General features: G+C 66.3%; 46 protein-coding genes (2 of these 46 cut by a window edge). 17 read left to right on the forward strand and 29 right to left on the reverse strand.

Going from position 1 to position 57671, the window contains the following annotated elements; all coding sequences use genetic code 11:
* The 3 genes from ffh to rimM form a co-directional block, all read left to right on the forward strand.
* On the forward strand, nt 1-164 hold the 3' portion of the coding sequence (gene ffh, locus ASE82_RS09830; RefSeq protein ID WP_056062269.1) for a signal recognition particle protein. Its footprint begins 1381 nt before the window's first position; only the last 164 of its 1545 coding nucleotides appear in the window; the start codon falls outside the window, past its left edge; its stop codon occupies nt 162-164.
* 67 nt (nt 165-231) lie between these two features.
* Complete coding sequence (gene rpsP, locus ASE82_RS09835) at nt 232-660, forward strand: 30S ribosomal protein S16 (protein ID WP_056062272.1); 429 nt, start codon at nt 232-234, stop codon at nt 658-660.
* Nucleotides 661-1014: 354 nt separating this feature from the next.
* Nucleotides 1015-1515 (forward strand): ribosome maturation factor RimM, encoded by a 501-nt coding sequence (gene rimM / locus ASE82_RS09840; protein ID WP_056063312.1) that lies wholly within the window; start codon nt 1015-1017, stop codon nt 1513-1515.
* 94 nt (nt 1516-1609) lie between these two features.
* Here the strand turns inward: rimM and ASE82_RS09845 are convergent, their stop codons facing one another.
* Complete coding sequence (locus ASE82_RS09845; protein WP_056063314.1) at nt 1610-2515, reverse strand: NAD(P)/FAD-dependent oxidoreductase; 906 nt, start codon at nt 2513-2515, stop codon at nt 1610-1612.
* Between the two features lie 108 nt (nt 2516-2623).
* On the opposite strand from ASE82_RS09845, the gene trmD reads away from it, so the two are divergent.
* Both trmD and rplS read left to right on the forward strand, forming a co-directional pair.
* Nucleotides 2624-3355 carry a tRNA (guanosine(37)-N1)-methyltransferase TrmD gene (gene trmD / locus ASE82_RS09850; RefSeq protein ID WP_056063325.1) on the forward strand — a complete coding sequence of 244 codons (732 nt, stop codon included), beginning with the start codon at nt 2624-2626 and terminating at the stop codon, nt 3353-3355.
* Complete coding sequence (gene rplS, locus ASE82_RS09855; RefSeq protein WP_031395442.1) at nt 3352-3744, forward strand: 50S ribosomal protein L19; 393 nt, start codon at nt 3352-3354, stop codon at nt 3742-3744. Before trmD ends, rplS begins: the two co-directional genes overlap by 4 nt.
* Before the next feature lie 956 nt (nt 3745-4700).
* Here the strand turns inward: rplS and ASE82_RS09860 are convergent.
* The 6 genes from ASE82_RS09860 to ASE82_RS09880 all read right to left on the reverse strand — a co-directional run bounded on the left by ASE82_RS09860 (nt 4701) and on the right by ASE82_RS09880 (nt 11697).
* Nucleotides 4701-5240 carry a pseudouridine synthase gene (locus tag ASE82_RS09860; protein WP_056062277.1) on the reverse strand — a complete coding sequence of 180 codons (540 nt, stop codon included), beginning with the start codon at nt 5238-5240 and terminating at the stop codon, nt 4701-4703.
* 442 nt (nt 5241-5682) lie between these two features.
* A complete protein-coding gene (locus ASE82_RS19425) occupies nt 5683-6546 on the reverse strand; it encodes an HNH endonuclease (RefSeq protein ID WP_156348851.1) in 864 nt (287 codons plus the stop codon).
* Between the two features lie 267 nt (nt 6547-6813).
* Complete coding sequence (gene rpoD, locus ASE82_RS09865) at nt 6814-8841, reverse strand: RNA polymerase sigma factor RpoD (RefSeq protein WP_056062280.1); 2028 nt, start codon at nt 8839-8841, stop codon at nt 6814-6816.
* On the reverse strand, nt 8841-10703 hold the full coding sequence (gene dnaG / locus ASE82_RS09870; protein ID WP_056062284.1) for a DNA primase: 1863 nt from the start codon (nt 10701-10703) through the stop codon (nt 8841-8843). The genes rpoD and dnaG overlap by 1 nt, the downstream gene beginning before the upstream one ends.
* Nucleotides 10694-11179, reverse strand: a complete 486-nt coding sequence (locus ASE82_RS09875; RefSeq protein WP_082441424.1) for an endonuclease domain-containing protein — start codon at nt 11177-11179, stop codon at nt 10694-10696. Before ASE82_RS09875 ends, dnaG begins: the two co-directional genes overlap by 10 nt.
* Before the next feature lie 65 nt (nt 11180-11244).
* Entirely contained in the window at nt 11245-11697 is a 453-nt protein-coding gene (locus ASE82_RS09880; RefSeq protein WP_056062287.1) for a GatB/YqeY domain-containing protein, read from the reverse strand.
* Nucleotides 11698-11837: 140 nt separating this feature from the next.
* Here ASE82_RS09880 and carA point away from each other — a divergent pair, with 140 nt between their 5' ends.
* The 5 genes from carA (at nt 11838) to ASE82_RS09900 (ending at nt 18002) form a co-directional block, all read left to right on the forward strand.
* Nucleotides 11838-13148, forward strand: coding sequence for a glutamine-hydrolyzing carbamoyl-phosphate synthase small subunit (gene carA / locus ASE82_RS09885; protein ID WP_056062292.1), 1311 nt, complete (start codon nt 11838-11840; stop codon nt 13146-13148).
* The gene (locus tag ASE82_RS19430) at nt 13145-13462 is read left to right on the forward strand and encodes a hypothetical protein (protein ID WP_156348852.1); all 318 of its coding nucleotides are present in this window, start codon (nt 13145-13147) and stop codon (nt 13460-13462) included. Before carA ends, ASE82_RS19430 begins: the two co-directional genes overlap by 4 nt.
* Nucleotides 13462-16794 (forward strand): carbamoyl-phosphate synthase large subunit, encoded by a 3333-nt coding sequence (carB, locus tag ASE82_RS09890; protein WP_056062294.1) that lies wholly within the window; start codon nt 13462-13464, stop codon nt 16792-16794. Before ASE82_RS19430 ends, carB begins: the two co-directional genes overlap by 1 nt.
* 75 nt (nt 16795-16869) lie before the next feature.
* Nucleotides 16870-17346 (forward strand): transcription elongation factor GreA, encoded by a 477-nt coding sequence (gene greA, locus ASE82_RS09895; RefSeq protein ID WP_056052861.1) that lies wholly within the window; start codon nt 16870-16872, stop codon nt 17344-17346.
* Between the two features lie 5 nt (nt 17347-17351).
* Nucleotides 17352-18002 (forward strand): rhomboid family intramembrane serine protease, encoded by a 651-nt coding sequence (locus ASE82_RS09900; RefSeq protein ID WP_056062296.1) that lies wholly within the window; start codon nt 17352-17354, stop codon nt 18000-18002.
* Nucleotides 18003-18478: 476 nt separating this feature from the next.
* On the opposite strand, the gene ASE82_RS09905 is transcribed toward ASE82_RS09900, so the two are convergent.
* The 5 genes from ASE82_RS09905 to ASE82_RS09925 form a co-directional block, all read right to left on the reverse strand.
* Nucleotides 18479-18706 (reverse strand): DUF4170 domain-containing protein, encoded by a 228-nt coding sequence (locus ASE82_RS09905; protein WP_056051043.1) that lies wholly within the window; start codon nt 18704-18706, stop codon nt 18479-18481.
* A 64-nt stretch (nt 18707-18770) separates the two neighbouring features.
* Nucleotides 18771-19250, reverse strand: coding sequence for a hypothetical protein (locus ASE82_RS09910; protein ID WP_056062299.1), 480 nt, complete (start codon nt 19248-19250; stop codon nt 18771-18773).
* Nucleotides 19251-19353: 103 nt separating this feature from the next.
* A complete protein-coding gene (locus ASE82_RS09915) occupies nt 19354-19626 on the reverse strand; it encodes a hypothetical protein (protein ID WP_056062302.1) in 273 nt (90 codons plus the stop codon).
* The gene (locus tag ASE82_RS09920; protein WP_235524651.1) at nt 19623-19976 is read right to left on the reverse strand and encodes a phage holin family protein; all 354 of its coding nucleotides are present in this window, start codon (nt 19974-19976) and stop codon (nt 19623-19625) included. Before ASE82_RS09920 ends, ASE82_RS09915 begins: the two co-directional genes overlap by 4 nt.
* 4 nt (nt 19977-19980) lie before the next feature.
* Nucleotides 19981-20469, reverse strand: coding sequence for a hypothetical protein (locus ASE82_RS09925; RefSeq protein WP_056062308.1), 489 nt, complete (start codon nt 20467-20469; stop codon nt 19981-19983).
* A gap of 175 nt (nt 20470-20644) precedes the next feature.
* Here ASE82_RS09925 and eno point away from each other — a divergent pair, with 175 nt between their 5' ends.
* Both eno and ASE82_RS09935 read left to right on the forward strand, forming a co-directional pair.
* A complete protein-coding gene (gene eno, locus ASE82_RS09930) occupies nt 20645-21925 on the forward strand; it encodes a phosphopyruvate hydratase (protein WP_056062312.1) in 1281 nt (426 codons plus the stop codon).
* Nucleotides 21926-22080: 155 nt separating this feature from the next.
* Complete coding sequence (locus ASE82_RS09935) at nt 22081-22407, forward strand: FtsB family cell division protein (RefSeq protein ID WP_055878455.1); 327 nt, start codon at nt 22081-22083, stop codon at nt 22405-22407.
* A gap of 171 nt (nt 22408-22578) precedes the next feature.
* Here the strand turns inward: ASE82_RS09935 and ASE82_RS09940 are convergent, their stop codons facing one another.
* Nucleotides 22579-23403 carry an alpha/beta fold hydrolase gene (locus ASE82_RS09940; protein WP_056062315.1) on the reverse strand — a complete coding sequence of 275 codons (825 nt, stop codon included), beginning with the start codon at nt 23401-23403 and terminating at the stop codon, nt 22579-22581.
* A 125-nt stretch (nt 23404-23528) separates the two neighbouring features.
* On the opposite strand from ASE82_RS09940, the gene ASE82_RS09945 reads away from it, so the two are divergent.
* On the forward strand, nt 23529-25268 hold the full coding sequence (locus ASE82_RS09945) for a DUF885 domain-containing protein (RefSeq protein ID WP_056062318.1): 1740 nt from the start codon (nt 23529-23531) through the stop codon (nt 25266-25268).
* A gap of 345 nt (nt 25269-25613) precedes the next feature.
* Here the strand turns inward: ASE82_RS09945 and ASE82_RS09950 are convergent, their stop codons facing one another.
* Entirely contained in the window at nt 25614-27008 is a 1395-nt protein-coding gene (locus tag ASE82_RS09950) for an MFS transporter (RefSeq protein WP_056062321.1), read from the reverse strand.
* 126 nt (nt 27009-27134) lie between these two features.
* Here ASE82_RS09950 and ASE82_RS09955 point away from each other — a divergent pair, with 126 nt between their 5' ends.
* Nucleotides 27135-29246 (forward strand): prolyl oligopeptidase family serine peptidase, encoded by a 2112-nt coding sequence (locus ASE82_RS09955; RefSeq protein WP_056062323.1) that lies wholly within the window; start codon nt 27135-27137, stop codon nt 29244-29246.
* A gap of 140 nt (nt 29247-29386) precedes the next feature.
* Here the strand turns inward: ASE82_RS09955 and ASE82_RS09960 are convergent, their stop codons facing one another.
* From ASE82_RS09960 to ASE82_RS10000, 9 genes are all read right to left on the reverse strand, one after another.
* Nucleotides 29387-29938, reverse strand: coding sequence for a glycine zipper 2TM domain-containing protein (locus ASE82_RS09960; RefSeq protein WP_056062326.1), 552 nt, complete (start codon nt 29936-29938; stop codon nt 29387-29389).
* Nucleotides 29939-30015: 77 nt separating this feature from the next.
* Complete coding sequence (locus ASE82_RS09965; protein ID WP_056062329.1) at nt 30016-30312, reverse strand: hypothetical protein; 297 nt, start codon at nt 30310-30312, stop codon at nt 30016-30018.
* 129 nt (nt 30313-30441) lie between these two features.
* Nucleotides 30442-30735: a DUF1330 domain-containing protein gene (locus tag ASE82_RS09970; RefSeq protein ID WP_056062332.1), complete on the reverse strand. Its 294-nt coding sequence runs from the start codon at nt 30733-30735 to the stop codon at nt 30442-30444.
* 51 nt (nt 30736-30786) lie between these two features.
* Nucleotides 30787-32709, reverse strand: a complete 1923-nt coding sequence (locus ASE82_RS09975) for an alpha-L-fucosidase (RefSeq protein ID WP_056063327.1) — start codon at nt 32707-32709, stop codon at nt 30787-30789.
* A gap of 19 nt (nt 32710-32728) precedes the next feature.
* The gene (locus ASE82_RS09980; protein ID WP_056062335.1) at nt 32729-35026 is read right to left on the reverse strand and encodes a GH92 family glycosyl hydrolase; all 2298 of its coding nucleotides are present in this window, start codon (nt 35024-35026) and stop codon (nt 32729-32731) included.
* A complete protein-coding gene (locus ASE82_RS09985) occupies nt 35023-36453 on the reverse strand; it encodes a glycoside hydrolase family 125 protein (protein WP_056062338.1) in 1431 nt (476 codons plus the stop codon). The genes ASE82_RS09980 and ASE82_RS09985 overlap by 4 nt, the downstream gene beginning before the upstream one ends.
* An 11-nt stretch (nt 36454-36464) precedes the next feature.
* The gene (locus ASE82_RS09990) at nt 36465-38999 is read right to left on the reverse strand and encodes a glycoside hydrolase family 3 C-terminal domain-containing protein (RefSeq protein WP_056062341.1); all 2535 of its coding nucleotides are present in this window, start codon (nt 38997-38999) and stop codon (nt 36465-36467) included.
* A complete protein-coding gene (locus tag ASE82_RS09995; protein ID WP_056062344.1) occupies nt 38996-41581 on the reverse strand; it encodes a beta-mannosidase in 2586 nt (861 codons plus the stop codon). The genes ASE82_RS09990 and ASE82_RS09995 overlap by 4 nt, the downstream gene beginning before the upstream one ends.
* Complete coding sequence (locus ASE82_RS10000) at nt 41581-43902, reverse strand: beta-N-acetylhexosaminidase (RefSeq protein WP_056062347.1); 2322 nt, start codon at nt 43900-43902, stop codon at nt 41581-41583. The genes ASE82_RS09995 and ASE82_RS10000 overlap by 1 nt, the downstream gene beginning before the upstream one ends.
* A gap of 251 nt (nt 43903-44153) precedes the next feature.
* Here ASE82_RS10000 and ASE82_RS10005 point away from each other — a divergent pair, with 251 nt between their 5' ends.
* On the forward strand, nt 44154-44891 hold the full coding sequence (locus ASE82_RS10005; protein WP_056062350.1) for a GntR family transcriptional regulator: 738 nt from the start codon (nt 44154-44156) through the stop codon (nt 44889-44891).
* A gap of 21 nt (nt 44892-44912) precedes the next feature.
* Complete coding sequence (gene galA, locus ASE82_RS10010; RefSeq protein ID WP_056062355.1) at nt 44913-47825, forward strand: beta-galactosidase GalA; 2913 nt, start codon at nt 44913-44915, stop codon at nt 47823-47825.
* Nucleotides 47826-47966: 141 nt separating this feature from the next.
* On the opposite strand, the gene nagE is transcribed toward galA, so the two are convergent.
* The 6 genes from nagE to ASE82_RS10040 form a co-directional block, all read right to left on the reverse strand.
* Nucleotides 47967-49670: an N-acetylglucosamine-specific PTS transporter subunit IIBC gene (gene nagE, locus ASE82_RS10015; RefSeq protein ID WP_056062357.1), complete on the reverse strand. Its 1704-nt coding sequence runs from the start codon at nt 49668-49670 to the stop codon at nt 47967-47969.
* The gene (gene ptsP / locus ASE82_RS10020) at nt 49667-52162 is read right to left on the reverse strand and encodes a phosphoenolpyruvate--protein phosphotransferase (RefSeq protein WP_056062359.1); all 2496 of its coding nucleotides are present in this window, start codon (nt 52160-52162) and stop codon (nt 49667-49669) included. The genes nagE and ptsP overlap by 4 nt, the downstream gene beginning before the upstream one ends.
* A gap of 55 nt (nt 52163-52217) precedes the next feature.
* Nucleotides 52218-53360, reverse strand: a complete 1143-nt coding sequence (gene nagA, locus ASE82_RS10025) for an N-acetylglucosamine-6-phosphate deacetylase (protein WP_056062360.1) — start codon at nt 53358-53360, stop codon at nt 52218-52220.
* Nucleotides 53357-54433: an SIS domain-containing protein gene (locus tag ASE82_RS10030; protein ID WP_056062361.1), complete on the reverse strand. Its 1077-nt coding sequence runs from the start codon at nt 54431-54433 to the stop codon at nt 53357-53359. Before ASE82_RS10030 ends, nagA begins: the two co-directional genes overlap by 4 nt.
* 81 nt (nt 54434-54514) lie before the next feature.
* Nucleotides 54515-55315, reverse strand: a complete 801-nt coding sequence (locus tag ASE82_RS10035) for a copper homeostasis protein CutC (protein ID WP_235524652.1) — start codon at nt 55313-55315, stop codon at nt 54515-54517.
* Nucleotides 55312-56334 carry a N(4)-(beta-N-acetylglucosaminyl)-L-asparaginase gene (locus ASE82_RS10040; protein ID WP_056062373.1) on the reverse strand — a complete coding sequence of 341 codons (1023 nt, stop codon included), beginning with the start codon at nt 56332-56334 and terminating at the stop codon, nt 55312-55314. Before ASE82_RS10040 ends, ASE82_RS10035 begins: the two co-directional genes overlap by 4 nt.
* Nucleotides 56335-56532: 198 nt before the next feature.
* On the opposite strand from ASE82_RS10040, the gene ASE82_RS10045 reads away from it, so the two are divergent.
* Nucleotides 56533-57671 carry the start of a TonB-dependent receptor domain-containing protein gene (locus ASE82_RS10045; RefSeq protein WP_082441426.1) on the forward strand. The gene runs 1933 nt beyond the window's last position, so the window shows 1139 of its 3072 coding nt (coding positions 1-1139); its start codon is at nt 56533-56535; its stop codon lies beyond the right edge, outside the window.

The raw sequence follows: 57671 nt of genomic DNA on the forward strand, positions 1-57671 counted from the left end.
GCGGCATAGGCAATGCGATCGGCGGGCCGCAGATGGGCGACATGCTCAACAAGGCTGGTGCCGGTGGCCTGCCGGGCGGCAGTGGCGGCGGTCTGCCGGGGCTTGGTGGCCCCAAGATGCCGCAGATGCCGGCCGGTTTCGACGATTTTCTGAAGAAGAAATAACCTCCTTATCCAACCACGACACTTCGGCTCGCGCCGGAGAATCTATTAGAAAACGAAGGAAAATATCATGGCAATCAACATTCGCCTCGCGCGCGGTGGCTCCAAGAAGCGTCCTTACTACAAGATCGTCGTTGCCGATGCGCGTTCGCCGCGTGATGGCCGCTTCATCGAGAAGATCGGCAACTACAACCCGCTCCTCGCCAAGGACAACGAGCAGCGCGTGCAGCTCGACGCCGACCGCGCGAAGCATTGGCTGAGCGTCGGCGCGCAGCCGACCGACCGCGTCGCGCGCTTCCTCGACCAGGCTGGCGTGCTCGAGCGTTCGGCGCGCAACAACCCGAACAAGGGCAAGCCCGGCGAGAAGGCTACCGAGCGCGCCGAAGAGCGTGCGACCAAGGCGGCTGAAGCTGCCGAGGCTGAAGCTGCTGCGAAGGCTGCACCTGCTGCCGAGGCAGAGGCTCCTGCCGCTGCCGAGACCGAAGAAGCCGCTTCGTAAGACGGCGGACGGATCGGTTCTGATTGGACCGATCCGTCTTTCTTCCCGTCATCCCAGCGAAAGCTGGGATCCAGAGCCACGGACGAAAGCGTTCCGTTGCTCTGGATCCTGGGTCGAGCCCAGGATGACGGTGAGGGAGCGGGGCCTGAGTGTCCCCTCCACCGACGAGTGCGCAACCGCACCCGATCCGGACTTCATGCGTTCTCTTGATCGGTAACCCCGAACAGGAGCGCATGATGGCCCCCGAAACCGACCCCCGCACAGCCCCCGCACCCGAGGAAATCGAAGATGCCACCAACCAAGGCGTCTCCGCCGACGACCCCGCCGAAGGCTCCGACGACACTCCCGGTCGCGATGAAGGCTCCGCGCAAGGCTAACGTGACGCTCGCCGTCGTCATCGGTGCGCACGGCATCGGTGGCGAAGTGAAACTGAAGGTCTTCGCCGAGAATTTCGGAAGCTATAAGAGCTTCAATAACGGCGCGCTGTCGCTGAAGTCCGCCCGCAACGGTAACAACGGCGTGATCGCGCGGTTTGCCGAGGTCGCGGATCGCAACGCCGCCGAGGCGATGCGCGGGACCGAATTGACGGTACCGCGGTCTTCGCTGCCGCCGCTGGAAGATGGCGAATATTATCATACGGATGTGATCGGGCTCGATGTCGTCTCGACCGATGGCGAGGCGATCGGAAGGGTCGTTGCTATCGACAATTTCGGTGCAGGCGACGTGATCGAGATCGAACGGCCGTCCGTGGACGACAAGCCCGGCAAGCGCTTCATGATACCGATGCGCCCTGAAGCCGTTCCCGAATGGGACGCAGACCGGCTCGTCGTCGAGGCTTCCTTCGCGACCGAATAACAGGCTCTAACTACCGCTTCCTTGTTCTCCCGCGAAGGCGGGAGCCCAGCCTGTTCTCCCGCCTTCGCGGGAGAACAATCTTTCCTGCAGATGACTACCGCCGAAGCGGTCGCTGTTCGGCGAGCGTGTTGCGGATGGTCGTCGCGGCAACGCCAGCTTCGCCCATCGCGTGGCTGATCTGGTCGAGACCCTTCACCACGTCGCCGGCTGCGAACAGGCCGGGTATCGATGTGCGCTGGTGCGAGTCTACTTCTAGGCACCCGTCCTCGGATGCGCGCGCGCCTGCCGCGACGGCCAGTTCCGAACGGATGACCGATCCAAGCGCTGGATAGATGCTGTCGAACGAGAGCCGCCCCTCGACCGTGTCCAAAGCCAACTTGTCTCCCTCGATCGCATAGTTGCCGCAGGGGCCTCCGACGCGGACGATCCCGGCTTCGTCTAGTGCCGCTTCGCATGTTGGATCGAGATCGTGGCTCCCCTCGGGCGCGATCAGCGTCACGTCCTTTGTGTAACCGCGCAGGAACAGTGCCTCGCGCATGCCGTGGTCGCCGGTGCCGATGATGCCTACGCGCTTGTCGGTGACTTCGTAGCCGTCGCAGATGGGGCAGTAGCGGAGGAGGCCGGCTTCGAGCGCTTCGTCGTGGATGGCGTCGGGCATGTTGGGGCGGTTGTTCACGACTCCGGTGGCGAGCAGGACGCTCCGGGCTCGGGCGCGGCGATCGCCGAGCCGTACGGTGAAGCCGTCGTCCTCCACCTCGATCGCATCTACCCGCACGCCCTCGCGCACCGCACCATAATTCTCGGCCTGTGCCAGCATCCGCCTGAGCAGGTCCGTGCCGCGGATGCCTTCGGGATAGCCGGCATGGTTGTGCGTGCACGGGATCAGCGCGGCGCGGCTGCTGCCGCAATCGAACAGGCGGATCGAGAGGTGGAACCGCGCGAGATAGATCGCCGCGGTCAGGCCCGCCGGACCGGCGCCGATGATGATGCAATCGTCCATCCGCCGCGAGCGTTTCGCCAGCGTAATTGTTCCGTCGCGCCGATCCGTATAGGTGCTGGGCGCATTCGGCGCCGCACGATGGCGCAAACGCAGAGAGAATTGGACGCTGTGACTTTCGCTGCCACGATATTGACGCTGTATCCCGAAATGTTTCCGGGGCCGCTGGGGACGTCGCTTGCGGGCCGGGCGCTGGGGGAGGGGCGGTGGTCCTGCTCGCCGGTGCAGATCCGGGACTTTGCGACGGACAAGCACAAGTCGGTGGACGATACGCCGGCGGGGGGCGGGGCCGGGATGGTGCTCCGGGCCGACGTCGTGGCTTCGGCGATCGACAGCGTTGCCGATGGTCGACCGGTGTTGGCGATGACGCCTCGGGGGAAGCCGCTGACGCAGGAGCGGGTGCGGGAGCTCGCGCAGGGCCCCGGCGTCACCATTCTCTGCGGCCGGTTCGAGGGGTTCGACGAACGCCTGTTCGAGGCGCGGGAGATCGAGGAGGTCTCGATCGGCGACTACATCCTGTCGGGCGGCGAGATGGGGGCGCTGGTGCTGCTCGATGCTTGCATTCGGCTGCTGCCCGGCGTAATGGGCGCGGCTTCTAGTGGGGATGACGAGAGCTTCGAAACGGGGCTGCTCGAATATCCGCACTATACCCGACCTCAGATTTGGGAAGGGCGCATGATCCCGCAGGTGCTGCGATCGGGGGATCATGCGAAGATCGCTGCATGGCGCAAACGCCGCGCGGAGATCGATACACGGTCACGGCGACCGGACCTTTGGGAGCGCCATGAGGGCGTTCGGGTCCAGTCGCCCTCTGGCGCGCAGCGACACGAGGACGAGACATGAACCTGTTGCAGACGATCGAAGCCGAGAACATCGCGAAGTTCCTGGCCAACAAGACGATCCCCGATTTCCGCCCCGGCGACACGCTGAAGGTCGGCGTGAAGGTCGTCGAAGGCGAGCGCACGCGTATTCAGAACTACGAGGGCGTGTGCATCGCGCGCTCGAACAAGGGCATGGGCTCGAACTTCACCGTGCGGAAGATGAGCTTCGGCGAGGGCGTCGAGCGCGTGTTCCCGCTCTACTCGCCGAACGTCGATTCGATCGAAGTCGTCCGCAAGGGCGCCGTGCGTCGCGCCAAGCTGTATTACCTGCGTGGCCGCACCGGTAAGGCAGCGCGTATCGCCGAGCGTCGCGACATGCGCCCTGCCAAGGGCACCGCAGCCGCCGAGTAATCGGAGACTGTTCGAGTTGAAAAAGGGCGCGGGGGCGATGGTCCCCGCGCCCTTTTTCGTTGTGCGCCTGAAATCAGTGTTTTGCGCCGATGCTGCAGTGCGGAAGTGCACGAAGTTCACAGTCTCACAGCGTTCTGCACATCGCCCGATGTGGGGTCCGATAGGGGTGTTCTGAGCCGAGGGTGCTGCATGCGGGATAGGGGCGGGGTTGGGCATCCGCTGAGGGTGCGCCCCGAGGCGCGTGTAGGACAGCGGATTAGCACGTCGGCCGGCGGCGGCCGTGGTGTCTGCGCGATTTCTCCGTCCCGGAGGTGGTTGTCGGGTCGGATAGGGACGCGCGGTCCTGCGCAGACCGGCTGCCGCTTCCTTGTTCTCCCGCGAAGGCGGGAGCCCAGTCCGGGTCCCCGCCTTCGCGGGGAAACACGTCTTGCTGGTAGATTGGGATCGCCGTCTGGTTGGGCTGTGCGGACCTTGCCACGCTGAGCGCGCTCGCGTGGACATGCCCCACCCCGACCCTCCCCTGAAGGGGAGGGAGTTTTCGTCGGGCCACCATGCAATTTCGGCGCGTCACGCAACGCACTCCCCGCGCGGGCGGGGAGCGCTATCCTCGGGACTTATGATCACATTGCGCCACGGAGCGCAGCTCAAGGAATGGATTCACGCGAAGGCGCTAAGGCGCGAAGAGAAGCAGCTTATTTAGCTCACTTGCCCGGTCTTCTCTTCGCGCCTTAGCGCCTTCGCGTGAACATGCCCTTCTCCGTCATCCTGACGAAAGTCAGGACCCAGGATCACGAACGCCGCGCTGCTTGGCTCTGGGTCCTGACTTTCGTCAGGATGACGGCGTGGGTGGGGAGGCGTTCCGCTCGCAGTCGCGAACGCTGTCGTCTGAAGGGTACCCACGGGCGCCCGTGCCTCCGGTGGCCCGCAGGCGGTCGTCAGCCCGCCTCGAGCACCCGTCAGGCGTCGCGCCACGTGCCGGGCTCCAGACCCGCCACGGTCCAGTCGCCGATGCTCCACCGGACCAGCCGCAGCGTGGGGTGGTCGATCGCCGCGGTCATGCGGCGGACTTGGCGGTTGCGGCCTTCGCGGATCGTTATCTTCAGCCAGCAATCGGGGATGCTCGCGCGGACCCGGATCGGCGGGACGCGCGGCCAGAGGTCGGGCGCGGCGATCCGCTCGACGTCGGCGCGGGCAGGGCCGTCCTTCAGCACGACGCCGCCCCGCAACCGATCGAGCGCGTCTTCGCCGGCATCGCCCTCGACCTGCACGAGATAGGTCTTGGCCAGCTTGAACTTCGGGTCCGCGATCCGCGCCTGGAGGCGACCGTCGTCGGTCAGCAGCAACAGCCCTTCGCTATCGCGGTCGAGCCGCCCCGCCGGATAGACGCCCGGCACATCGACGAACTGCGACAGCGTCGCGCGCGGGGTCGGACTGTTCACGTCGGTGAACTGACTGAGCACGTCGTACGGTTTGTTGAAGAGGATTACGCGGGGCATCGCGGGGCTTTAGAGGAGTGCAGATAATACGGTCCAGAGCACATGCGGGATTGGCGCTGTAAACGTCGGATAGTGATCACCGCGTACTGCGAGAACCTACGTACCTGTCGAGGCCTCATCATAGTACTCGTCAGATGGAGGGCCACCCGCAACGAGGCACCAGCGCTCCTCGTGGCGCCGATAGAGTTGGCCAACCCCCCAATCAATCGTTGGGCTCGTCTTATAGGCGCATAGGACGCACAGATTGGCCCATAGTGACCCCTCCTCAGCACGAGCGTGCCCGTCGATCATGTATGTTTCTGAGTTCATCGGGCGAGAACATACTTGGCAGTTGTCGATATCGCCGTGCCACGTCGATACATCTTCGGGCAGCAATCCAGCTTTGTCCAAGGCAGCAAAATGGGCTTGGGCTATGGAATAATTGGGACGCATATTAATTCCTTTACGCTTGAGCCAGAAATAGTGGTGATGCGATAATTTTGTGTGCATCAGCCTCAATACGATTGACGCGAACAACGCCACACAAAGGAGCTTGCCCGGATGTAAACGTCCCGAAGGCTGTGCTCGTTGTGATCCATCGAGGGTCAATCAGGCAGCTTAGCCGCCAGTCACCAAAGTTCCTGTAGATGAGGCTTTGGTCTCTATTCCAAGCCTCCTCAAGAGGGGCGGATTTCCCGATCGCTACCGTGCGAAAATTGATTTGATCGATGAAACAATAATCGCCGATCTGAAGTTTCGAGATCGGTTCATCTGGAGATATCTGTTTCGCGTACATATTTTCTGAATTGAGAACCTGCGTGTAGGCAGCCATCACCCGGCCAGCGCCAATTCCCAAGTCGCCAAATTTTTGCGCTGATTCAATGCTCAAGGTCGGCAGAGCTATGGAGTTTGCAACCGCAAACATATCGAGGCGGATTAGATTGAGATATAATATATAATGGAACCGAGGTTTGTGAACCACGGTCTGACCTAGTGCATCATCTGCCCAGCGATAATGATCTTCGCGCATTTTCGTTAGGACATCAGGCGTGAATTCCTGTGGCTGGGAGTCCACTATCGTATGGCAATTTTTGCACAGCAGTATGATGTTCTGACGATCATTTCGATCCGACGGTGCACCTGAATCACGGCCCCGTGGCCCATCGACCGAATACCCCCAGATATGTGCATCATCAGCTAATCGGACTTTCTCCCCAAACTCGTTGTCAACGAAAGTACGTATCTTGCACTTGTTGCAGCATCCGGCAGAACGGCCAATAATGAAACGTCGGTCGCTATCTGGTAGCTGGATGCGGCCTATACTCATTAAGATCTCCTAATAATTGCCATAGGCTCTCTCCTCGGAGAGCAGGCACCGCTGTACGCTAACAGGTTCACGCATTAGTCTCGGAAAATATTCTTGTAATAAAGCAATGCGAATGAGCGGACGCAACGTGCCAAGGCTGGGAGAGGTAAATCTTTATTGGCTGGCTTCCATGCCGCTTGCGAGCGTGGCTGGTAAGAATTGCGGACGAAAAAAAGGGCCACGGTATTTCTACCGCGGCCCATTTATTTTCTACCTAATCCTCAAACCTTACTGGTCGAGGAAGCTCCGCATTTTCCGGCTACGCGACGGATGCTTCAGCTTCCGCAGTGCCTTCGCCTCGATCTGGCGGATGCGCTCGCGGGTCACCGAGAACTGCTGGCCGACTTCCTCCAGCGTGTGGTCGGTGTTCATGCCGATGCCGAAGCGCATGCGCAGCACGCGCTCTTCGCGCGGGGTCAGCGACGCCAGCACTCGCGTCACCGTCTCCTTGAGGTTCGCCTGGATCGCGGCGTCCACCGGGATGATCGCGTTCTTGTCCTCGATGAAGTCGCCGAGATGCGAATCCTCCTCGTCGCCGATCGGCGTTTCGAGGCTGATCGGCTCCTTGGCGATCTTCATCACCTTGCGGACCTTTTCCAGCGGCATGGAAAGGCGCTCGGCCATCTCCTCCGGGGTCGGTTCGCGGCCCTGCTCGTGGAGGAACTGGCGGCTGGTGCGGACCAGCTTGTTGATCGTCTCGATCATGTGGACCGGGATGCGGATGGTCCGCGCCTGGTCGGCGATCGAGCGGGTGATCGCCTGGCGGATCCACCACGTCGCATAGGTGCTGAACTTGTAGCCGCGGCGATACTCGAACTTGTCGACCGCCTTCATCAGGCCGATATTGCCCTCCTGGATGAGATCCAGGAACTGCAGGCCGCGGTTCGTGTATTTCTTGGCGATCGAGATCACCAGCCGCAGGTTCGCCTCGACCATCTCCTTCTTGGCGATGCGCGCCTCGCGCTCGCCCTTCTGGACCATGTTGACGATCCGGCGGAACTCGGTGAGCGCCATGCCGGTCTGCTGCGTGATATCGGCGATCTCGGCGCGGATGCGCTCGACCGCTTCGCCCTCGTTGGCGACGAACGCGGTCCACTTCTTGTCAACCTTGTTGACCGTCGCCAGCCAGTTCTCGTCGATCTCGTGACCGATATAGCGATCGAGGAAGTCCTTGCGCGGCACCTTGTGGCGCTCGGCGAGGCGCAGCATCTGGCCACCCAGCGCGGTGAGGCGACGGTTATAGGCATACAGCTGATCGACCAGATATTCGATCTTGGCGTTGTGGAACTGGACGCTCTCGACTTCCGCCGTGAGTTCCTCGCGCAGCTTCTGGTATTTGCGCTCGTCGGCGGCCGAGAAATCGCCGCCGATACCCATCGCGTCGACGCGCGACTGCTGGATCTTGCTGAACTTCTTGTAGAGCGCGGTGATGCTGGCGAACCGCTCGAGCGCGATCGGTTTCAGCTGCTCTTCCATCTGCGCGAGGCTGAGGGTGTTGTCCTCCTCCTCGTCGTCCGATGCGCGCGGAGCACGGCGCTCGCCGTCCTCGTCCTCGTCGGCGGACGGCTCTTCGGGCTCGGCCTCTTCCTTGAACGAAGGACCGGCGTTCTTCTCACTGATCTCGCCGTCGTCGGCTTCGCCGTCCTCGGCCATCGCCTCGGGGGCAGGGTCCTTCGACAGCATCGCGTCGAGATCCATGATCTCGCGCAGCTGCATCGTGCCCTCGTTCAGCGCGGTCGACCAGTCGATGATCGCGTTGAAGGTGATCGGCGATTCGCAGAGACCCAGGATCATCGTGTCGCGACCCGCCTCGATGCGCTTGGCGATCGCGATCTCGCCCTCGCGGCTGAGCAGCTCGACCGCGCCCATCTCGCGCAGGTACATGCGGACCGGATCGTCGGTGCGATCGATCGTCTCTTTCTTCTTCTCGATCGCGGGGCCTGTGTCGGCATCCGCGTCGGCGGCCTCCGGCTCGTCCTCGTCGTCCTTGGCGGGCTCGGTCTCGCCGTCCTCGCCGGCTTCGTCGTTCTCGACGATGTTGATGCCCATCTCGCTCAGCGCGGCGCTGATGTCCTCGATCTGGTCGGACGACATCTCGCCCTGCGGCAGCGCTTCGTTGAGCTGCTCGTAGGTGATGTAGCCGCGCTTCTTGGCGCGCGCGATGACCTTCTTGATCGACGCATCGTTCATGTCGATCAGCGGCGCATCGCCGGTTTCGTTCGTCTCGGCGGGTTCCGCCATGTTCGCCTTAGCCATCAATCGCCCTCGGTACCCAACGCTCGGGCGTCTTCGTTCGACTGTACAAGATTTGCAAGTCGGACTTCCAACGCCTGTTTCTCTCTTACCATAGCCACTTGTCGTTCGAACGCATCTTCGGTGAAGTGCGTCTGCATCGCCGCGGTCGCCTGCTTGAGTGCCGCGTCTACCTCAGGGCGGGCGACCATGATCGCGATCGCCTCGTCGAGGTCGGCACGGACGCGGGCTGGATCGGCCGTGGTCTGCGTGAACGAATAGGGCATCGTATCGGCTCTCAACAGGTCACTCGCGACTGAATTGAAACCGGACCTCGCCAATATGGTGAGCAAGCGCCCGCTATCAAGCTTCTGGTCCTCAAGTGCAACATCTACGACCGCTTCGAACAATCGCCCGAGCGCGCCGTCGATCATTTGCAGCGAGCCAAGCACCTCCATGTGGCGCGCGATCTCGACCGGGTGGCGGATCAGGCCGGCGAGCACCGCCTTGGCCAAGACGCGGTCGATGCCGGTGGCGAGGAAGGCCTTCGCGTCTTCGGTCACGGGCGCGGTGGGGGGCTTCCAGCCGCCTTTCGGGCGCTCGCCGCGAGGGACGAAGGGGGCGCGGACGGGTTTGAAATGCTCGTAGAAGCGGTTCTTGAACTCGGAATGGTATTGCTGCTTCACCGAGGGGTCGGCGATGCCTTCCGCGAGTTCGTGGAGACGTCGCTTGAGGCCGGCGCGCTGTTCGGGGGTGTCGAGCGCCTCGGCGGCGACTTCGGATGCCCAGAGCCGGTCGACGAGCTGTTCGGGGGATTTGAGGAGTGTTTCGAACGCACCGGGGCCGCCCGAACGGACGAGGTCGTCGGGGTCCTGGCCTTGCGGGAGCGTGACGAAGGCGAGGCTGCGGCCGGGCGCCAGTAGCGGGAGCGCGCGGTGGGCTGCCCGGAGCGACGCCTTCTGGCCGGCGCCGTCGCCGTCGAAGCAGAGCAGCGGCACATCGACTATCCGCCACAGCCGTTCGAGCTGCGCTTCGGTGAGGGCCGTGCCGAGCGGGGCGACCGCTTCGCCGAAGCCTGCCTGGGCGAGCGCGATGACGTCCATATAGCCCTCGACCACGAGCACGCGGCCGGACTTGCGCGAGGCGGGGGCGGCCTTGTCGAGGTTGTAGAGCGTGCGGCCCTTGTCGAAGAGCGGCGTATCGGGGGAGTTGAGGTATTTCGGCTCGCCGCCGTCGAGCACGCGCCCGCCGAACGCGATCGTCCGCCCGCGGGGGTCGCGGATCGGGATCATCAGGCGACCGCGGAACCGGTCGTAGGGGTCCTTTCCCTCGACATTGATGAGCATGCCGGACTCGACCAGCATCGGGTCGCCATAGTCCTTCAGCGCGATCTTGAGCTTGCCGCGGCTGTCGGGGGCGAACCCCATCCCGAACGCGCGCGCCGTCTCGGGCCTGATCCCGCGGCGGTCGAGCAGGGCGCGGGCTTCGGTGCCGGGGAGGCCGTTGAGTTGCTCGGTGAACCAGTCTGCGGCATCCGACATGACCTCGTGCAGGCCCTTGGCGCGTTCGGCCTTGGCGGCGGACTGGCGGTCCATCGCGGGCATGTCCATTCCGGCGGCCTGGGCGAGTTCCTTCACCGCGTCCATGAAGGGGAGGCCGCGCTGGTCGGTCATCCACTTGATCGCGTCGCCGTGCGCCGAGCAGCCGAAGCAGTGGTAGAAGCCCTTGTCGTCGTTGACGTAGAAGCTGGGCGTCTTCTCGTTGTGGAACGGGCAGCAGCCCTTGTGCTCGCGCCCGGCCTTGGTGAGCTTGGTGGTCTTGCCGACGAGCGCCGAGAGCGACGTGCGGCCGCGGAGTTCGTCGAGGAATTGCGGGGTTAGCGCCATGGGGTGACTTTGGTGGGGGTGGTTTGTGCGGCCAAGCCCCCCCCCGACCCCTCCCGCAGGCGGGAGGGGAGCAGAAGGGGTGCTGCGTTCGCAGCGAGCGCAACAGAGTCCCCCTTCCGCTTGCGGGAGGGGTTAGGGGAGGGGCGTTCCGCAAGCACGCGCCCGATCTCGGCCACCACGCCCTCCGTCCGCTCCAGCACGTCGTTGTTCCAGAACCGGATCACACGGTAGCCTTGCTGTTCGATGAAGCGCGTTCGCCGCGCGTCATCGTCGGAGTGCCAGTCATGCTGGCCGCCGTCGACCTCGACGACGAGCTTCGTAGCGCGGGAAACGAAATCGCAGATGAACGGGCCGATCGGTACCTGGCGATTGAACCTCACGCCGGACGTTCGCCGGGCAGCCAGATGCTGCCATAGCGCGCTCTCTGCACGCGTCGGGTTGGTGCGGAGTGCTCGGATTCGGGTGCGTTGTTCCAATGCTCCGTCTCCTGTGTGGCGCTGCCCTCCCCCGACCCCTCCCGCAGGCGGGAGGGGAGCAGAATTTACGACAGCGCCGCCTTTACCAGGCCGCTCGCCTTGCTCATGTCCAGCTCGCTTGCGTGGCGTGCCTTCAGTTCCGCCATCACGCGGCCCATGTCCTTCATGCCGGTCGCGCCGAGCTCCGCCTTGATCGCTTCGATCGCCGCCGCCGTCTCTGCGTCGCTCATCTGCTGGGGCAAGAAGCGTTCGATCACCGCGACTTCCGCGGTCTCGGCATCGGCGAGCTCCTGGCGGCCGCCCTTCGAGAACATCTCGATCGACTCGCGGCGCTGCTTGACCATCTTCTGCAGCACTTCGACCACCAGCGCGTCGTCGCTTTCCGGCGCCTTACCGGTCCGCGCTTCGATGTCGCGGTTCTTGATCGCGGCCTGGATCAAAGAGATAGCGTTGCGGCTCTGCTTGTCGCCGGCCTTCATGGCGGTCAGCTGCGCAGCCTTGATGTCGTCGCGAATCATGTACTGGTCTTTCAGGCGGTTCGGGATAGCCCGACGGGATAGCGCGTCCGCCGCCCGTTTAACAGATTGACGCTGCGGCACGCCGGCCTTAGCGGACACCACTTAGCGACATCGTCAACGTAAAGAGAGTGCCCAGCCTGATGGCCGACACCAATCCTATTGCCATGCCCGCTGGAGCTACGGGCGTCCTCGTCCTCGCCAATGGCGACGTGATCTGGGGTCGCGGGTTCGGCGCAGAGGGCAGTGCGGTCGGCGAAGTGTGCTTCCACACCGCGATGACCGGCTATCAGGAGGTGCTGACCGACCCGTCGTTCGCCGGACAGATGATCTGCTTCACGTTTCCGCACATCGGCAATGTCGGCGCGAACCCCGACGACGTCGAGGCGGACGACCCGCACGCGCTCGGCATCATCGTCCGCGAGGACGTGACGCAGCCGTCGAGTTTTCGCGCGGTCGAGGGGCTGGATGGCTGGATGAAGCGGCATGCGCGGATCGGGCTGTCGGGTGTGGACACGCGCGCGTTGACGCGGCGGATCCGGGTGGCGGGCGCGCCGAACGGGGTGATCGCGCATTCGGCGAGCGGCGAGTTCGACGTGGCGGCGTTGCTGGCGATGGCGCGGGCGTGGCCGGGGCTGGAGGGCATGGACCTCGCCAAGGACGTCTCGACCGAGATGCATTATGGCTGGGGTGAGGATGCACCCGGCGGTGTCTGGAAGCTGGGCTTCGGCTACGGGGATAGCGCGCAAACAGGAGAGGGCGCTTCTGCTCCCCTCCCGCTTGCGGGAGGGGTCGGGGGAGGGGCTGGCCAATCAGCGCCGACCCCGCCTGAGGCCATGCCCTCCCCCAACCCCTCCCGCTCCGCGGAAGGGGAGCAGAAGGCCCGCCCTCACGTCGTCGCGATCGATTATGGCTCGAAGCGCAACATCTTCCGCAACCTCGTCGAGGCGGGCGCGAAGGTCTCCGTCGTCTCCGCCACCGCCAGCTTCGACGACGTGATGGCGCTCGCCCCCGACGGCATCTTCCTGTCGAACGGCCCCGGCGATCCCGCCGCCACCGCCGAATACGCGGTGCCGGTGATCCGCCAGTTGCTGGAGACGGGCAAGCCGCTGTTCGGCATCTGCCTCGGCCACCAGTTGCTCGGCCTCGCGGTCGGCGCGACCACGACCAAGATGTTCCAGGGCCACCGCGGCGCCAACCACCCGGTCAAGCGCCTGTCCGACGGCGCGGTCGAGATCACCAGCATGAACCACGGCTTCGCGGTCGAGCGCGACAGCCTGCCGGCGAATGTCCGCGAGACGCATGTGTCGCTGTTCGACGGGTCGAATGCGGGGCTGGAACTGACCGATCGAAACGCGTTCAGCGTGCAGTATCACCCCGAGGCGAGCCCAGGTCCGCAGGACAGCCTGTATCTGTTCCAGAAGTTCGTTGGATCGCTGGTTAGCGCGGCATGATGCAAGCGATGCCACCGCCGGCAGCGTACCATTGCGTCAAACCGGACGCTCCCGAAGCTACCGGAGCGAAAATGGTGGTCACCGTAAGCGGTGAAGTTGCGACGATGGCAGCATTTCTTACTGAAGCAAAGAAATGGTCCAACTTCAAACTTGAGGCCGATGCCCAATCGAACGGCATTCGCTTCGTCCGCATGACTGCATCAGGTTCGACGCCGTACCGAGATATCGGTGGTCTGATCTACACCGCTCAAGTTCGGCAACTGACAGTCACGATGAATTCTGAGCCGCCAATCTGCGGGATGGAAGAAAACTAATGCCAAAACGCACCGACATCTCCTCGATCCTCGTCATCGGCGCAGGACCCATCGTCATCGGCCAGGCGTGCGAGTTCGATTATTCGGGCACGCAGGCGATCAAGGCGTTGAAGGAGGAGGGCTATCGTATCGTCCTCGTCAATTCGAACCCCGCCACGATCATGACCGATCCCGAGCTGGCCGACGCGACCTATGTCGAGCCGATCACGCCCGCGATCGTCGCCAAGATCATCGAGAAGGAGCGCCCGGACGCGATCCTGCCGACGATGGGCGGGCAGACCGCGCTGAATACCGCGCTCGCGCTGTTCCATGACGGTACGCTGGAGAAGTTCGGCGTGACGATGATCGGCGCGGATGCCGATGCGATCGACATGGCGGAAGACCGGCTGAAGTTCCGCGACGCGATGGACCGGATCGGGCTGGAAAGCGCGCGCTCGGCGATCGCACATACCGTCGAGGAAGCCTTGGAAGGCCTTGAGAAGACCGGGCTTCCGTCGATCATTCGGCCGAGCTTCACGATGGGCGGCTCGGGCGGCGGCATCGCGTACAACCGCGAGGAGTTCATCGCGATCGTCCGCAACGGGCTCGATCTGTCGCCGACCACCGAGGTGCTGATCGAGGAATCGCTGCTCGGTTGGAAAGAATACGAGATGGAGGTGGTGCGCGATCGCAACGACAACGCGATCATCATCTGCTCGATCGAGAATGTCGATCCGATGGGCGTCCACACCGGCGACTCGATCACGGTCGCGCCGGCGCTGACGCTGACCGACAAGGAATACCAGATCATGCGCAACGCATCGATCGCGGTGTTGCGCGAAATCGGTGTCGAAACAGGCGGTTCGAACGTCCAGTTCGCGGTCAATCCGAAGGATGGCCGGCTGGTCGTCATTGAGATGAACCCGCGGGTTTCGCGGTCGTCCGCGCTGGCATCGAAGGCGACCGGCTTCCCCATCGCGAAGGTCGCGGCGAAGCTGGCGGTTGGGTACACGCTCGACGAGATCGAGAACGACATCACGGGGGCCACCCCCGCCGCGTTCGAGCCGACGATCGATTACGTCGTCACCAAGATTCCGCGGTTCGCGTTCGAGAAGTTCAAGGGCGCGTCGAACACGCTCGGCACCGCGATGAAGTCGGTCGGCGAGGTGATGGCGATCGGTCGCAACATCCACGAATCGATGCAGAAGGCGTTGCGCGGGCTCGAGACGGGCTTGTCGGGCTTCAATCAGGTCGATCATCTGGTCGGTGCGCCGCGTGCGGAAATCGAGGCGGCGCTGGCCGTTGCCACGCCGGACCGGTTGCTGGTCGCGGCGCAGGCGTTGCGCGAGGGCTTCACGGTCGCCGAGGTGCACGCGATCGCCAAGTATGATCCGTGGTTCCTGGAGCGGATCGCCGAGATCATCGCGGCCGAGGCCGAGGTGATGAAGGACGGCCTGCCGATCGACGCGCCCGGCATGCGGCGCCTGAAGAGCATGGGGTTCAGCGACAAGCGGCTTGCTTGGCTGGCGCTGCAATCGGCCAACCTGCGCGGGATGAACCGCGGGATCGCGCGCGGTTCGGGGCTGATCCATGAGGTCGTCAAGGCGATGACCGGCGGCGTGACCGAGGAGGAGGTGCGCCAGCATCGCCTGAAGCTCGGCGTACGGCCGGTGTTCAAGCGGATCGATACGTGCGCGGCCGAATTCGATGCGAAGACGCCGTATATGTACTCGACCTACGAGGCGCCGAGCTTCGGCGAGCCCGAGAACGAGTCCGAGCCGACCGATCGCAAGAAGATCGTCATTCTCGGCGGCGGGCCGAACCGGATCGGGCAGGGGATCGAGTTCGATTATTGCTGCTGCCATGCGTGCTTCGCACTCGCGGACGCGGGCTATGAGACGATCATGGTCAACTGCAACCCGGAGACGGTGTCGACCGATTACGATACGTCGGACCGGCTGTATTTCGAGCCGCTGACCGCGGAGGACGTGCTGGAGATCCTGCATGTCGAGCAGCAGAACGGCACTTTGGTGGGCGTGATCGTGCAGTTCGGCGGGCAGACTCCGCTGAACCTCGCGCGGGCGCTTGAGGCTGCGGGCATTCCGATCCTGGGGACGACGCCGGACGCGATCGATCTGGCGGAGGACCGTGAGCGGTTCGCGGCGCTGATCACCAAGCTCGGGTTGCTGCAGCCGGCCAATGGCCTGGCGCGGAGCCGGGACGAGGCGGTCGCGGCGGCGGAGCGGATCGGCTATCCGGTGCTGATGCGGCCTTCGTATGTGCTCGGCGGTCGGGCGATGGAGATCGTCGATACCATCGGGCAACTCGAGCATTACATCGCCACCGCGGTGCAGGTCTCGGGCGACTCGCCGGTGCTGATCGACCAGTATCTGCGCGATGCGATCGAGGTCGATGTCGACGCTATCTGCGACGGGACCGACGTGGTCGTCGCGGGCGTGTTGCAGCATATCGAGGAAGCGGGCGTCCATTCGGGTGACTCTGCGTGCTCGATCCCGCCATATTCGCTGTCGGCGGAGATCATCGCCGAGATCGAGCGGCAGACGGTGGCGCTCGCGCATGCCTTGTCGGTGGTCGGCCTGATGAACATCCAGTTCGCGGTGAAGGATGGCTTGGTCTATCTCATCGAGGTCAATCCGCGCGCGTCGCGCACCGTGCCGTTCGTCGCCAAGGCGATCGGTGCGCCCATCGCCAAGATCGCGGCACGCGTGATGGCCGGCGAGAAGCTGGTCAATTTGCCGAAGATCGACCGGCACATCGACTATTATGCGGTCAAGGAGGCGGTGTTCCCCTTCAACAAGTTCCCCGGCGTCGATCCGGTGCTGTCACCGGAGATGAAGTCGACCGGCGAAGTCATGGGAATCGATCCCGATTTCACGATCGCCTTTGCGAAAGCTCAGCTTGGCGCGGGGACTATCCTGCCGACCAAGGGCAATGTCTTCGTCAGCGTGAAGGACGGCGACAAGGCGATGATCGTCGAGGCGGTGAAGGCGCTGGTTGATACCGGCTTCTCGATCGTCGCGACGGGTGGGACGGCGGATCATCTCGCACTTGCGGGGCTTCCGGTCGAGAAGGTCAACAAGGTGGCGCAAGGCCGGCCGCATATCGTCGACCGGATCAAGGACGGCGACATCGCGCTGATCTTCAACACCACCGAGGGGTGGCAGAGCCTGAAGGACTCGCAGCCGATCCGCGCGTCGGCACTGGGACAACGCATTCCGTACTTCACGACCGCGCCCGCTTCGCTCGAAGCGGCGAAGGCGATCGCCAAGCTTTCGACGCACAGCCTTGAAGTACTGCCGCTGCAATCCTATTATTCGCAGTCGCACGACTGATCCCGACATGAGAATGATGTGTGGGCGGGGCTGGTACAGGGCCTCGCGCGGGGAAATGGATTTGGGGACGAGATGATGGCGACCGTCGAAAAGATGCCGATGCTGCAGGAAGGCTATGAGACGCTGAGCGCGGATCTGAAGCGCCTGAAAGCCGAACGTCCGACGATCGTCGACGCGATCGAAGAGGCGCGCGCACACGGCGACCTGAGCGAGAACGCGGAATATCATGCCGCGAAGGAGCGCCAGGGCCAGGTCGAGGCATCGATCTCCGACATCGAGGACAAGCTGTCGCGCGCGCAGATCATTGACCCGAAGGACCTGTCGGGCGACAAGGTCGTGTTCGGCGCGACGGTGACGTTGCTCGACGAGAACGACAAGCCGGTGAAGTATCAGATCGTCGGCCAGACCGAGGCTAACGCGAAGACCGGGCGGATCTCGTACAACTCGCCGCTGGGGCGTGGGCTGATCGGGCGCAAGCTCGACGAAGAGGTCGAGGTCACGGTGCCGGCCGGCGAGCGCTATTACGTCGTCTCCAAGATCGAGTTCATCTGAGCCTTATGCAATTCTTCGAGACGCGGGCGACGGCGATCATCACGATCGTGACGGTCATCGTCTCGGGATTTTTGGTGCTGAGCGGCTCGCTTGGCTACTGGGCGGTGAACGCCGGGTTCATCCCGTTGCGGATGACCGATCTCGGTATTCCGAGCGAGCATATGTTCGTGGTGCCGGCCTGGGCGACGCCGCTTACCGCGACGTTGATCCATGGCGGGTGGGCGCATATCGTGCTGAACCTCGTGATGCTGGTGTATTGCGGGCAGTTCGTCGAGAAGGCACTGGGGACGGTCGGGCTGGTCGTGCTGTACGTACTGGGTGCGTATGCGGCGGCGGCGGGGCATTGGGCTTTCGGGCCTGACTCCACTGCGCCGATGATTGGCGCGAGCGGTGCGATTTCGGCGGTCGTTGGGGCTTATGCGCTTTTGTATGGCGAGCGGCGGGCGCAGGCGATCGGGCCGGTGCCGGCGGGGGTCGTGCATGTTGTTTGGCTTGCCGCGGCTTGGATCGGGATCCAGTTGCTGATGGGGCTGGCCGGGTTTGGGGCTTCGGTCGGGGCTAGCGGGCCTATTGCTATTGGCGCGCATATCGGTGGGTTCTTGGCGGGGCTGGTGCTGGCTCGGCCGTTGTTGCTCTGGCATTACCGGGCTGCTTGAGCGGCCTGTCCCACACTAGCGTTCGCTCCGCGCCACGTTAACCCCCACCCACACCCATACCCACACCATTCGTCCTGAGTAGCGGCTGAGCTTGTCGAAGCGGCGTATCGAAGGATGGGTTGGCGTGCGGAGCGCTTCGATACGAGCCCTCGATACGGCTCTTCGAGCCTACTCGGTCTCTACTCAGCACCAACGGGGGAGGGAGGCTGCCTGGCGCTATCTGGCGAGACCCGCGGGAGCTACCAGCCATGGTCCTGCTTGGCGTGCCCTCACCCATCGCCGCCTTTGGCGTCTCTCCCTCTCCCGAACGGGAGAGGGAAGAGGGATACCGCTTCACGCGAACTTGATCGTAAGGCAGGTATCCCCAAACCGTCATTCCCGCGAAGGCGGGGACCCATAGCCTATGTCGTCGCGATCAGATGGCTACGGTAGCCAGTATGGGTTCCCGCCTTCGCGGAATGACCAAGGGGAAGCCGTTAAGCTACCGTCGCGCCCAGGTTCGGCTCGAGCATGCGGTGGAGGTGCACGACCACGAACTTCATCTCGGCGTCATCGACGGTACGCTGCGCCGCAGCACGCCAAGCCTTTTCGGCGCTAGCATAGTCGGGGAATACGCCTACGAATTCGATCTTGCTCAGATCGTTGAAATCCAGGGTGCGCGGGTCGCTGACGCGGCCGCCGAATACGAGGTGGAGCTTGCTCATGCGCTTGCTTTCCTAGGGAGGGGGTTGCCGCCTCCCTAGCGTGTTCGACCCGCGGTTTGAACCCTTAGGCTACAGGCTTTTGCGAAACCGCCTTCGCACCTGCGGTACCGGCCGTGGTGACTGCCTTGACGATACCCTCGAGCAAGCCCTTGGCCTGGTCGCGGGCATTGTCCTTGGTCAGGCCGAGTTCGCCGAGTTCCGAACGGCCTGCATCCTTCGCAGCGGCAGTCGCCGCGACGAGCGTCTCGCTGAGCCGCTTGCCGACGGGGGCGAGCAGTTCCTTCTCGCGTGCCGAACGCGGGATCAGCGCGCCGGCGAGGGCGCCGACAGCGAGGCCGCCGACGAGGATGCCGAGCGGGTTGGATTCGAGATTGTTGACGACGCGCTTGGTCTTCTCACGCGAGACTTCGAGAACCTCGGAGGCCTTGTCGCCGGCGTCGTGATAGACCTTCGAGGCGGTTTCGCGGACGGTGTCGAGGCCCTCACGGAGACGGCTCTCGGTCTCGTGGGCGGCTTCGTTTGCAGTGGTCTTTGCGTCGGTCATGGAAATGTCCTTCTGGTGGCAAGCTGCTCGCTGTTCAATGCAATGCGGGTTCAACGCGAGCCGGGACTTCTAGGTTTCAATATGGTGACCGTGGTCAGGGCGGTCACCGCCCGCGGCGGAAGAGTCCGACGATCCGGTGGCGCGCGAGGAACAGCCCGGCGACCGCCGCGAACCCCGCGGTCGGCCCCGGATTGCGCTTCACGGTCTCGACGCTGGCGCTGAGCGCGGCGGTGCCGGCATCGGCGACGTCGCGGCTGGCGTTCAGCGCAAGCTTCCGCGGATTGAGCCGGTCCTGCAACTGCCCGATCGTCATCATGACGCGCTGGCGGGCGAGGGCCGATTCGATCTCTGCGGCGGCGACTTTGGCGGATGTCATGATACGGGCTCGCTCTTCGTCTGAAGCTTCGACTTGCCGATCATCGCCAGGATCGCCGCCACTGCGAGGACGGCCACCGCGACGATGGCGGTTGCCCATCCTGGCCCCACCAGGGTCGCCACCGTCAAGATCGCACCGACCAGCAGTGCGATCAGCGCGGCCAAAGCCAGCACGCCGGCGACCGCGAAGAACATCGCGGCCGACTTGTACGCAGTGGCCGTCTCGCCGAACTTCGCCTTGTAGACAGCGACTTCCGCGGTCGCGAGACTCTTCGTCTCGGTCGCCAGGCGACCGACGATGGATGCAAGACTCTCGTCCTCGCCGGTCGCGAACGTCAGTGGATCGACCAAGACGTCAGACCTTCGAGTTGGCATCGACGCCCGACTGCACCAGTCGCGCGACGACGAAGCCGATGGCGGCTGCTGCACCCACCGCGATGGCAGGCGATTTCCGCACGAGTTCGCGCGCGTCGTCGAACAGCTCGTCGATGTCCTTGGCCTTCACCTGGTCGGCAAAGCCCGAGACGCTATCGGCCGCGCTACGGGCATAGCCGCCGTACTGCGAACCGAGCTTCTCATCGACCTGACCGGCGGCGTCGGTCAGCAACTGCGCGACCTGCTCCAGCGCGCCGCTCGCTCGTGCCTTGCCGTCCTCGGCGAAGGTGCGGACCTTGTCGGTCGCCTGCGCCGTGTACTTGTTCGCGCCGTCCTTGATCGCCTGCTTGGCGTCGCCGGCCTTGGCCGAGACATCGCCGTTGTCGATCGTCTTGCTGAGCTCGGTCCCGACCTCGTTCGCGGTCGTTTTCAGGTCGTTGACGGTGTCGTTTACGCTGGAGTCGGCCATGACGGTCCCTTTCAGAATTGTTACGCCCTCAACACCGTCGTTGGAGCACGGTTCCCGAACCGTCGCGCGATTGCACGACACTATTCTCGGATGTCCGCGCGATTGCCCGATATGGCGTGAGACGGTAGAGGCGGCGCGAACGACCCGGCACCGGGATTTGTAGGAGCATCGTTACGTGACCGCAATCATCGACCTTCATGCACGCCAGATCCTCGACAGCCGCGGCAATCCGACCGTCGAGGTCGACGTGCTGCTCGAAGACGGCAGCTTCGGCCGCGCCGCCGTGCCCTCGGGCGCATCGACCGGCGCGCACGAGGCAGTCGAGCGGCGCGATGGCGACAAGACCCGCTGGGGCGGCAAGGGCGTCGATGGCGCGGTCGACGCGGTCAACGACGAGATCACCGACACCGTGCTCGGCATGGACGCGGAGGACCAGTCGGACCTCGACCGCGCGATGATCGAACTCGACGGCACCGAGAACAAGGGCCGGCTGGGCGCGAACGCGATCCTCGGCGTCAGCCTCGCCGTCGCCAAGGCTGCGGCCGAAGCGCGTGGCCTGCCGCTGTACCGCTATGTCGGTGGCGTGCAGGCGCATCTGCTGCCGGTGCCGATGATGAACATCATCAACGGCGGCGAGCATGCCGACAACCCGATCGACTTCCAGGAGTTCATGGTCGTGCCGGTCGGCGCGTCGAACATCCTCGAGGCGGTCCGTTGCGGCTCGGAGATCTTCCACACGCTGAAGAAGGGCCTGAGCGAGAAGGGCCTGTCGACCAGCGTCGGCGACGAGGGCGGCTTCGCACCGAACATCGGCAGCACCACCGAGGCGCTCGACTTCATCATGTCGAGCATCGAGAAGGCTGGGTACAAGCCCGGCGAGGACGTCATGCTCGCGCTCGATTGCGCGGCGACCGAGTTCTACAAGAACGGCAAGTACGACATTTCGGGCGAGGGCCGGATCCTCGAAAGCGCCGAGATGGCGGAGTATCTGGCGGACCTGACGCGGCGCTACCCGATCTTCTCGATCGAGGACGGTATGGGCGAGGACGATTGGGAGGGCTGGAAGACGCTCACCGACCTGATCGGCGACAAGGTCCAGCTGGTCGGCGACGATCTGTTCGTGACCAACCCGAAGCGTCTGAAGCGTGGGATCGAGGGCGGCTATGCGAACTCGCTGCTGGTGAAGGTCAACCAGATCGGCACGCTGACCGAGACGCTCGAGGCGGTGTCGATGGCGCAGCGGGCGAAGTATACCGCGGTGATGTCGCATCGTTCGGGGGAGACCGAGGATTCGACGATCGCCGATCTGGCGGTCGCGACCAACTGCGGTCAGATCAAGACGGGCAGCCTCGCGCGCTCGGACCGGTTGGCGAAGTACAATCAGCTGATCCGGATCGAGGAAGAGCTGGGCGATGCGGCGCGCTATGCTGGGCGCGACATTCTGATCGGGGGGTGATTGCCCATCCGTCATGCCGGGCCCTTCGACTAGCTCAGGAGGGCCTTGTTCCGGCATCCATGGTCCCGCATAATCGACAGACTTGATTGGGCGGAACGGTGGACCCCGGAACTAGTCCGGGGTGACGGAGTGGGTTTGGAGTACCGGAGGACGACATGGCACGCGTGACGACGAAGACCAGCAAGTTGCGGAAGACGATGCGCAAGGCCGCGTGGCCGGCGCTGGGGCTGACGCTGATGGCGTTCTTCGGCGCGTATGCCGTGCTCGGGCCGAACGGGATGTTCGCGTATGGCGATTACAAGCGCCAGCTTGCGAAGCGTGAACAGGATTACGCCGCGCTCGATCGCAAGCGTGAGGTCCTGAAGAACCGGGTTGCGTTGCTGAACCCGGATCATGCGAACCCGGATATGGTCGACGAGATGGTCCGTAAGGAACTGAACGTCGCGCATCCGGACGAGGTTATCGTGCCCTTGGGGAACTGAGCTTCTGCGCCCCCCTTTGGGAGGGTAGTGATCTTCTGCTCCCATCCCTGAAAGGGAGGGGTTGGGGGTGGGTTGGCCAACTTGAGCCGCCACCGATGGGACATGGGGAAGCCGACCCACCCCCGACCCCTCCCTTCCAGGGAGGGGCAAGAAGTGTGGTCGGTTGGATGTTTACCGACCCAGGAACGTCAGCAGGTCGTTGGTGAAGCGATCGCTTTCGGTGATCGTCAGGCCGTGCGGGGCGCCGTCATATTCGACGAGTTGCGAGTCCGCGATGCCCTTGGCGGCGGCGCGGCCGGTGGCGTCGATCGGCACGGTCTTGTCGCTCGTCCCGTGGACGACCAGCGTTGGGACACGGAAGGCGGCCAGATCCTGACGGAAGTCGGTGTGGCCGAACGCCTTGGCGCACTCCAGCGTCGGGTGAAGACCCGCCTGCATCGCGAGGCTCCAGACCCAGTCGACGACCTCGTCGCTGACCGGCGAGGTGATGAACCCGACGCCGAGGAATTGCTGAAGGAAGGTCTTGAAGAACGCCGGGCGGTCGTCCTCGATACCTGCGCCGATGCTGGCGAGCGTCTCTTCGGGAACGCCGTCCGGGTTGTCGTCGGTCTTGAGCATGTACGGCACGACCGACGAGATCAGCCCGGCCGCGACCACGCCCTTGCCCTCGTAGCGGCTCATGTAGCGCGCGATCTCGCCGCCACCCATCGAGAAGCCGACGATCGTCGCGTCGGTATTCGCGCCGGTGGCTTCCATCACGTCGGCCAGATCGTCGGTCAGCGTGTCGTAGTTGTAGCCGGTCCAGGGCTGGCCCGAGCGACCGAACCCGCGGCGGTCATACGCGATCGCGCGGAAGCCGGCATTGGCGAGCGCCATCGCCTGCGCGTCCCAGCTGTCGGCGTTGAGCGGCCAGCCGTGGGTGAGGATGACCGGGCGACCGGTGCCCCAGTCCTTGACGTAAATGTCTGTACCGTCACGGGTTTTTACGTAGGGCATGCAAGTCTCCGGTCTGTCTTGGCAGATGTGCGTTCAACGGCTCATCGCGCGCGCCGTTCCGCACGCTGGCGTACCAAGACTTCGACTGGCAGCATGGCGCCAGACGAATCGGAATCGGAGACAGGATGCGGATCGGACTTTTGACGACGGCGCTTGGCGCGGTCCTCGCCTTGAGCGCGTGCGGCCCTGCGCAGACGACCACGAACACGCAGGCTCCTGCCGCGCAGACGACCGCTGCGAAGGGCGACTGGGCGGGGTTCCGCGATGGCTTCATCGACGGCTGGTTCAAGATCGATCCGGCGAACGCGGTCTATCAGGGCAAGCACGAGTATGACGGCGGCTTGGGGGACTGGAGCGCGGCGGGGCTGAAGCGGCAGGCTGACTTCCTGCATGGCGCGATCGACCAGGCGGGGGCGTTCAAGGATCTGAAGCCCGCCGAGGCGTTCGAGCGCGACTATCTTGTGCAGGTCGCCAAGGGCAAGCTGTTCTGGCTGGAGGATGCCGACCAGCCGCACCATAATCCGGCTTGGTATGTGAGCGCGGGGCTCGATCCGAACACGTATATCGCGCGCAACTATGCCGATGCGCCGACGCGGATGAAGGCGCTGACCGCGTTCCTGCAGAAGATCCCGGCGGCGGCGGGGAACATCAAGGCGAACCTCAAGGCGCCGATGCCGCTGAGCTACGTCAATTACGGAACGGCGGCGTTCAACGGGTTTGCCGACTATTATGCGGGCGACGCGGTGAAGGCGTTTGCGGGCGTGAAGGATGCGGCGGCGCAGAAGCAGCTGACCGATGCGGCGCAGGCGGCGTCGAAGGCGATGCGCGATCTGGGGACGTGGACCGAGGGCCAGCGCGCGACCGCGACGCAGGATTTCGCGCTTGGGGCGGAAAAGTTCTCGCGGATGGTGGCGATGACCGAGGGCGTCGATACGCCGCTCGACCAGCTCGAGGCGGCGGGTGTCGCCGACCTCAAGCGCAACCAGGCGGCGCTGGCGCAGGCCTGCGGGGTGTTCGCCAAGGGGCAGACGATCCTCGCGTGCATGGACAAGATGAACGCGAACAAGCCGGTCGGCGGCCCGGTTGCAGAGGCTCGACGGCAGATCCCGATTTTGCGGAAGTTCGTCGTGGATCACGACCTGGTGACGATCCCGGGGACCGAGCAGGCGCTGGTCGAGGAATCGCCGCCGTATAACCGGCAGAACTCGGCGTATATCGATCCGCCGGGGCCGTTCGATAAGGGCGTGCCGTCGATCTACTATATCTCGCCGCCCGATCCGAGCTGGACCAAGGCGGTGCAGGACGCGTTCGTTCCGGGCAAGAACGACCTGCTGTTCACCTCGGTCCACGAGGTGATGCCGGGGCATTTCGTCCAGTTCCTGCATGCGAACCGCTCGCCGTCGCTCTTCGGGCGGTTGTTCGTGGGGTATGCGTTTGCCGAGGGGTGGGCGCATTATGCCGAGGAGATGATGTGGGAGGCCGGGCTCAACAACGGCGATCCCGAGACGCATGTCGGGCAGATCTCGAACGCGTTGTTGCGCGATTGCCGGTATCTGTCCGCGATTCGCATGCATGCGAAGGGGATGACGCAGGAGCAGTCGTTCCGGATGTTCGTCGACGAATGTTACCAGGACGAGGGGAACGCGAAGCAGCAGGCGGCGCGGGGGACGTATGATCCGGCGTATCTGAACTATACTATGGGTAAGTTGATGATCCGGAAGTTGCGGGCGGATTGGACTGCGACGCGGGGCGGGCGGAAGGCTTGGAAGGCGTTCCATGACCAGTTCTTGAGTTTTGGGGGGCCGCCGATTCCTTTGGTGCGGAAGGTGATGATGGGGGAGGGTAAGGCGACGGCTGCGTTTTGACTTGGGAGGAGCGCGATCGTTCTCCCATCCACCCCGGCGGAGGCCGGGGCCCAATTGGGGAGCGTCGCTAACGAAGCGCAGTCCTCCGTTATGCCGACCTTCCAATTGGGCCCCGGCCTCCGCCGGGGTGGTAGCTCTCGGTGTGAAGACTTCCCAAACCAAAGCTTGTGTCCCTGCGAAGGCGGGGACCCAGACTGGGCACTCGCCTTCGCGGGTGAACATTCTTCTTGCTGCTCCCTCTCCCCCTTCCGGGGAGAGGGCTGGGGTGAGGGGCTGTTCCGGGCGGAGCGCTGCTTGGCTGCCCCTCACCCCGACCCTCTCCCCGGAGGGGAGAGGGAGTAGGAGTCACCGCGTTTGTTGGGCCGGCTGCACGTCCTGGGTTTCCTCGGTCGGCGGGTTGCGGATCGAGGGGCGGAGGCGGCTTAGGCTGCATAGGCCTGCTACTAGCGCCAGACCGGCGGCTACGAGCGGCGGGGTCATGCCGGCGCCTACGCCCATGGCCAGGAGGGCGGCGACCAGGGTGGCGCCGGTGGTCTGGCCTACCAGGCGGACCGTCGAGACGAGGCCGCCTGCCGCTGCGGCGCGTTCGCGGGGGGCGGAGCCGATGATGAGGCGTGCGTTCGGCGCCATGAACATCCCGAACCCCGAGCCGCACAGCGCCATCCGCCATGCGATGTCGAAATACCCTGGGTCTGCGGGCATGTAGGCGATCAGTAGCAGCGCGCAGATCGACACGCCCATGCCGATCCCGCCGAGTAAGCCCGCCGGGTAGCGATCCGACAACCAGCCGGAGAGCGGCGCGACGAACATGTTCGCCAGCGGCCATGGCGCGATCGCCGCGCCGACCTCCGCCGCGCTGAAGCCGAACGCGTGCGTCAGGCGGAACGGGGTCGAGAGCAGCAAAGTCATTTGTGCGATGAACGCGGTGTAAGCACCGATCGCCGACAGCGCGAGCACCGGGCGGGCGAGCAGGTCGATTGGCAGGATCGGCTTGGTCTCGCCTTGCTCGCGCTTCACGAAGAACCAGCCGATCACCACGCCGGTCAGGACGATCGCGGCGGAAACGATCGGGCTGTCGCCGTGGACTGCGCTTTCCGCGCCGCCGATGACGAGCCCGATCATCGCCGCGCACATCACCGCGCCGAGCACGTCGAAGGGTTCGTCGTGTTTCCGCGGTTCGGGCAGTGCGCGACCGAGCAGGAGCGACGCGATCGCGAACGGCACCGCGCTGGCGAACACCCAGGGCCAGGGGGCGATGGCGAGGACGAGGCCGCCGATGGTCGGCGCGAGTGCCGCCGAACTGGATACGACCACCGAGTTGATGCCAAGCCCGCGGCCGAGTTGCTTGGTGGGATATATTGAGCGGATCAGCGCAGAGGAGACGCTTAGCGCGGCCGCGGCACCCAGGGCTTGCGCGGCGCGGACGACGAGCAGGAAGGGCAGGCTCTTGGCGAAGAAGCAGAGCAACGTCGCGACGGTGAAGAGCAGCTGACCGTATTGGTACATGCGTTTCAGGCCGATGCGGTCGCCGAGCCCGGAGAAGGGGAGCAGCGCCATCGCCAGGATCAGCTGGTACACGGTGACGACGGTCACCACCGCGCTGCTGCCGACGTGCAGGTCGCGCGCGATCGTCGGGAGCGCGACGGTGGCGATGCCGCCGTCGATGATCGTCAGCGCCGTGCCCGCCGAGATTGCGGCGATCGCGACGAAGCGGCGGGGTTTGGGCAGGCCGTCCTGCATTTTTCTTGAACTCGCTTCGTCACCCCGGACTTGTTCCGGGGACCACCGTGCCGCACAATCGACAGGATTTGTTATGCGGATCGGTGGACCCCGGAACAAGCCCGGGGTGACGGTAGGGAGTTGTATATGCGTGGTATCTTGTTTGCGACGGCGGCGACATTGCTTGCGGGGACCGCAGCCATCGCCCAAGTCGCACCGATGACCAAAACGAACACTGCCGCCGACCCGTATATCTGGCTCGAGGACAAGGATGGCGCAAAGCCTTTGGCCTGGGTCGAGGCGGAGAATGCGAAGACGTTGCCGCGTCTCCAGAACGATCCGCGCTACAAGACTTTTTATGCCGAGGCGCTGGCGATCGCGTCCGCGAAGGATCGCATCCCGATGCCGAACCAGATGTTCGGGCGGATCTACAATTTCTGGCGCGATGCCGAGCATCCACATGGGCTTTGGCGTTGGACGAGTGCTGCCGATTACGCGAGCCCGACGCCGAAATGGACGACCGCGCTCGATCTCGATGCGCTGGGCAAGGCCGAGGGCAAGCAGTGGGTGTGGAAGGGGTCGACCTGTCTCCAGCCCGAGGAGCGGCTGTGCCTCGTAGCGCTGTCGGAGGGTGGCGAGGACGCGGTGACGTATCGCGAGTTCGACCTGTCGACCGGCACGTTCGTCGCGAACGGCTTCACGCTGCCGAAGTCGAAGCAGGATGCCAGCTGGGTCGACAAGGATACGCTGCTGGTCGCGCGCGACTGGGGGGCGGGGACGACGACTCAGTCGGGCTATGCGTTCGTGCTGAAGCAGGTGAAGCGCGGCCAGCCGCTGACCGCCGCGACCGAGGTGTACCGCGGCGCGGCGACCGACCAGGGGCCGACCGGTGCGGACGTGCTGACCGACGAGAAGGGCAACCGGCTGGTGGTGATCCAGCGGCGGAAGACGTTCTTCGGCGCGGACAAGCTGGTGTGGACGCCGGCGGGTACGCGGCCGCTCGCGCTGCCCGATCGGACGTTTCCGGCGGGGATGATCGACGGACAGGTGATCTTCTCGACCAGTGACCCATGGGGCAAGATCCCGGAGGGGGCGGTTGCCTCCGCGCCGCTCGCCGAGGTGGAGAAGGGCGCGATCAACCCGACGATCGTGTTCGCACCGGGGCCGCGTCAGTCGGTCGACGGGATGGCGCTGACCAGGTCGAAGCTGTTGCTGGTGGTGTCGGACAACGTTCGCGGGCGGGCGTCGGTTTACACGCACGGCGCAAGCGGCTGGACCGCCAAGCCAATCGCGCTGCCCGACAATGCCTCGATCGACGTCGCGAGCACGACGGATCGTAGCGACGATGCGTATCTGACGGTGACGGGGTTCCTCACGCCGACGTCGCTCTATTCGCTGGATGCGGCCTCTTCCGCAGCACCAAAACCGATCAAGACGCTGCCGGCGAAGTTCGATGCGTCGAACGACGTCGTCGAGCAGTTCGAGGCGACCTCGACCGACGGGACGAAGGTGCCGTATTTCGTGGTGCACAAGAAGGGCATCACGCTCGACGGGACCACGCCGACGATCATGACGGCGTATGGCGGTTTCCAGGTGTCGATGACGCCGAGCTATTCGGGGAGCACAGGCAAGCTTTGGCTGGAGCGGGGTGGGTCGTACGTGCTGGCGAACATCCGCGGGGGCGGGGAGTTCGGGCCTAAGTGGCATGACGCCGGGCGGAAGACGAAGCGGCAGGTGATCTACGACGACTTCGCGGCGGTGGCGAAGGACCTGTTTGCGCGGAAGCTGACGAGCCCGGCCAAGTTGGGGATCTATGGTGGGTCGAATGGCGGGCTGCTGATGGGGGTCGAGTTCAACCAGCATCCCGATTTGTGGAAGGCGGTGACGATCCAGGTGCCGCTGCTCGACATGATCCGGTACGAGGGGATCGCGGCTGGGGCGTCGTGGGTCGACGAATATGGCTCGGTGACGGTGCCAGCGGAGAAGGCGTTTCTCGAGACGATCTCGCCGTATCAGAACATCAAGAAGGGCGTCGCGTATCCGGAGCCGTATATCTGGACGACGACGAAGGATGACCGGGTCGGGCCGCAGCACGCGCGCAAGTTCGCGGCGCGGTTGAAGGAATATGGGCTGCCGTATCTGTATTATGAGGACACGGCGGGCGGTCATTCGGGCGATGCGGATATCGAGCAGGGGGCTCGGTTGCAGGCTTTGCAGATGACGTACTTCACGCAGAAGCTGGTCGGGGTGGCGAAGTAAAACTTGTGATCCTCCCCCGCCAGGGGGAGGCGGCAGGCATCGCCTGACGGAGGGGGAGGAAGGGGAAACCTCGGTTCCGTGTCCTCCCCTCCGTCACCTTCGGCGCCACCTCCCCCTTGCGGGGGAGGATCGACCGTCGATCAGCGGCAGCGAACCTGGCTGTTGTTCTGGTCCACTGCACGGCCGGCGAGGCCACCTGCCGCTGCACCGAGCAGCGAGCCGACGATGCGCGAACGGCCGCCGTCGATCACATTGCCGAGGATGCCGCCGCCCGCTGCGCCGATGATCAGCCCGGTCGTGCCGTCGTTGCGCTTGCAGTAATATTTGCCGTCCTGCCCGGCATAGACACGGTCGTTGGTCGACAGCGTGCGCTCCTGGTAGTTCGGGCCGGCGCGATAGTAGCGTGATGGGTCGTAGTTACCTTCGTCGCGCTCGTCCGGATACGCTTCCTGGTAGCCGCCGCTGCGATCTGGCGCGGTGCGATAGCCGCCCTGTGGCGCATAGCCGCCGCGGTTGCCGCGGACCGACTGGTAGCGATCGAATTCCTGGCGGAAGATCTGCAATTCGCTGTCGAGGCGCGACTGGGCGGCGGCGAAGCGCGCGTCGTCGGCCTGCGACTGCGCGAGCGCGGGGGTGGCGGCGGAGAGGCAGGTAGCGGCGATCAGTGCAGCCGTACCGAGAAAACGCTTCATGATCCGGATCCTTCTAAAAGGTCACAACGAGAGTGGGCGGCAGCATCGCGCCACCGCCAACTCGATATCAAGAATTATCAGCGGCAGATCTGCACGCGGCGGTTGTGGCGCCATTCGGTGCGGCAGCGGCGGTTGTTGTTCCAGTTGCGACGATCATGATCGCGACCACGATAACGACGGTCGTCGTGACGATCGCCGCGATGGTCGTTGTGGCGATAATCGCGGCGGTCGCCGCGGTCGCCACGGTGGTCGCCACGATGATCGTTGTCGCGATACTGCTGGCTGTACCCGCGCTGGGCTTCTGCGGGAGCGGCGGCGCCGAGGCCGAGTGTCGCGAAGGCCAACCCGGCAGCGATGAGATGCGTAAACTTCATGAGATGTCCTCTCGAACCCGACAATCGGGATGTGCCGTTGATACGGCTATCGAGAGACATCGTTCCTGAACGGGTTTGTTGGCTGGCGTACAGGTTGGGCGCGCCAGCCGGGGATCAGTTAGCCCTATGTTAGCTGGGGAGCCCCTCGATCACGAACACGCGGTAGTCGGCGCCCTTGAGACGGTGCTGCAACGCGTCCTGATAGGCCGGGCTGTCATACCAGGCATGCGCCTCGGCCACGTCGGGGAATTCGAGGATCACGGCGCCCTCGACAGCCTGACCTTCGAGCGTTTCGACCGCACCGTAGAACGCGAGCGGCTTCAGCGTGCGGCCTTCGCGGGCGAGGGGTGCCTTGGCCTGGTATTGCTTCATCTCTTCGGCATCGGTGACTTCGTTGCGCACGAACACGACATAGGCGGTCATCAACATTCTCCTTCTGCGGCGGCAGGGTGGCAGCGAGTATACCTATGCCCGTTACAATGCGCCTGGTTTCGGCCTGAACGCGCCGAGCCCGGCGATCGCCAGCCGTTGTGCGGGGATCGCGGTCTCGGCGAACGATAAGCGCAGGTAGCGCGCGGTGGTCGGTCGGGCGAACGCGATCCGCTGGGCGGCGAGGGCGTAGGCGATGTTGGGTAGTTCGCCCTTGGCGATGTCCTGCCACGTCTTGCCATCGGTGCTCGCCTCGACCCGGTAGCCTTTCGGCGGGGCGGTGTTCGCCATCACCGCGCGCGACGGGATCAGGACGAACCCGGCGAGCGTCTCGGTCGCGGCGAGGTCGATCGTGACCGAGGCGGGTGTGCCGGGTGCGGGCGCGGGCATGGTCCAGGCGGTCGCGCTGTCGTCGTCGAGCAGCGCCTTGGCACCCGGCGCGGTGGCGGTGACGATCGACCAGCGGCTGGTGACGACGGTAGTCGTATCGGTGTTGCGGACCGGCGCGACGGGGGCGGGTGCGACCTGGCGGAACAGCGCGACTTCGCTGATCGCGGGGCAGGCGGTGCCTTCGAGGATGCGCAGGCGGAGGCGGCGGGGGGCGATCGGCGTGTCCAGGCGGACGATGCGTTGCGGTCCGATTCCCGAATGCTCGGCGAGCTTGCGCCATTGTCCGCCGATCTCGGCGTCGATCGCGAACCGGGTCACGCGGATGCCGAGGGGGAGATATTCGCGGAGGCGGATGAGGTCGAACGATCGGCCCGGCGGGAGGTCGAGCGTCAGTGTTGGGGTGATGATGGCGTCGGGCGTCGACCAATAGGTGTCGCGGTTGCCGTCGAGAACCGTGCTGGCCGCATAGGTCTTCCCGCGGACGTGGGTGGCGGATGCGACGGAGCCCTTCGCAAGATCGGTGGCAAAGGTCGCGGCCTGCGCCGTGCCGAACGACTTCAGCGTTTCGACGTCGATGTCCGCAAGCCGGCCGCGACGGTCGGGCGGCAGGTTGAGGTTGAGGTTGGTGCCGCGACCGACCGATTCGTCGTGCAGCTTGATCAGGCGCGCGGGCGTCTTGACCTTCGAATCCTCGTCGGCGTGGTAGAACCAGCCGGGCCGGATGGAGACGTCGGTCTCGGCGGGCCACCAGAGCGGCGCACCGCGCACGCCAGAATTGCCCTCGGACTGGACATAGGGATGGTTCGGCATGGTCGGCCAACACGGATCGCCGGCGATGCCGTCCTCGTTCCCGACCCAGCGCAGGTCCGCGCCGAGCGGGTCGAAGGTGCAGGCCATCGGCTGATGCTCGTGGACCAGCGCGACGATCGACGGCCAGTTATAATATTTTGGCGCGTCGATCTTCCGCGTGTCGCGCGCGCCGCCGTAATAGCCGTCACCGCCGTTCGCGCCATCGAACCAGAATTCGAACAACGGGCCGTAGCGGGTGCAGAGCTCGACCACCTGCTTGCGGAAATACTCGACATAGGCCGGGCGGCCATATTCGGCGTGGTTGCGATCCCAGGGCGAGAGATACAGGCCGAAATCGAGCCCGGCACGACGGGTGGCGCGCTCCATCTCGCCGACGATGTCGCCCTTGCCGTCCTTGTAGGGGCTGTTGCGGATGCAGTGTTCGGTCAGCATCGTCGGCCAGAGGCAGAAGCCATCATGATGCTTGGCGGTCAGGATGATGCCGCGCATGCCGCCTGCCTTGGCCGCGGCGACGATCTGGTCGGGCGAGAAGTCGGTCGGGTCGAAGAGCTTCGGATCCTCGTCGCCATAGCCCCATTCACGATCGGTGAAGGTGTTGATCGAGAAATGGACGAATGCGTATTGCTCGCGCGCGTGCCAGGCGAGTTGGCGCTTCGAGGGCGTCGCACCCCAGGGTTTCGGCGCGGTGTCGCGGCCGGCACCGATCGCAGGCGTGGCGGTGGCGGCTAGACCCGAGGCGAGCAGCAGGCGGCGGGAAACTTCGGTCATCATCGTCTCCGGGAGGGCATCAGGCAGCGGGCTGGCCGAACGAGGGCGGTCGGTCGGCGAGCTTGGCGCCGAATGCAGGGTTCGGCGTGGCGGACATGGTGAAGCGGAGCGTGCCGCCAGCCGCGAGATCGGCGTGGGAGATCCAGCTTTTCGTCCACGGCTTGCCGTTCCACTGGACCGCCGCGACATAGGGCGTGTCGGCGCGGTTGCCGGGGGCTTCGACGACCAGCTTGCGACCCTTGCCGACGCGGACCTCGGCGTGGGTGAACAGCGGTGAGCCGAACACGTACACCGCCGCGACCGGATCGACCGGGTAGAAACCGAGCGCCGACATCACGAACCACGCGCTCATCTGGCCGCAATCGTCGTTGCCGATGATCCCGTCGGGCGCGTTGCGGTACATCGTGTCGAGCAGCTTGCGAACCAGCGCCTGCGTCTTCCACGGCTGGCCGACATAGGCGTAGAGATAGGGCACGTGCTGATCGGGCTCGTTGCCGTGCGCATATTGGCCGAGCAGCCCGGAGATGTCGGGCGGCGCGTCCTTGGGTAGCGTCGACGGCGCGGCGAACAGCGCGTCGAGCCGGCTCGCGAACTTCGCGTCGCCGCCGAAATGCGCGATCTGGCCGTAGAGGTCGTGCTGGTTGAGGAACGTGGTCTGCCAGCCATTCGCCTCAGTGAAATCGCGGTAGCGCTTGGTGTGGCCGAGCTGGATCGGGTCGTAGGGCTTCAGCCAGCTGCCGTCGGCGAACTTGGGCCGCGCGAGGCCGATCGCGGGATCGAGCACGTTGCGGTAGTTTCGGCTGCGGAGACGCAGGCGATCGGCGTCTTCCTTCGCGCCGGCCTTCTGCGCGAGCGTTGCCATCGCCCAGTCGTCATAGGCGTATTCCTGAGTCCGGCTGACCGATTCGTCGACCGTATCGGCAGGGAGGTAACCGCGCTCGATATACGTGCCACGCGCGCGGCTGTTCACGAGATCGGGAGCGGCGGGATCGAACGCGCGGGTACGGATCGCGGGCCATGCCGCGGCATAATCGGCGTCGATGCCCTTTGCCGCGGCCTCGGCCATGATCGCCACCGAGTGCCAGCCGATCATCGTGCCGGTCTCGACCCCCTGGAGCGGCCAGCAGGGCGGGCCGTACGCGCTTTGCTGCGTCTGGCGGATCAGGTCGCGGACCAGCGATTTCGCGCGATCGGGCGCGACCAACGTCAGCAGCGGGTGGAGCGTGCGATACGTGTCCCAGGTCGAATAGGTGCTGTACGCCTGCTCGCCGGCGGGCACGCTGTGGACCTCGCGATCGGGCCCGACATAGCGGCCGTCGACGTCGGAGAAGAGCGTCGGCGCGATCATCGCGTGGTAAAGCGCGGTGGTCATGATGACGCGGGCGTCGTCGGTGCCGCCCTCGACCTTCACGACCTTGAGCGTGTCCGCCCAGTTGCGGATCGCCTGGCGTCGCGCGACGTCGAACTCGCGGAAATAGGACGCGGCGAGGTTGGTCCGTGCGCCGGCCATGTCGACCGCGGAGACGGCGGTGCGGACGACGATCGGTGCGGCGCCGGCATTGTCGTAGTGGAGCACGGCGCGGACGCGGTCGGCGGTGACGATCGCGCCGTTGACGCCCTGCGTGTCGGCGTAGAGCGTGATCCGGTCGGGTTTTGGCGACACGTGCATCGCGAAGTGGATGCGGCGGCCCTTCGCCCAGCGGAACGTCCGGCGGCTGCCGGTGAGCGTGCCGTCGGTGTCGAGCTCGATCCGGCTCTCGTCGATCAGCGGACCTTCGCCGGGGCGGCTGTCGCGGTAGTTGCCGAGATCGACCAAGAGGTGGCCGGGGCCGGCGGGGAAGTGGTGACGCTGCCAGCCAACGCGCGTCTCCGCGGTCAGTTCGGAGCGGACGCCGTTGCCGAGCGTGACGGCGTAATAGCCGGGCTCAGTGACTTCCTGCGTGTAAGTCTGGCGATAGCCTTCGCCGGGCTTGTCGGGTGCGCCGGGCAGCAGCTTGACCGCGCCGCGACCGGGAACGACCAGCACGTCCATCAGGTCGGCGATGCCGGTGCCCGACAGATGCGTGTGCGAGAAGCCCATCATGGTCGGGTCGCCGTGATGGTAGCCCGAGCAGTTCGCCCAATTCTCGGTATCGGTGTCGGGGCTGACCTGGACCATCCCGAACGGCATCGTCGCGCCGGGATAGGTGTGGCCGTCGCCGCCGGTGCCGATCCACAGATTGGGCGCGGCCTTCACCGAGCGTGCGGCGGCGGGGATCGCGCCGGTGAGTGCGAGCGCACCGCTGGAGCCGAGCAGGGCGCGTCGTGTGATCTTCATAACGCGCTCGCCAATAGTGCGGGGCGGGTGTTCGCAAGCTGAACGATCAGTTCGCCGAACAGGCCGTTGGCCCAGGCGAACCAGGACCGCGTGAACTTGGTGGGATCGTCCTTGTCGAACGCCTCGTGGATGAAGCCGGTGTCGGCATCGGTGTCGCGCAGCATCCGCAGACACGCGCGGACGGTCGCGTCGTCTGCGCCCGCCAGCGCGCGGACGATCAGCGACATCGGCCAGATCTGGCCGAGCCCCACGTGCGGCCCGCCGATCCCCTCGGCCTTGGTCCCCTTGAAGAAATACGGGTTGGCGTCGCTCCATGCGGCTTGCGCGGTGCGGCGCCAGAGCGGATCGGTGGCGGGGACGCAGCCCATATAGGCGAGCGCGGAGAGCGACGGCACGTTGGCGTCGTCCATGAAGACCGCGTTGCCGAAGCCGTCGACTTCGTACGCCCAGACTTCGCTGCCGTCGCGCAGGCGCATCCGGCCGTGCGCGACGAGCGCCGCCTCGACTTCGTTCGCGAGCGCGGTCGCATCGGCGGCGAGTGCGGTGTCGTGACGCGCTTCGTTCGCGACGACCGCGAGTTCGCGCAGGGTGGTGACCGCGAACAGGTTGGACGGGATCAGATACGGGTAGACGCAGGCATCGTCCGAGGGGCGGAAGCCGCATTGGATCAGGCCGTTGGGCTTGGCGGGGTTGCCCCAGCCTTCGAGCGCCATCGTCTCGGTGTTGCGGTTCGAGGATCGCAGGAAGCTGTAGGGGCCGCGATCGTCCTTGCGCTGTTGCTCGCGGTAGGTGCGGATGCTCGCGCGGGCGGCCTCGGCCCAAATTGCGTCGAACGGGGTCGCGTCGCGCGTCGCCTGCCAATAGCCGTAGGCGAGGCGCATCGGATAGCAGAGCGAGTCGATCTCCCATTTGCGCTCCGCGACGCCGGGTTTCATCTCGGTCTGGTCCTTTAGCGCCCAACTCAGGTCGGTCTTCGCGGTCGGGCTTTCCATGAACGCGTTGGCGTAGGGGTCGATCAGGATCGAGCGCGACTGGCGCGCGATGAGCCCGCGGAAGAGCGAGCGTAGCGCCGGGTCTTCGCGGACGAGATGGAGATAGGGGCGAAGTTGCGCTGAGCTATCGCGGAGCCAGAGGCAGGGGATGTCGCCGGTGATGACGAACGCGTCGGGCGCGCCGCCGACGGTCGACATGCGGACGGTGGTGTCGAGCGTGTTCGGATAGCAGTTACCGAACATCCAGCGGAGCTTCGGGTCGCCGATCCGGGCGGAGACGCGCGCGATCTCGCGTTCGACCGAGCGGCTGGTGAAGTTGCGGTCGGCGAGCGCGGGGCGCTTGCTCGGCAGCGAGGGGCGGGCGGCGAAGGCGGGCGTGCCGACGAGCGCGAGGCCCCCGGCTACACCGCCCGCCATGACGGTGCGGCGGTCCATGTTCGCAGCGCTCACTTGGGCAGCTCCACCGTCGCGCCGGTGATCGTCAGGTCGCTCCATTGGCCCGCGCCGTCGCCGGGCTGGCCGCCGCCGATATAGAGGCGGTAGGCGCCGGGGACGATCGTCCGCGTGCCGTCGCGCGCGACGCTGCTCATCGATCGCGGATCGATCGTGATCGGCACGGTGCGCGACTGGCCGGGCTTGAGCGCGACGCGGCCGAAGCCGACGAGCTGGCGCTGGAGGACGGGGGTGGTCGGGCCACCGGCCTTGGCGGCGGGCGCGACTAGGTACGCCTGGACGACTTCTTCGCCTGCACGGTTGCCGGCGTTCGACAGCTTGGCGGTGACGGTCAGCGGCTGTCCGGCGGCGACGCTGAGCGCCGGCTTCGTCGCGGCGTAGGCGAAGTCGGTGTAGCTCAGGCCGTGGCCGAAGCCCCAGAGCGGCGTGCCGGTGAAGTAGCGGTAGGTGCGCTCCTTCATCGTGTAGTCGGTGAACGCGGGCAGGTCCGCGGTGGTCTTGTAGAAGGTGACGGGGAGGCGGCCCGACGGGTTGTTGAGCCCCGCCAGCGTCTCGGCGATCGCGGTGCCGCCGGCCTGGCCGGGATACCAGGCGGCGAGGATCGCGTCGGCCGATGCCGGATCGACCGCGACCGCGCTGCCGCTGGTGAGGACGAGGACGATGGGCTTGCCGGTCGCCTTCAGCGCTTCGAGCAGGCGGACCTGCGCTGGAGGCAGGCCGATGTTCGTGCGGTCGCCGCCGACGAAGCCGGGGACGCTGACCGAGAGCGCTTCGCCTTCGAGATCGGGCGAGAGGCCCATCACGGCGACGATCACGTCGGCATCGCGAGCGATGGCGACGGCCTGATCGAGCAGCGGCTGTGCGGGGGGGCTCCAGAGCAGGCGGACGCCTTCGTCGTCGCTGCGGTGATCGAGTTCGAGGCGGAACAGGACGGGCGTGCCGTCGCTGGTCAGCGTGACCTCGACGCGGCCCTTCTTGACCTCGCCGGCCGAGAGTTGGCGATCGCCGATCCAGAGCCGGACCGCGTCGTGTGTCGAGCAATCCTTCCAGCAGGCGGGGACGTCGACGACCAGCGGATAGGTGCCGGCGGCGGGAGGCGTGAAGGTTCCGGTCCAGCGGACGCCGAAGGTCCTGGCGAGGCCGGGGGCGGGACTCGCGCGGTTGTGGTCGATGTCGATGTAGCGATCGGTGCGCGTCAGGGTCGGGGCGCCGACGCCCGCCTGTGTGGCAAAATATTCGGTCTTCAGGCCGCCGGCGAAGACGGTTTCGGGGACGGGTACGGCTGCACCGTCGGCGAGCGACGAGCCCTGCGCGTAGCGGACGTTGGCGGCGCCGAACTGCTTGCGGATGCCCTCCAGCGGCGTGACCGGCGCGACCGCAGTGCCGTGGTAATTGCCTTGCAGCACGCCGAGATCGTCGGCGTCCGCGCCGATCACCGCGATCCGGCTGCCGGGCTTCAACGGCAGGCGGTTCGCGTCGTTCTTGAGCAGGACGATCGATTTCCGCGCGGCGTCGAGCGCGAGCGCACGGTGGGCGGGGGTGTCGACCTGGTCGGTGCCGATGCTGCGCCACGGATTGGCTGCGCCGAATACGGTGCCGAGCGCGCGGCGGGCTTCGAGCGCGCGGATCAGCGCGGTGTCGACCTCGGCTTCGGTGACGAGACCCTGGCGGACCGCGGCGGGGAGGGCGGCATAGGCGCTGCCGCAATTGAGGTCGGTGCCGCCCCGTATCGCGGCGGCGGCGGCGCCCGCGGCGTCGAGGCGGTAATGGTGGTAGAGACTGATGTTCGACACCGCGTCGCAGTCCGACACCGTGAAGCCCTTGAACCCCCAGTCGCGCCGCAGCCGGTCGACCATCAACGCCGACGATGCGCAGGCGGGGACGCCGTGGATCGAGTTGTACGCGCACATCAGCGACTGCGCCTTGCCCTCGGTCACGGCGAGCCGGAACGCGGGGAAGTAGGTCGCCTCCAGGTCATAGGGGCTGGGATCGACGTCGAAGCTGTCGCGTCCAGCCTCGGGGCCGCTGTGCACCGCGAAATGCTTGGGGGTGGCGATGACCTTGGGGTGGAGCGGGTCGGGGCCCTGCAACCCGCCGATGAAGGCGACGCCGAGGCGACCGGTCAGATACGGGTCCTCGCCGTAGGTTTCCTGGCCGCGGCCCCAGCGTGGATCGCGGAAGATGTTGATGTTGGGCGACCAGATCGTCAGCCCTTCGTAGATCTTGCGGTTCGCACCGACGTCCTGCGCGTTGAAGCGCGCGCGGGCCTCGGTCGCGACGACGTCGCCGATCTTAGCAACCAGCGCGGTATCCCAGGTCGCAGCCATGCCGATCGCCTGCGGGAAGACGGTGGCGTGGCCGTTGCGCGCGAGGCCGTGAAGCCCCTCGTTCCACCAGTCGTAGGCGGGCAGCCCGGCCTTCGGATCGGCGGGGACGGTGCTCTGCAACTGCGCCGCCTTTTGTTCGAGCGACATTTGCGCGACGGCAGTCGCCACCGGATCGGCGGACGCGAGCAGGAGCCAGATCATCGGGCGAGGGTCCTCAAGGTAAGCGCTTTCCGCAACGTCGCGGCGGAGGCGTCGGAGACGACGTGGATGGTGACGCTTTCGCCCGGCAACAGGTCGAAGCCGTCGTCGGACGGCTGGGCCGCGACCGCGCCGAAATCGAGCATGACCGCGCGGGCCAGGTTGGCCGCGGTGATCTTCACGTCGGTGCCGGTCCAGCGAACGCTGAGGCCGGGGTCGGGATACGCCATGTCCTTCGGGAGCGCGCGTTCGATGATCGCCCGGCTCGTGCCGCCGTTATCGAGCTGCAGATCGGCGACCGCGTAGCTGCCGGTCGGCGCGGCGGCACCGAACAGCGCGTCGTCGGACAGCGTCGCGACCAGCCTCGACGAGAGCGGCTCGAGCATCAGCGCGGCGGTAGTGTCCTTCAACACCTTGCCGTCCATCGTCATCGTCCGCACCCGCCAGCGGGAGTCGACCAGCGTGGTCGCGTCGGAGATCAGCGAGATACGGGTCGCGCCGCCTTTCCGCTCGGCGACGATCGCTTGCGGCGCGAAGAACCGCCGGGCGGCGTAGTTGAGCAGCTTCCACCGGCCGGCATGATCGATGCTCGCCCAGCTGATCGAGGGCCAGACGTCGTTGAGCTGCCAGTAGAGCGAGCCCATCGTGACCGGGCGGCAGGCGCGGTGATGCGAGGCGGCGATGCGGATCGCCTCGGCCTGGTTGACCTGCGTCAGGTAGACGAGATCGGCGAAATCGCGCGCGGGACGCAACCGATCGCGCAGGTACATCATCAGCCGCTCATTGCCTTCGCCGGCTAGGAACTTCTGGTGCGCCTTCATCACCGGGCTGTCCGTGGCGAGCGTACCCTTGCCGGCGAATTCGCGGATCGTCGACAGGTCGGGCATCGACTGGAAGCCGTATTCGGACATGAAGCGCGGGCAGCTGTCGAGATAGTTCTCGACCGGCTTGGAGCCCGACCAGACGTCCCAGAAATGGCGGTCGCCGTCCTTGTCGGTGTCGACGGGACCCTCGTAATTGGTCGAGGGCGAGCCGGGCCAATAGGGTGTGCCGGGGGCGTTGCGCGTGACGGCTTCGCGCAGCACGCGGTCGAACAGCACGGCCATGCCGGCGCCGATGCGCTCCTGCTCGTCGGCGCCGACCGCCTTCTTGAACGCTTTCCGGTCGGACCAGTTCTCCCAGCCCGACAGGACCTCGTTGCCGCCGGCCCACAGCACGACGGAGGGATGCGATCCGATCCGCGCGACCTGTTCCTCGGCCTCGATCCGGACGTTCTCGCGGAAGGCGGCGTCGGGCGGCGTGACGCTGCCGCCGAACATGAAGTCCTGCCACACCATCAGGCCCATCCGGTCGGCGATGTCGTAGAACGCGTCGTCCAGATAGGTCCCGCCGCCCCAGATGCGGACCATGTTCATGTTGGCGTCGCGCGCGCCCTTCAGGATCGTCTCCATATAGGCGGGCGTGACGCGCGCCGGGAAACTGTCGAACGGGATGATGTTCGCGCCCTTGGCGAAGATCGGCGTACCGTTGACCTTGAACCCGAAGCTGCCGTCCTTGCGGATCAGCTCGACCGTGCGCAAGCCGACCCGCTTCGTCACGCTGTCCTCGGGAGTCGGCTCCGCGCCGCCCAGTGAGGCGGTGACGGTGTAGAGCGGCTGCGCGCCGTAACCGACCGGCTGCCAACGTTTCGGATCCGCGATCGCCAGCGGGATCGAGACCGCGTTGTTGCCCTTGACGAGCGTCACCGTCCGGTCGACCGAGACCGTCTTGCCGTCCGGTCCGGTGACCGCGGCGCGGATCGTCGCGACGCCGGGCGTCTCGACGGCGATGTCGAGCTTGGCGGACAGCCGTGCTTCGGTCGGCGTCAGCGCCTCCTGGTCGACGCGGAGCGTGTCGATCCGCGCGTCGTCCCAGATTTCCAGCCGGACCGGCCGCCAGATGCCGGTGTTGACGATGCGGGGACCCCAGTCCCAGCCGTAATTGTATTTGGGTTTGCGGATATAGGGCGAGGTCTGCTTGCCCTTCGGCTCGTCGCCGAACGCGCTGTCATATTCGCCCGGCAGCGGGTTCTTCTCGGCGAGCACCATCGGCTGGAGCGTGCGGATCGGCGAGGCGATCGTCACCAGCACCTCGTTGCGCCCGACCTTCAGCACCGGCTGCGCATCCACGCGCCAGCGCCGATGCGCGTTGTCGGTGGTCAGCAGCACCTTGCCGTTGACGCTGACCGTCGCGAACGTGTCGAGCCCGTCGAACACGAGGTCGAGGTGATTGCGCTGCATCATCGCCGGGGTGACGTCGAACACCCGGCGGAACTGCCATTTGGTCAGCCCCGCCCACTGGATCGCCGCCTCGTTGGTGCCCTTGAACGGATCGGGCACGCGGTGCGCCGCGATCAGGTCCTGCTGCACCGATCCGGGGACGGCCGCCGGGAGCCACGTGGCCTCGCGCTTGTGCGCGGCGGTCGCGGCGGTGTCGGTCGGATCGATCCGCACCTGCCACGCGCCGTCGAGCGGCACGACGGTCTTGGGCGAGGCGATGGCTGGCGCGGCGAGTGCGATCAGGGGAAGGACGAACCAGCGACGCATCAGCGTGTCTCCAACAGGGTCATGCGCTCGACCGCGTAGAACGGGTCGGACGTGGGGGAGGTGAATTGCAGGCAGACGTCGCGGTCTCCGGCGATCGTCGGCAACGTCCCCTTCACGCTGAAGCGGGTCGGCGCGGCCTTCGGATCGGGCAGCGGGAAGGTACCCGCGATCACCGGTTTCGCGCCCTTCACGGTGCAGCCGACCAGCACCATCAGCTCGCCGTGCGGCGTCACGTTGTAATGCTGGCGCACCTTGGTGACGTCGTGCGCAAGGCCCCAGTTGCGCGGCAGGCGGGCGATATCGATCGTGAACCCCTTGGCGACATCCATCGGCGCGGCGGGGTAGGCGGTGCAGGTGTCGAAGATGTCGGCGTTGAACACTGGCGCATTGCCCTGAGCCTCAGACGTCAGCGGCAGGCGCAGGCCGAGAGATCCTTTGGGGCAGGCGATCATGTCGGACGCGGTGCGGGTCAGCAGCGCCTGGCGACCGGTCTCGAACAGGCGGGGTTCGGCGACCGGCTGGCCACTCGCATCGAACGCGGCGGCACGGATCGACACGCCGGGCTTTACCGAAAGCGGCGCGGTGTACGCGGCCGACCGGGCGGTCGGCACCTTGCCGTCGAGCGTGTAGCGGATCGTGCCGTAGGGGGCCTGCGTGGCGAGCACGACTTTCGCGCGGTTGGTGCGGAGCGCATCGCCGCGCGTGCCGTCGAGCGTGTAGCCGACTGCGAATGCGCTGTCCGCGACTTCCAGCTTCGACTTGCGCCAGCGCCGGATCTGCGGCTGGACCCGGTCGAGGAAGCCTGCGAAGTCGCGCTTGTCCTTGCCCGACCACGTGATCTCCGCGAGCGCGGCGGCGCGCGGGAAGATCAGGTGCTGCATCTGGTACGGGGTGACGATGTACTCGCTCCACAGATTGGCCTGCGCGCCGAGCACGTGCTGCGCCTTGTCCGCCGAAATGCCCGTCGGCATCGGCTCGTAGTTATAGACGGTTGCGAGCGACTGGATTGCGAGGCGGCCGGGTGGTTCGTCGGGGCGATCGCTTTGCAGATTGTCGAAATACAGCGTCGGGGCGGGCGACAGCACGACGTCGTGGTTCTGGTTGGCGGCGTCGACCGCGCCCTTCTCGCCGCGCCACGACATCACTGAAGCCGACGCGGGCAGGCCGCCTTCGAGGATCTCGTCCCAGCCGATCAGGCGGCGCTTCTTGCTAGCCAGATAGGTGCCGAACTGGTCGATCATCCAGCTTTGCAGGCCGTTTTCGTCCTTGATGCCGAGCTTCGCCATCTGCGCCTGCACCTCGGGGCTGCGTTCCCACTGGTCCTTGACCGCCTCGTCGCCGCCGAGATGGATATAGGTGCCGGGGAACACTGCCATCAGCTCGTCGAGCACCGTCTTGACGAAGGCGATGCCCTTGGGGCCGGGGTTGAAGAGGTACGGGTTGACGCCCCATGCGTTGCTGACTTCAGGCGTGTCGCCGATCACGCCAAGGTCTGGATAGGCCGCGACGAGCGCCTGCGCGTGGCCGGGCAGGTCGATCTCTGGGACGATCACGATGCCGCGTTCGGCGGCGTAGGCGACCAGTTTGCGCAGTTCGTCCTGCGTGTAGAAACCGCCGACGCGCGTGCCGGGTGCTTCGCCGGTCGAGGGGCTGGTACGGATGCTGCCGATCTCGGTCAGCTTGGGATAGGCCTTCACCTCGAACCGCCAGCCCTGGTCGTCCGACAGATGGAGGTGAAGCGTGTTGAGCTTCACCGACGCCATCTGGTCGACGATCGCGTAGATCGACGGCAGCGACTGGAAATGCCGTGCGGTGTCGACCATCAGCCCACGCCAGCCGAAGCGGGGGGCGTCGTCGATCGTCACAGCGGGGATGCGCACGGGCTGGCCGAACGCGCGATCGGGGCTGATGAGCTGTGCGAGCGTCATCGCGCTGTAGAAAAGCCCGGCGTCGCCCGACGCGGTGATCTTCGCGCCGGACGCGTCGACGGTCAGCCGGTACGCTTCAGCGCCCTTGATCGCGGCATCGCGGACGAAGCGGATATTGCCGTTCGGCGACGTCTGGAGAGCGAGCCCGCGTTCGGTCTTCACATGCGCGATGAGCAGGCGCGCTGCGGCGGCGGCACCCGCGTCGGAAGGATCGGCGGTGATCGTCGCACCGTTGGCGATCGTAAAGCTGCCGGCGGTACGCGTGATCGTCGAAGGTTGCGGTACCAGCGGAAGGCGGTCCTGCGCCTGGGCAGGGATCGCGCAGAGAGCGGCGGGAAGCAGCGCCGTTGCCGTCAGCCAGCGCCCGGCATTTCGGTTCGCGGTTGCACGCATGTCGACTGCTCCCTGTATCGGCTCCTGACGGCCGCTGGTCGAGGAATGTAACCAATATAAGTCCAGACACAACCCCGTCATTTGACAGCAAGCTTGTCCTGCTATGATAGGAGATCAGGCGTGGGGCAGTCAGGGGACATACCAATATGGCCCATGGATTTAGTCTGGTTGCCGACCACGCGGTCCTTGGCTACGCTACCATGAGGGACGCGGCAAGGCTCGCTTTGAGCTGCCGGTCGGAGGGGGAATACATGGCGTTTTCCGATGACATCGGACGCTTTCGCAAGGGAAATCCATCGCCGCTCTACCTCCAGTTGCAGGAACTGATCCGCAACGCGATCGGCGAGAAGCTGTTGGTACAAGGCAATGCGATCCCGGCCGAGCGCGATCTCGCGATCGAGTACGACGTATCGCGGATCACCGTGCGGAAAGCGATCGGCGGACTGGTCGAGGAGGGGCTTCTGACGCGCAGGCGCGGCGCGGGGACGTTCGTCGCCGGGCGCGTCGAGAAGAGTTTCTCGAAGCTGTCGTCGTTCAGCGAGGACATGGCGGCACGCGGGCGCACGTCGAGCAGCAGCTGGATTTCGCGCTCGGCGGGGCAGGTGAACCCGGAGGAGGCGATGGCGCTGGGGCTGTCGCCGGGGGCGGCGGTGTTCCGCTTCAACCGCATACGCTATGCCGACGAAGAGGCGATGGCGCTCGAATTCTCGACGATCGCGGGATATTGCCTGCCGTCGGTCGAAGTGGTCGATGACTCGCTCTACACCGCGCTTGAGAACGCCGGGAGCCGGCCGGTACGCGCACTGCAACGCCTGCGCGCGGTGCCGTTCGGGGGCGAGCATGCGCGGATGCTGGGCGTCGACGCGGGCCATGCCGGGCTGTTGATCGAACGCCGCGGCTTCCTGCGCGATGGCCGGGCCGCGGAGTTCACGCGCTCCTATTACCGCGGCGATGCGTACGACTTCGTCGCCGAACTCGCCGATATCTGACCTTTAATACCGAGAGCACCGATGAACCGACGTGAGCTTCTTGTTGGCACGGCGGGCGCCGGTGCTTCTTTGGTCGTGGGGCCGATCGAGGCCGGGTTCGCGGCGAGCGTCAAGGCGCAGGGCAGTGCCGGCGCGCTGCCCATGCCGCAGCCGACGCGGACCTTGCCGTCGCGTGCGCTGGTGCAGGATCCGTCGCGGACGCTGATCGAGCGCGGGTGGCTGTTCCACGAGGGCGACGTGATCGCGCCACCGCCCGAAGGCCACAACGCGACGTATCTGAGCGTGAAGGCGGGTAACGCACTCGGCGCCGCGGCGATGGCGTATGATGATTCGGACTGGCAGTCGGTGCGGTTGCCGCATGACTGGGCCTCCGCGCAGCCGTTCGTGAAGACCGCAAACATCTCGCAAGGCTATCGGGCGAGGGGCATCGGCTGGTACCGGCGGACGCTACGGCTCGATCCGGCCGACCGTGGCAAGACGATCGGGCTGCAGTTCGACGGGATCGCGACCAACGCCACGGTCTGGGTCAACGGCAGCGTCGTCGCGCACAACTGGTCGGCGTATAACAGCGTCGAGATCGACCTGACGCCGTTCGCGCGGTTCGGCGACGACCTCAACGTCATCGCGGTGCGCGTCGATGCGCAGGCGATGGAGGGCTGGTGGTATGAGGGCGCGGGGATCTATCGCCATGCGTGGCTGATCCGCCGCGCGGCGGTGGCGATCGTGACCGACGGCGTCCACTGCGATCCGAGGCGCGCCGCGAATGGCGGGTGGAGCGTGCCGGTCGAAGTGACGCTTGGTAGCATCGATCGCGCGTCGGTCGGCGTCACGGTCGACGTCGCGCTACTCGATCCCGAGGGCAAGCGCGTGGCGGGGGCTCAGGTGGCTGCGACGGTCCTGCCGCTCGAGCGCGCGACCGCGATGGTGACGCTGGCCGTGCCTGCGCCGCGCCTGTGGTCGATCGAGACTCCGACGCTCTATACCGTGGTGACGCACGTCCTGCGCGACGGGGCGATCGTCGACGAGCGGCGTATCCCGGTCGGCTTCCGCACGATCCGGTTCGATGCGGACCGTGGCTTCCTGCTCAACGACACGCCGGTGAAGCTGAAGGGCGTATGCCTGCACCAGGATCATGCCGGGGTCGGGACCGCTATCCCCGATGCGCTGCTGCGCTGGCGGCTGGAGCGGCTGAAGGCGATGGGCTGCAACGCGATCCGCTGTTCGCACAACGCGCCGGCCGCCGAACTGCTCGACCTGTGCGACGAGATGGGCTTCGTCGTGATGGACGAGAACCGCCAGTTCAATCCCGCGCCCGATTACATGGCGCAGCTCGAATGGATGGTCCGCCGCGATCGCAACCACCCGAGCGTCATCCTGTGGTCGGTGTTCAACGAGGAGCCGATGCAGGGCACCGAGGCGGGCGTCGAGATGCTCCGGCGGATGGCGCACGCGGCGCATGCGCTCGACGACAGCCGGCCGGTGACGGGGGCGATGAACGGCGCGTTCTTCGATCCGATCAACGTGTCGAGCATTTTCGACGTGGTCGGCTTCAATTATTATCAGGGCGACTACGACCGGTTCCACCAGCTCAACCCGACCAAGCCGATGACGAGCTCGGAGGATACCAGCGCGTATGAAACGCGCGGCGCGTTCGCGAGCGATCCTGCCGCGCATGTCCAGTCGTCCTACGACGTCGAGGCGGCGAGCTGGGGCGATACGCACCGCGCGACGTGGAAGAAGATCGCGGACCGGCCGTTCGTCGCGGGCGGGTTCGTGTGGACCGGGTTCGATTATCACGGCGAGCCGACACCGCATGAATGGCCGACGATCTCCAGTTTCTTCGGCATCCTCGACCTGTGCGGCTTCCCGAAGACTGCGTTCGATATTCATCGTGCGCACTGGGTCGATGATGCGCCGGTCGTCAGTTTGATGCCGCACTGGACTTGGCCGGGACGCGAGGGGCAGCCGGTCGTGGTGCTAGTCGTGAGCAATGCCGAGCGCGTCGAGTTGCGGCTGAACGGTCGGAAGGTTGGCGAGCAGGCGGTCGACCGGATCATGGGCAACGAGTTCAGCGTACCCTATGCGCCCGGACGGATCGAGGTCATCGCGATGCGCGGCGGCAAGGTCGTCGCGACGGCGGCACACGAGACCGTCGGCAAGGCGGTTGCGTTGCGGCTGACGCCGGCGCGGACGGTGATGGCGGGCGACGACGAGGATACGCAGCCGGTGACGATCGATGCGATCGATGCGGCCGGACGGCATGTTCCGACCGCGAACCTGCCGACGCGGTTCTCGGTCGATGGCGCGGCGATCATTGGCATCGGCAACGGCGATCCGAACAGCCACGAACCGGAGAAGGGCAATGCGCGGTCGTTGTTCAACGGACTGGCGCAGGTCATCGTGCAGGCGGGAACGGGCCGAGGGCGGATCGTGATGACCGCGACCGCGCCGGGATTGAAGCCGGCGCGGCTGGTGATCGACCGGGCAGCGATCGCACCGCGGGCGCAAATGGCCGCGACCTATGGCGGGCAGGCGATCCGGGAGTGGCGTCGCTCGCCGGCGTTCGCTGCGCGGCCTGATCCTGCGCTGGCGCCGATCGATGGGGATAACAACAGCTGGGCGTTCGTGCGAAGCGGTACGCCGGTTCAGCCGGCGGCGGAGGGGCGTTGGCGGCTCTACCGGGCTAGCGTGACGCCGTGGCGGCGGATTGGGTTGGAGGGCGGCATGATCCGCTTTGCCGCGATCGCCGGGAAGGCCGAGTTGTGGGTCGACGGCCGGCGGCTCGCGTCGAAGGCTGGCGTCGAGGTTGGGCCGCTGGAGGTGGCGTTGCCGGCGGGCGGCGGCTTGCGCCAGATCGTGCTTGTGGTGGAAGCGGCTGAGGAGGGGGTTTCGGGTATCCTCGGCCCTGTGTCACTAGAACCGCTAGCGCGCTGACGCCTATACAATCCTCCCCCGCCAGGGGGAGGTGTCGCCGAAGGCGACGGAGGGGGAGGACACGGAACAGGCGTCTCGCTTACCTCCCCCTCCGTCTGGCAAGTGCCAGCCACCTCCCCCTGGCGGGGGAGGATCAGTGGTCTAGCGGGCCAGCGTTGTCAGTACTGCGTCGGTCGCCAGCACGTGAAGCTGGCCGGGCGCGGGGCGAGCGATCGCGCGGATACCGAGCCTTGCCAGCGCCGCATCGTCCACCAGCGCGAGATCGCCCACTTGGACCCGCAGTCGCCCGGTGTGGCGGCTGGCGGTAAGGACGTTCGCTGCCCCACCGAATGCGCTCTCGGTTGCGGACGACAGGCTGATCGTATCCTCCGCGACAGTCGCTTCAGGCTTTATCGCCACATCGCCACCCAGCGCCAGCGCGTCGCGGATCTCCATCGAAACGACATCCGCGATCGGCCCGAGCACGACTTGGAGCGCGGAGTTCGACGGGCGAAGGATACCGCGTGCGCCGAGTGCCTTCAGCGCGGCATCGTCGACCGCGGACTGGTCCACGACGATCAGCCGCAACCGCGTCGTGCACGCGCTTACCGTCGTCAAATTCGCCCCGCCGCCAAGCGCCTGCGCGAACGCCGCACCGCGTCCGCCTGCCGTGGGGGGCGCTACTGCCGCGACCGTCTCGGCTTCGCGCCCCGGCGTCGCGAGGTCGAACTTGCGGATGAAGAAGCGGAACAGCCCGTAATACAGCACGAAATACACCGCGCCGACCGGCAGCAGGACGAGCGGTCGGGTCGCCTTGCCGAAGTTCAGCACGTAGTCGAGCAGCCCCGCCGAGAAGCCGAAGCCCATCTTGACGCCGAGCAGGTCCATCAACGCCATCGACAGGCCGGTCAGCACCGCGTGCACCGCGTACAGCACGGGCGCGAGGAACATGAAGCTGAATTCGATCGGCTCGGTGACGCCGGTCAGCGCGGAGGTAAGCGCGAGGCTGAGCAGCATGCCGCCGACCGCCTTCCGGCGCTCGGGCTTGGCGGAATGGTACATGGCGAGGCACGCGGCGGGCAGGCCGAACATCATCACCGGGAAGAAGCCGGCCATGAAGATCCCCGCCGACGGATCGCCTGCGAAGAAGCGGCGCAGGTCGCCCGAGGTGCCGTGGTAATCGCCGGCGACGAACCAGACGATGTTGTTGAGCAGGTGATGCAGCCCGGTGACGAGCAGCAGGCGGTTGAGCAACCCGAACACGAACACGCCGATCGCACCGCTGCCGGTGATCGCGACGCTCAACTGGTCGACGCCCTGGCTCAGCAGCGAGAAGCCGAAGCCGAACACCGCCGCGAGCACGAGGCCCGCCACGCCGCTGACGATCGGCACGAACCGGCGCCCGCCGAAGAAAGCGAGATATTCTGGCAGCTTGATCGTCGAATAGCGATTGTAGAGCGTCCCGCCCGCGAGCCCCGACAGGATGCCGATCGGCACGTCGAGCCGCGCCATCGCCTTGGCCTTCCACGCCGCGACGGCGAGGTCGGCGGAAACGCCGGTCAGCCCTGCGGATACTTCGGGCGCAACGGTGATCAGGACTTTTCCGGCTTCGGTCGCGACCAGGAAGCAGACGACGCCGGCGAGACACGCGGCACCGTTGCCGTCGCGCGCGAACCCGGTGGCGACGCCGATCGCGAAGAGCAGCCCGAGGTGCGAGAAGATCGCGTCGCCCGCAGCGCTGATGAAGGCGATGTCGAGCAGATCGGGCTGGCCGAGGCGGAGCAGCAGGCCGGCGATCGGCAGCACAGCGATCGGCAGCATCAGCGCGCGGCCGAGCGGCTGGAGGGCTTCGAGGATCGATTTCATGCGGTGAACTCCCGGGCGAGCGAGCGGACGTCGGCGGCGGACCCGCATTGCAGCGCGGCGGCGGCGTGCGCGCGGCACGCCTCCATCGTCAGCGTGGCGACCAGTGCCTTGATCTCGGGCACCAGCGCCGGTGCGGACGAGAGTTCGGTGACGCCGAGCCCGATCAGGATCGGGACGGCGAGCGGATCGGAGGCGAGCCCGCCGCACACGCCGGTCCAGCGACCATGCACCGCGCCACCCTTGCAGGTCTGTGCGATCAGCCGGAGGACGGCGGGGTGCAGCCCGTCGATCCCGCTCGCGACGGCGGCGTTGCCGCGGTCCATCGCCAGCGTGTACTGCGTGAGGTCGTTTGTGCCGACCGACAGGAAATCGGCCTCTGCGGCAATCAGGTCCGCGGTAACGGCGGCGGCGGGAGTCTCGATCATCACGCCTACGGGCACGCGGTCGCCGATGCCGATATCTGCGGCGACGCGGTCGACCACCGCGCGGACGGCGCGCAGTTCATCGAGGCTGGCGATCATCGGCACCATGATCCGGCATTGTCCGGCGGGTTTTACCGACAGGATCGCGCGGACCTGGTCCTCCAGGATTTGCGGGTGCGCGAGGCCGACGCGGATGCCGCGCAGGCCGAGTGCGGGGTTCTCTTCGGGCGCCATCGGCAGATACGGCGCGGGCTTGTCGCCACCGATGTCGAGCAGGCGGACGATCAGCGGGCGGCCGTCGAGCGCGTCGGCGATCGCCTGGTAATCGGCGGTCTGTTCGGCGACCGTCGGTGCGGCGTCGCGTTCGAGGAACAGGAATTCGGTGCGCAACAGGCCCGAGCCTTCTGCGCCGTTCTCAACCGCAAGGTGCGCATCGCCGAGCGCGCCGAGATTGGCGAACGCCTCGATCCGGGTACCGTCGGCCATGCGGCAGGGTTCGCCTGCCCGCGCGAGCGCTTCGGTGCGGCGGACCTGCGCCTGGACGATCCGGACCTGCGTGGCGACGAGCGTGTCGCCGTCGGGATCAATCCGCAACAGGCCTTCGCTGGCGTCGAGGATTACTGGCGTGTCATCGGTGACGGCGTTCAGCGGCGACCCGATCGCGACCAGCGCGGGGAGGCCCATCGTCGCGGCGAGGATCGCGACGTGCGAGGTCGGGCCGCCGCGCTCGACGCAGAAGCCGACGATGTTCGCACGGTCCAGCGACAAGACGTGCGACGGCAGCAGGTCGTCCGCGAGCAGGATGGTGTCGGGCGGGAACGACAGCGGCGTGGTCTCGACTCCAGCGATCAGCGCGAGCAACTGGCGTTCGAGATCGAGCATGTCGTCGGCGCGCTCGGCGAGGCGCGGATCGGTGCTGGTGCGCAACGCGTCGGCCTGCGGACGGATCGCGCCGCGCCAGGCATGACCCGCGCTCTCGCCGCGGGCGATGCCGCCGCGCGTCGTCTCGTGGAGCATGGGGTCGTCGAGCATCGCCGCATGCGCCTCGACGATCGCGCGTTCGGGACCGGTTGCGGTGCGGGCGCGCTCCGAGAAACGGGTCGAGAGCGTGGTGACGGCCGCATCGAAGCGTGCCTCCTCGATGGCGATGCCTTCGCCGTGTTCGGGGACGACGATGTCCGCGGGGCGAAACCAGCGTGCACGGCCGATTGCCAGGCCGGGTGCCGCGGTAACGCCAGTCAGCGCGCCGTCGACTGCGGGGCGGGCTGGCGAGGGGGCGACGGTGGGCGCACGGACGGGGGCTTCGGCCGGCTCGTCCATGCCGCTCTCGATCAGGTCGCAGATTGCGGCGAGTGCTGCGGCGGCATCGGCCCCTGCTGCGGTCACGATGATCGTGTCGTCGCGGCGGATCGCCAGGGCGAGCAGGGCGATCGGGCTGCGGACGTTAGCGGTCTTGTCGCCGGATGCGAGCGTCACGTCTGCGTCGAAGCGCTTGGCGGTTGCGGCAAGGCGCGCGGCCGGGCGGGCGTGGATGCCGTGGGGCAGGGGCACGACGACCGTCCGTGTGTGCGTTGCGCCGTCCTGGCCCGTCTCGCGGTGCGCGACCGCATCGCTGGGTTCGAGCGTCATCAGCGGATCGCCGACCGCGACCAGTTCGCTGGAGACGGCGTGGACGATCCTGAACCGGTCCGGGTTGACGATGACGATTGGCGTGACGACCGCGCGAGCCTCGCGGACCAGCAGATCTAGGTCGAAGCGGATCAGCGGCGCACCGCGCTCGACCGTGTCGCCGACCGCGACGCACGGGCTGAACCCGCGTCCGCCGAGCGCGACCGTGTCGAGGCCGATATGGATCAGGATCTCCGCACCCTCGGGCGTGGCGAGCGTGATCGCGTGACCGCTCGGCAGCAGCGTCAGCACGGTGCCGGCGCAGGGGGCATAGAGACAGTCGCCGGTCGGATCGATCGCGACGCCGTCACCCAGCATCCGCTCCGAGAACACCGCGTCGGGCACCTCGTCGATCGGCGTTGCCCAGCCCTGCATCGGCGCGGTCAGGAGGATGGAGGCCATGGGTGCGTTCTCGATGCCAGAAGGAAAGGGCGCGGGGATAAGGCAGGCGACCCGGTCAGGCCGGGCCCGCCCCGCCGATCCAGGTGCCCACCGGATGCAGGTCGCGGGTGAGCACGACCCAGTCGGCGGTGCGGCCGACCTGCAACGTGCCGCGCTCCTGCGACAGCCGCAGGAAGGCCGCCGGATAGGTCGCTGCCATCGCTGCCGCGATCTCGGGCGCGACGCCGAGCCGGTCGACGGTGTTGCGGACCGCGCCCGCCATGTCGAGATCGGAGCCCGCCAGCGTGCCGTCGGCACCGACGCAGCGGCCGCCTTCGACGTGGATCTCACGGCCCTGCAGCACGAACGACTTCTCGGACGCGCCGACGCAGGGCATCGCGTCGGATACCAGCATGAACCGGTCGTGCGGCCGTGCGCGCAACGCAATCCGCAGCACCGCGTCGTCGACATGGAAGCCGTCGACGATGATCCCGCAATACACCGCCTGGTCGTCGAGCACCGCGCCGACCACGCCCGGCGCGCGGTGGACTAGCGGCGACATCGCGTTGAACAGATGCGTCACGCCGGTGATCCCGGCGGCCATCCCGGCGCTCGCAGTGGCGTGATCAGCGTCGCTGTGGCCGATGCTGATGAGCACGCCGGCGGCGGTCAGCGTCGCGATCTGTGCCGCGGTCACGCGCTCGGGGGCGAGCGTCACCATGACGCGGCCGAGACGGGGGCGGGTCAGCAGCGCGAGCAGGTCGTCGTCGAGGTCCTGGAAGCGCGTCGGGTCGTGGATGCCCTTGCGCGCCGGGCTGATCACTGGGCCCTCTATATGGATGCCGAGAACGCCGGGGACGCCCGCGAGGATCGCCGCGTCGACCGCGTCGAGCGCGCGCGCGATCACGTCGGGCGTGTCGCTGATCAGCGTCGGCAGGAACGCGGTGGTGCCGAACGGCCGGTGCGCCGCGCCGATCGCGGCGATGCCCTCGACCGTGGGCGTATCGTTGAACAGCACGCCGCCGCCGCCGTTGACCTGCGTATCGACGAAGCCGGGCATCAGCCAGCCACCGTCGAGATCGACCGCGTGATCCACGGCCTGATCGGAAGTCGCGTCGCCGATCCGCGCAATGCGACCGTCTTCGACGACGATCGTCGCCTCGTTCAGGACGCCCGTGGGGGTGACCACATGGCCATTCGAAAACCGGAAGATCGTCATAACGTGCGCGTCACCTTGCTGAGATGCGACGGTGCGTCGGGGTTGAACCCGCGAGCAAGCGAGAGGGCGTTGACCATGCGATAGAAGCTCTGGATCATCAGGATCGGCTCGATCGCCGGGTGCGCTTTCAACGCGGGCAGGACGCCGTCGTCGCTGCTGCCATCGAGGCCGGCATCGGCGAGCAACACGCCTGCGCCACGCTCGGCGAACTCGCGCGCCGCATCGCGCACGCCGTCGCCGGCCGCGTCGGAGGTCGCGAGCGCGAGCAGCGGGAAGCCGTCCTCGACCAGCTGCATCGGGCCGTGGCGCACTTCCGCCGAGCTGAACGATTCGGCGTGCAGCGCGCAGGTTTCCTTCATCTTCAGCGCCGCCTCGTTGGCGATGCCGAAGCCCATGCCGCGCGCGATCACGAACAAATTGGTCGCGGTACGCAGCGGTGCGACGGCGGCCGACCAGTCGAGCGCCCAGGCGCGTGCGAGGTCGGCGGGGAGGGCCGCGACGGCGCTACGCAATGCGTCGTCGTCGGCCCATTCCGCGGTCAAAGCGGCGAAGGCGGCGAGCGAGCAGATGTAGGATTTGGTCGCTGCTACCGACTTTTCCGGTCCGGCGCACAGCGGGATCAGCGTGTCGGCGGTTTCGGCGAGTGGCGAGGTCTCGTCGTTGACGAACGCGACGACATGCGCACCGGCGGCTTTCTGCGCGGCGACCGCGGCGAGCAGGTCGGGGCTGCGTCCGCTCTGCGACACCGCGATGCACAGCGTGTTCCGCGCGCCGAGCGGTGCGTCGTAGATCGACACGACCGACGGCGCCGCGGCCGCAACGGGGATGCCGGTTTTCGTCCAGATCAGATACTTGCCGTACACCGCCGAGTGATCCGACGAGCCGCGCGCGCAGGTCACGACGACCGCGGGCGGGGCGCTACGAAGACGCGCACCGAGCGCCGCGAACGACGCGGCGTTGGTCGCGAGCATCCGTGCGACGGCCTCGGACGATTCCGCAGCCTCGCGGAACATGAGCGTCGCGGTTTCCGCAATCGGCGGGGGTGTTAGCGGAGGCGGAGTGGCGTCGTGCATGGCGGCTCGCTTCGATTGGCGTTCGGCGAGGAGCGAGAGGCCCCCCGACCCAGACCGGTTTGAGTAAGTTATGGATTGGTATTATTCAAGCGCCGGATGTCCGGCCACCATGTTCGCCAGTCGCTCTACCGCGTCGCAATTCGTGGCTGCGCGTCCTGGCGAGGCAAAGCCGAAGCGCAGTTCGGCGGGATCGACGGCGGTCGTCATGGGCGTGCGACACGAGGCGTGGACTTCGCGGACACCGGTCGCGAGGATAGCTGGCAAGGTCTCCGGCGAGACCCCGCTTCCCGCGAGCACGATGATCCGACCGGCAGCTTGCTGGTGCAATGCCGCCAGCGTCGCGACGCCGTCAATCGCCTTCGGTGCGCCGCCCGAGGTCAGGATCCGGTCGAAGCCGAGCGTGACGGCGGACTCCAGTGCGTCGGGCATGTCGCGGCACAGATCGAAGGCGCGGTGCAGCGTCAGCGAGAGTGGGCGTCCGCGAGCATCGCCCAGCGATCGGGCATGGGTGACCCAAGCGGCGAGGGCGGGCACGTCGAGCCGGTGGTCGGCGTCGAGCGCGCCGATGACGATTCCCGCCAATCCGGCTTCGGCCGCGGTGCGGATGTCGTCGGCGATCAGCGCCTGCTCGCTCGGGGTATAGACGAAGCCGCCTTCGCGTGGTCGGGCTAGGAGGTGGACGGGGACGCCGGAGACCTCCGACGCCGCCGCTGCTGCCCGGATCAGCGACGCGGGCGGGGTGAGCCCACCGACGCCGAGCGCCGCGCACAGTTCGATGCGGTCCGCCCCGCCGGCGATCGCCGCGTCTATACCGTGCAGATCCTCGACGCAGACTTCGAGAATTGTTCGCGAACCACGATCCATGTCTTCCGCGCTGCTCACGCCTGGAACAGCGACCGCGCCTTCAGCACCGTCGTCTTGCCGCGCGCGTCGGTGACCGCATAGGTAAAGCCCGGCAACAGGCAGAACGCGCCGACATTGCCCTTGGTATCGAGCGCGAGGAAGCCGACCTGGACGCCGCGGATCGCATCGCCGCGCAGCTTGGCGATATGCCGGACGACCTCTTCGCATGCCTGTTGCGCCGTCGACCCGCCACGCATCGACGCGACGACGCGGGCCGAGCCTGCGACGCGAGTCACTTCTTCGCCAAGCCCGGTCGAAGTGGCACCACCGACGCCTGCCTCGACGTACAGGCCCGATCCGACCTGCGGCGAGTCGCCGACCCGGCCGCGCATCTTGAACGCCATGCCGGAGGTGGTGCAGGCGCCCGCCATCCGCCCGTCGGCCGTGCGCGCGAGCAGGCCGATCGTGTCGTGATCGAGCGCGCCGCCGGGCGTGCGGGTGATGCGGTTCTCGCTATTGGCTTCGGGCTGATATTTCGCGGTCTTCAGCCAGTCGCGCCATGCCTTTTCCGATTCCGGGGTGAGCAGCGACTGTTGCGGAAACCCCTGGTCGCGCGCGAACCGCGTCGCGCCCTCGCCGACGAGGAAGGTGTGCGGCGTCCGCTCCATGACGCGACGCGCGACGGAGATCGCATGTATCGTGTTCTCCAGCGCGGCGACGGCACCGACTCCGCCGACGTCGTCCATGATGACCGCGTCGAGCGTGACGTGGCCATCGCGGTCGGGATAGCCGGAATAGCCGACGCTATGATTGGTCGGGTCGGCTTCGGGCACCATTGCGCCGGCTTCGACCGCGTCGATCAGGGAGCCGCCCTTTGCGAGTTGCGCAAAGGCCACCGCGTTGGCGGCGGCACCGAAATCCCATGTCGACAGGACCATCGCACCAGTCGCCGGGGCGTCCGTCGCGGCACCCGATCGGGCAGCCGCCCGAGTCGCTACGAATGGTATCATGCCGAGGCCGCCCAAGCCGGCGAGCAACGACCGTCGCGTGTTCTCCATCAGATCCCCCTTGCGTTCTTGTGTGCACGCTATCGCAACGAGATGGCGACCGCCAGTAGTGACGCCGATTTGCAACATTCCAACGCAAATGTTCTAGACCGGTATTGCTTCGGCATTGACTGGCGACGTGTTTTGACCAAACCAGTACGGGCAACCGGTATAGCGCTATCACGCAACCGGGCTTTTTTAGGGGTAGGTATGAACTTCGGCCATTCTGTTTCGCGGATCGCGCTCGTCGGATCTCTCGTGTTTTCCGCTACCACGGCATTCGCACAGGACGTGCCCGCGCAGGCCGTGACGCCCGCCCAGGCTGCCGCGAGCACGCCCGCCGAAGCCAAGGTCGAGGCGGATGCCACCACCGCAACCACGGCCGTCGATCGCGACACGCCGAAGGACGACACGATCGTCGTCACCGGATCGCGCATCCAGCGTCCAAACATGACGTCGGCGGCGCCGATCACCTCGGTCACCGCGCAGGACATTCGCGCGCAGGCTGCGGTCAACGTCGAGGACGTGCTCAACCGCCTGCCGCAGATCGCGCCGGACAGCCAGCAGACCTATAACGACTCCGACGGTCGCCAGCGCATCAAGCTGCGCAGCCTCGGGTTCGAGCGCACGCTGGTCCTGATCGACGGTAAGCGCCTCGGCACGCAGAACGGCCAGGACGTCGGTATCATCCCGCCGTCGCTGCTCGAGCGGGTCGACGTGCTGACCGGCGGTGCATCGTCCGTCTACGGGTCGGACGCGGTCGCGGGCGTCGTCAACTTCGTCCTGAAGAAGGATTTCGAAGGCATCCAGCTCGACGGCAACTATAATTTCTACAACCACAACAACAAGGACACGGTCGTGTCGTCGCTGGCGCGTTCGTCGGGCTTCAGCAGCCCGCGCGGCCTGACCAACGACGGCGGCCGTGCCGACGTCACGCTGACCGCGGGCAAGAAGCTGTTCGACGGCGCGCTGCGGATCAACGGCTTCGTCAACTACAAGCATACCGACGAAGTGTTGTTGTCGGCCCGGTCCAACTCGGGCTGCTACCTGACGCAGACCAGCCTGAACGCGCCGCTGTCGTGCGGCCTGACCCCGAGCAGCTCGACGAGCGGGCTCATCACGCCGCTCAGCGGTGCGAACGCCAACGCGCAGCTCGTCAACAACCCGAACGGCACGCGTACTTTCGTGCCGTTCGGTCCGGGTGCCGGCAACGCCTCGAACTATTTCAGCAACTATGCGTATCAGCGCCCATCCGAGCGCGTGAACGCCGGTGGCTTCGTCAGCCTCGACATCGCACCCGACGCCGAGCTGTATGCGTCGGGCATCTGGTTCCGCGACAAGTCGTACAA

Source organism: Sphingomonas sp. Leaf230 (assembly GCF_001421745.1).
GTDB lineage: Bacteria > Pseudomonadota > Alphaproteobacteria > Sphingomonadales > Sphingomonadaceae > Sphingomonas.

Excerpts from the sequence above, each read along its gene's own strand:
- rpsP (WP_056062272.1), top strand. The coding sequence starts at position 232 with ATGGCAATCAACATTCGCCTCGCGCGCGGTGGCTCCAAGAAGCGTCCT.
- rimM (WP_056063312.1), top strand. The coding sequence starts at position 1,015 with ATGAAGGCTCCGCGCAAGGCTAACGTGACGCTCGCCGTCGTCATCGGT.
- ASE82_RS09845 (WP_056063314.1), bottom strand. The coding sequence starts at position 2,515 with ATGGACGATTGCATCATCATCGGCGCCGGTCCGGCGGGCCTGACCGCG.
- rplS (WP_031395442.1), top strand. The coding sequence starts at position 3,352 with ATGAACCTGTTGCAGACGATCGAAGCCGAGAACATCGCGAAGTTCCTG.
- ASE82_RS09860 (WP_056062277.1), bottom strand. The coding sequence starts at position 5,240 with ATGCCCCGCGTAATCCTCTTCAACAAACCGTACGACGTGCTCAGTCAG.
- ASE82_RS19425 (WP_156348851.1), bottom strand. The coding sequence starts at position 6,546 with ATGAGTATAGGCCGCATCCAGCTACCAGATAGCGACCGACGTTTCATT.
- rpoD (WP_056062280.1), bottom strand. The coding sequence starts at position 8,841 with ATGGCTAAGGCGAACATGGCGGAACCCGCCGAGACGAACGAAACCGGC.
- dnaG (WP_056062284.1), bottom strand. The coding sequence starts at position 10,703 with ATGGCGCTAACCCCGCAATTCCTCGACGAACTCCGCGGCCGCACGTCG.
- ASE82_RS09880 (WP_056062287.1), bottom strand. The coding sequence starts at position 11,697 with ATGATTCGCGACGACATCAAGGCTGCGCAGCTGACCGCCATGAAGGCC.
- carA (WP_056062292.1), top strand. The coding sequence starts at position 11,838 with ATGGCCGACACCAATCCTATTGCCATGCCCGCTGGAGCTACGGGCGTC.
- ASE82_RS19430 (WP_156348852.1), top strand. The coding sequence starts at position 13,145 with ATGATGCAAGCGATGCCACCGCCGGCAGCGTACCATTGCGTCAAACCG.
- carB (WP_056062294.1), top strand. The coding sequence starts at position 13,462 with ATGCCAAAACGCACCGACATCTCCTCGATCCTCGTCATCGGCGCAGGA.
- greA (WP_056052861.1), top strand. The coding sequence starts at position 16,870 with ATGGCGACCGTCGAAAAGATGCCGATGCTGCAGGAAGGCTATGAGACG.
- ASE82_RS09900 (WP_056062296.1), top strand. The coding sequence starts at position 17,352 with ATGCAATTCTTCGAGACGCGGGCGACGGCGATCATCACGATCGTGACG.
- ASE82_RS09905 (WP_056051043.1), bottom strand. The coding sequence starts at position 18,706 with ATGAGCAAGCTCCACCTCGTATTCGGCGGCCGCGTCAGCGACCCGCGC.
- ASE82_RS09910 (WP_056062299.1), bottom strand. The coding sequence starts at position 19,250 with ATGACCGACGCAAAGACCACTGCAAACGAAGCCGCCCACGAGACCGAG.
- ASE82_RS09915 (WP_056062302.1), bottom strand. The coding sequence starts at position 19,626 with ATGACATCCGCCAAAGTCGCCGCCGCAGAGATCGAATCGGCCCTCGCC.
- ASE82_RS09925 (WP_056062308.1), bottom strand. The coding sequence starts at position 20,469 with ATGGCCGACTCCAGCGTAAACGACACCGTCAACGACCTGAAAACGACC.
- ASE82_RS09935 (WP_055878455.1), top strand. The coding sequence starts at position 22,081 with ATGGCACGCGTGACGACGAAGACCAGCAAGTTGCGGAAGACGATGCGC.
- ASE82_RS09940 (WP_056062315.1), bottom strand. The coding sequence starts at position 23,403 with ATGCCCTACGTAAAAACCCGTGACGGTACAGACATTTACGTCAAGGAC.
- ASE82_RS09945 (WP_056062318.1), top strand. The coding sequence starts at position 23,529 with ATGCGGATCGGACTTTTGACGACGGCGCTTGGCGCGGTCCTCGCCTTG.
- ASE82_RS09950 (WP_056062321.1), bottom strand. The coding sequence starts at position 27,008 with ATGCAGGACGGCCTGCCCAAACCCCGCCGCTTCGTCGCGATCGCCGCA.
- ASE82_RS09955 (WP_056062323.1), top strand. The coding sequence starts at position 27,135 with ATGCGTGGTATCTTGTTTGCGACGGCGGCGACATTGCTTGCGGGGACC.
- ASE82_RS09960 (WP_056062326.1), bottom strand. The coding sequence starts at position 29,938 with ATGAAGCGTTTTCTCGGTACGGCTGCACTGATCGCCGCTACCTGCCTC.
- ASE82_RS09965 (WP_056062329.1), bottom strand. The coding sequence starts at position 30,312 with ATGAAGTTTACGCATCTCATCGCTGCCGGGTTGGCCTTCGCGACACTC.
- ASE82_RS09970 (WP_056062332.1), bottom strand. The coding sequence starts at position 30,735 with ATGACCGCCTATGTCGTGTTCGTGCGCAACGAAGTCACCGATGCCGAA.
- ASE82_RS09975 (WP_056063327.1), bottom strand. The coding sequence starts at position 32,709 with ATGACCGAAGTTTCCCGCCGCCTGCTGCTCGCCTCGGGTCTAGCCGCC.
- ASE82_RS09980 (WP_056062335.1), bottom strand. The coding sequence starts at position 35,026 with ATGAAGATCACACGACGCGCCCTGCTCGGCTCCAGCGGTGCGCTCGCA.
- ASE82_RS09985 (WP_056062338.1), bottom strand. The coding sequence starts at position 36,453 with ATGGACCGCCGCACCGTCATGGCGGGCGGTGTAGCCGGGGGCCTCGCG.
- ASE82_RS09990 (WP_056062341.1), bottom strand. The coding sequence starts at position 38,999 with ATGATCTGGCTCCTGCTCGCGTCCGCCGATCCGGTGGCGACTGCCGTC.
- ASE82_RS09995 (WP_056062344.1), bottom strand. The coding sequence starts at position 41,581 with ATGCGTCGCTGGTTCGTCCTTCCCCTGATCGCACTCGCCGCGCCAGCC.
- ASE82_RS10000 (WP_056062347.1), bottom strand. The coding sequence starts at position 43,902 with ATGCGTGCAACCGCGAACCGAAATGCCGGGCGCTGGCTGACGGCAACG.
- ASE82_RS10005 (WP_056062350.1), top strand. The coding sequence starts at position 44,154 with ATGGCGTTTTCCGATGACATCGGACGCTTTCGCAAGGGAAATCCATCG.
- galA (WP_056062355.1), top strand. The coding sequence starts at position 44,913 with ATGAACCGACGTGAGCTTCTTGTTGGCACGGCGGGCGCCGGTGCTTCT.
- nagE (WP_056062357.1), bottom strand. The coding sequence starts at position 49,670 with ATGAAATCGATCCTCGAAGCCCTCCAGCCGCTCGGCCGCGCGCTGATG.
- ptsP (WP_056062359.1), bottom strand. The coding sequence starts at position 52,162 with ATGGCCTCCATCCTCCTGACCGCGCCGATGCAGGGCTGGGCAACGCCG.
- nagA (WP_056062360.1), bottom strand. The coding sequence starts at position 53,360 with ATGACGATCTTCCGGTTTTCGAATGGCCATGTGGTCACCCCCACGGGC.
- ASE82_RS10030 (WP_056062361.1), bottom strand. The coding sequence starts at position 54,433 with ATGCACGACGCCACTCCGCCTCCGCTAACACCCCCGCCGATTGCGGAA.
- ASE82_RS10040 (WP_056062373.1), bottom strand. The coding sequence starts at position 56,334 with ATGGAGAACACGCGACGGTCGTTGCTCGCCGGCTTGGGCGGCCTCGGC.